46 protein-coding genes (2 of these 46 running past the window's edge) are annotated in these 57,671 nt (G+C 54.8%); 18 read left to right on the forward strand and 28 right to left on the reverse strand.

Going from position 1 to position 57,671, the window contains the following annotated elements:
- Both D8U73_RS07595 and greB read left to right on the forward strand, forming a co-directional pair.
- On the forward strand, window positions 1–1,813 hold the 3' portion of the coding sequence (locus D8U73_RS07595; RefSeq protein ID WP_056856410.1) for an ABC transporter permease. Its footprint begins 692 nt before the window's first position; 1,813 of the gene's 2,505 nt are visible here — the last part of the coding sequence; the start codon falls outside the window, past its left edge; the stop codon is at window positions 1,811–1,813.
- Between the two features lie 34 nt (window positions 1,814–1,847).
- On the forward strand, window positions 1,848–2,345 hold the full coding sequence (greB, locus tag D8U73_RS07600) for a transcription elongation factor GreB (protein WP_056856411.1): 498 nt from the start codon (window positions 1,848–1,850) through the stop codon (window positions 2,343–2,345).
- A gap of 17 nt (window positions 2,346–2,362) precedes the next feature.
- Here greB and D8U73_RS07605 read toward each other — a convergent pair whose 3' ends face one another.
- The 3 genes from D8U73_RS07605 to D8U73_RS07615 form a co-directional block, all read right to left on the reverse strand.
- Window positions 2,363–2,671 carry a hypothetical protein gene (locus tag D8U73_RS07605; RefSeq protein ID WP_056856412.1) on the reverse strand — a complete coding sequence of 103 codons (309 nt, stop codon included), beginning with the start codon at window positions 2,669–2,671 and terminating at the stop codon, window positions 2,363–2,365.
- Window positions 2,672–2,929: 258 nt separating this feature from the next.
- Window positions 2,930–3,364, reverse strand: coding sequence for a DoxX family protein (locus D8U73_RS07610; protein WP_056856413.1), 435 nt, complete (start codon window positions 3,362–3,364; stop codon window positions 2,930–2,932).
- A 103-nt stretch (window positions 3,365–3,467) separates the two neighbouring features.
- Complete coding sequence (locus tag D8U73_RS07615) at window positions 3,468–4,889, reverse strand: transglycosylase SLT domain-containing protein (RefSeq protein ID WP_056856414.1); 1,422 nt, start codon at window positions 4,887–4,889, stop codon at window positions 3,468–3,470.
- Window positions 4,890–5,123: 234 nt separating this feature from the next.
- Between D8U73_RS07615 and D8U73_RS07620 the strand changes: the two genes are divergently transcribed.
- The 3 genes from D8U73_RS07620 to D8U73_RS07630 all read left to right on the forward strand — a co-directional run bounded on the left by D8U73_RS07620 (window position 5,124) and on the right by D8U73_RS07630 (window position 8,008).
- Entirely contained in the window at window positions 5,124–5,930 is an 807-nt protein-coding gene (locus D8U73_RS07620) for a TatD family hydrolase (RefSeq protein WP_130904097.1), read from the forward strand.
- 84 nt (window positions 5,931–6,014) lie between these two features.
- The gene (locus D8U73_RS07625) at window positions 6,015–7,496 is read left to right on the forward strand and encodes a methyl-accepting chemotaxis protein (RefSeq protein ID WP_130904098.1); all 1,482 of its coding nucleotides are present in this window, start codon (window positions 6,015–6,017) and stop codon (window positions 7,494–7,496) included.
- 146 nt (window positions 7,497–7,642) lie between these two features.
- Entirely contained in the window at window positions 7,643–8,008 is a 366-nt protein-coding gene (locus D8U73_RS07630) for an Mpo1-like protein (RefSeq protein WP_056856416.1), read from the forward strand.
- Here the strand turns inward: D8U73_RS07630 and D8U73_RS07635 are convergent, their stop codons facing one another.
- The 3 genes from D8U73_RS07635 to D8U73_RS07645 form a co-directional block, all read right to left on the reverse strand.
- The gene (locus D8U73_RS07635) at window positions 8,009–8,806 is read right to left on the reverse strand and encodes a thioesterase family protein (RefSeq protein ID WP_130904099.1); all 798 of its coding nucleotides are present in this window, start codon (window positions 8,804–8,806) and stop codon (window positions 8,009–8,011) included.
- A gap of 210 nt (window positions 8,807–9,016) precedes the next feature.
- Entirely contained in the window at window positions 9,017–9,784 is a 768-nt protein-coding gene (locus D8U73_RS07640) for a CHAD domain-containing protein (protein WP_056856418.1), read from the reverse strand.
- A 45-nt stretch (window positions 9,785–9,829) separates the two neighbouring features.
- A complete protein-coding gene (locus D8U73_RS07645; protein WP_056856419.1) occupies window positions 9,830–10,108 on the reverse strand; it encodes a hypothetical protein in 279 nt (92 codons plus the stop codon).
- Window positions 10,109–10,329: 221 nt separating this feature from the next.
- Here D8U73_RS07645 and D8U73_RS07650 point away from each other — a divergent pair, with 221 nt between their 5' ends.
- Window positions 10,330–11,370, forward strand: a complete 1,041-nt coding sequence (locus D8U73_RS07650) for a patatin-like phospholipase family protein (RefSeq protein WP_130904100.1) — start codon at window positions 10,330–10,332, stop codon at window positions 11,368–11,370.
- 431 nt (window positions 11,371–11,801) lie between these two features.
- Here the strand turns inward: D8U73_RS07650 and D8U73_RS07660 are convergent, their stop codons facing one another.
- The 6 genes from D8U73_RS07660 to kdpF form a co-directional block, all read right to left on the reverse strand.
- The gene (locus tag D8U73_RS07660) at window positions 11,802–12,500 is read right to left on the reverse strand and encodes a response regulator (protein ID WP_056856421.1); all 699 of its coding nucleotides are present in this window, start codon (window positions 12,498–12,500) and stop codon (window positions 11,802–11,804) included.
- Between the two features lie 68 nt (window positions 12,501–12,568).
- Entirely contained in the window at window positions 12,569–15,214 is a 2,646-nt protein-coding gene (locus tag D8U73_RS07665; RefSeq protein ID WP_130904102.1) for a sensor histidine kinase KdpD, read from the reverse strand.
- Window positions 15,215–15,343: 129 nt separating this feature from the next.
- A complete protein-coding gene (gene kdpC / locus D8U73_RS07670; protein WP_130904103.1) occupies window positions 15,344–15,889 on the reverse strand; it encodes a potassium-transporting ATPase subunit KdpC in 546 nt (181 codons plus the stop codon).
- A 199-nt stretch (window positions 15,890–16,088) separates the two neighbouring features.
- On the reverse strand, window positions 16,089–18,149 hold the full coding sequence (gene kdpB / locus D8U73_RS07675; protein ID WP_177435050.1) for a potassium-transporting ATPase subunit KdpB: 2,061 nt from the start codon (window positions 18,147–18,149) through the stop codon (window positions 16,089–16,091).
- A gap of 16 nt (window positions 18,150–18,165) precedes the next feature.
- On the reverse strand, window positions 18,166–19,860 hold the full coding sequence (kdpA, locus tag D8U73_RS07680; protein ID WP_130904105.1) for a potassium-transporting ATPase subunit KdpA: 1,695 nt from the start codon (window positions 19,858–19,860) through the stop codon (window positions 18,166–18,168).
- 8 nt (window positions 19,861–19,868) lie between these two features.
- Window positions 19,869–19,958 (reverse strand): K(+)-transporting ATPase subunit F, encoded by a 90-nt coding sequence (kdpF, locus tag D8U73_RS07685; RefSeq protein WP_007899818.1) that lies wholly within the window; start codon window positions 19,956–19,958, stop codon window positions 19,869–19,871.
- 172 nt (window positions 19,959–20,130) lie between these two features.
- On the opposite strand from kdpF, the gene rfbB reads away from it, so the two are divergent.
- From rfbB to D8U73_RS07705, 4 genes are all read left to right on the forward strand, one after another.
- Entirely contained in the window at window positions 20,131–21,213 is a 1,083-nt protein-coding gene (gene rfbB / locus D8U73_RS07690; RefSeq protein ID WP_130904106.1) for a dTDP-glucose 4,6-dehydratase, read from the forward strand.
- Window positions 21,210–22,085, forward strand: a complete 876-nt coding sequence (gene rfbA / locus D8U73_RS07695) for a glucose-1-phosphate thymidylyltransferase RfbA (protein WP_130904107.1) — start codon at window positions 21,210–21,212, stop codon at window positions 22,083–22,085. Before rfbB ends, rfbA begins: the two co-directional genes overlap by 4 nt.
- Window positions 22,086–22,143: 58 nt before the next feature.
- On the forward strand, window positions 22,144–23,013 hold the full coding sequence (gene rfbD / locus D8U73_RS07700; protein WP_130904108.1) for a dTDP-4-dehydrorhamnose reductase: 870 nt from the start codon (window positions 22,144–22,146) through the stop codon (window positions 23,011–23,013).
- A gap of 219 nt (window positions 23,014–23,232) precedes the next feature.
- On the forward strand, window positions 23,233–23,400 hold the full coding sequence (locus D8U73_RS07705) for a DUF2897 family protein (RefSeq protein ID WP_007931351.1): 168 nt from the start codon (window positions 23,233–23,235) through the stop codon (window positions 23,398–23,400).
- A gap of 126 nt (window positions 23,401–23,526) precedes the next feature.
- Here the strand turns inward: D8U73_RS07705 and D8U73_RS07710 are convergent, their stop codons facing one another.
- Window positions 23,527–24,378: a DUF1989 domain-containing protein gene (locus D8U73_RS07710; RefSeq protein ID WP_130904109.1), complete on the reverse strand. Its 852-nt coding sequence runs from the start codon at window positions 24,376–24,378 to the stop codon at window positions 23,527–23,529.
- A 175-nt stretch (window positions 24,379–24,553) separates the two neighbouring features.
- Here D8U73_RS07710 and D8U73_RS07715 point away from each other — a divergent pair, with 175 nt between their 5' ends.
- Window positions 24,554–25,111 (forward strand): TetR/AcrR family transcriptional regulator, encoded by a 558-nt coding sequence (locus D8U73_RS07715; protein WP_130904110.1) that lies wholly within the window; start codon window positions 24,554–24,556, stop codon window positions 25,109–25,111.
- Here the strand turns inward: D8U73_RS07715 and fabF are convergent.
- The 14 genes from fabF to D8U73_RS07785 form a co-directional block, all read right to left on the reverse strand.
- Entirely contained in the window at window positions 25,108–26,382 is a 1,275-nt protein-coding gene (gene fabF / locus D8U73_RS07720) for a beta-ketoacyl-ACP synthase II (protein ID WP_130904111.1), read from the reverse strand. The genes D8U73_RS07715 and fabF overlap by 4 nt on opposite strands.
- A 32-nt stretch (window positions 26,383–26,414) precedes the next feature.
- On the reverse strand, window positions 26,415–27,209 hold the full coding sequence (locus D8U73_RS07725) for an SDR family oxidoreductase (protein WP_130904112.1): 795 nt from the start codon (window positions 27,207–27,209) through the stop codon (window positions 26,415–26,417).
- 209 nt (window positions 27,210–27,418) lie between these two features.
- The gene (locus D8U73_RS07730; RefSeq protein WP_130904113.1) at window positions 27,419–27,754 is read right to left on the reverse strand and encodes a helix-hairpin-helix domain-containing protein; all 336 of its coding nucleotides are present in this window, start codon (window positions 27,752–27,754) and stop codon (window positions 27,419–27,421) included.
- Between the two features lie 121 nt (window positions 27,755–27,875).
- A complete protein-coding gene (locus tag D8U73_RS07735) occupies window positions 27,876–29,060 on the reverse strand; it encodes a glycosyltransferase family 4 protein (protein WP_130904114.1) in 1,185 nt (394 codons plus the stop codon).
- Window positions 29,060–30,292, reverse strand: a complete 1,233-nt coding sequence (locus D8U73_RS07740; protein WP_130904115.1) for a glycosyltransferase family 4 protein — start codon at window positions 30,290–30,292, stop codon at window positions 29,060–29,062. The genes D8U73_RS07735 and D8U73_RS07740 overlap by 1 nt, the downstream gene beginning before the upstream one ends.
- 13 nt (window positions 30,293–30,305) lie before the next feature.
- On the reverse strand, window positions 30,306–32,036 hold the full coding sequence (locus tag D8U73_RS07745; protein WP_130904116.1) for a hypothetical protein: 1,731 nt from the start codon (window positions 32,034–32,036) through the stop codon (window positions 30,306–30,308).
- A gap of 76 nt (window positions 32,037–32,112) precedes the next feature.
- Entirely contained in the window at window positions 32,113–32,496 is a 384-nt protein-coding gene (locus D8U73_RS07750; protein ID WP_130904117.1) for a hypothetical protein, read from the reverse strand.
- 82 nt (window positions 32,497–32,578) lie between these two features.
- On the reverse strand, window positions 32,579–34,693 hold the full coding sequence (locus tag D8U73_RS07755; protein ID WP_130904118.1) for a DUF6270 domain-containing protein: 2,115 nt from the start codon (window positions 34,691–34,693) through the stop codon (window positions 32,579–32,581).
- Window positions 34,690–39,849, reverse strand: a complete 5,160-nt coding sequence (locus D8U73_RS07760; RefSeq protein ID WP_130904119.1) for a methyltransferase domain-containing protein — start codon at window positions 39,847–39,849, stop codon at window positions 34,690–34,692. Before D8U73_RS07760 ends, D8U73_RS07755 begins: the two co-directional genes overlap by 4 nt.
- 14 nt (window positions 39,850–39,863) lie before the next feature.
- A complete protein-coding gene (gene wecC / locus D8U73_RS07765) occupies window positions 39,864–41,126 on the reverse strand; it encodes a UDP-N-acetyl-D-mannosamine dehydrogenase (RefSeq protein ID WP_130904120.1) in 1,263 nt (420 codons plus the stop codon).
- Entirely contained in the window at window positions 41,123–42,277 is a 1,155-nt protein-coding gene (wecB, locus tag D8U73_RS07770) for a UDP-N-acetylglucosamine 2-epimerase (non-hydrolyzing) (protein WP_130904121.1), read from the reverse strand. Before wecB ends, wecC begins: the two co-directional genes overlap by 4 nt.
- Before the next feature lie 723 nt (window positions 42,278–43,000).
- Complete coding sequence (locus tag D8U73_RS07775; RefSeq protein WP_130904161.1) at window positions 43,001–44,995, reverse strand: nucleoside-diphosphate sugar epimerase/dehydratase; 1,995 nt, start codon at window positions 44,993–44,995, stop codon at window positions 43,001–43,003.
- Window positions 44,996–45,102: 107 nt separating this feature from the next.
- Window positions 45,103–46,131, reverse strand: coding sequence for a glycosyltransferase family 4 protein (locus D8U73_RS07780; RefSeq protein ID WP_130904122.1), 1,029 nt, complete (start codon window positions 46,129–46,131; stop codon window positions 45,103–45,105).
- On the reverse strand, window positions 46,131–47,096 hold the full coding sequence (locus tag D8U73_RS07785; RefSeq protein WP_177435518.1) for an SDR family oxidoreductase: 966 nt from the start codon (window positions 47,094–47,096) through the stop codon (window positions 46,131–46,133). The genes D8U73_RS07780 and D8U73_RS07785 overlap by 1 nt, the downstream gene beginning before the upstream one ends.
- 327 nt (window positions 47,097–47,423) lie before the next feature.
- On the opposite strand from D8U73_RS07785, the gene D8U73_RS07790 reads away from it, so the two are divergent.
- From D8U73_RS07790 to D8U73_RS07820, 7 genes are all read left to right on the forward strand, one after another.
- Window positions 47,424–48,521 (forward strand): DegT/DnrJ/EryC1/StrS family aminotransferase, encoded by a 1,098-nt coding sequence (locus D8U73_RS07790; RefSeq protein ID WP_130904124.1) that lies wholly within the window; start codon window positions 47,424–47,426, stop codon window positions 48,519–48,521.
- Entirely contained in the window at window positions 48,518–49,465 is a 948-nt protein-coding gene (locus tag D8U73_RS07795) for a glycosyltransferase family 2 protein (RefSeq protein ID WP_130904125.1), read from the forward strand. The genes D8U73_RS07790 and D8U73_RS07795 overlap by 4 nt, the downstream gene beginning before the upstream one ends.
- Window positions 49,458–50,411, forward strand: coding sequence for a WxcM-like domain-containing protein (locus D8U73_RS29655; protein WP_130904126.1), 954 nt, complete (start codon window positions 49,458–49,460; stop codon window positions 50,409–50,411). Before D8U73_RS07795 ends, D8U73_RS29655 begins: the two co-directional genes overlap by 8 nt.
- A complete protein-coding gene (locus D8U73_RS07805) occupies window positions 50,412–50,840 on the forward strand; it encodes a GtrA family protein (protein ID WP_241668500.1) in 429 nt (142 codons plus the stop codon).
- A 1-nt stretch (window position 50,841) separates the two neighbouring features.
- Window positions 50,842–53,007: a hypothetical protein gene (locus tag D8U73_RS07810; protein ID WP_130904127.1), complete on the forward strand. Its 2,166-nt coding sequence runs from the start codon at window positions 50,842–50,844 to the stop codon at window positions 53,005–53,007.
- A 116-nt stretch (window positions 53,008–53,123) separates the two neighbouring features.
- The gene (locus D8U73_RS07815) at window positions 53,124–54,773 is read left to right on the forward strand and encodes a hypothetical protein (RefSeq protein WP_130904128.1); all 1,650 of its coding nucleotides are present in this window, start codon (window positions 53,124–53,126) and stop codon (window positions 54,771–54,773) included.
- 58 nt (window positions 54,774–54,831) lie between these two features.
- On the forward strand, window positions 54,832–56,217 hold the full coding sequence (locus tag D8U73_RS07820) for a hypothetical protein (RefSeq protein WP_130904129.1): 1,386 nt from the start codon (window positions 54,832–54,834) through the stop codon (window positions 56,215–56,217).
- A gap of 212 nt (window positions 56,218–56,429) precedes the next feature.
- On the opposite strand, the gene D8U73_RS07825 is transcribed toward D8U73_RS07820, so the two are convergent.
- Window positions 56,430–57,671, reverse strand: partial view of an acyltransferase family protein gene (locus tag D8U73_RS07825; protein WP_130904130.1) — the 3' portion only. It continues 795 nt past the right edge of the window; the window shows 1,242 of its 2,037 coding nt (coding positions 796–2,037); the start codon falls outside the window, past its right edge; the stop codon is at window positions 56,430–56,432.

The raw sequence follows: 57,671 nt of genomic DNA on the forward strand, positions 1-57,671 counted from the left end.
CAAACCCGGCCTGGCCGCCAATCAGCGCATCCAGGATGCGCGCGATGGCAACCGGCAGATTGGCGGCGCACTGGGCAAGGCCGAGCGTTATTTGAACATGGCCAGTCTGGTCGCGGTGCTGCTGGCCGGTGTCGCCGTGGCGCTGTCGGCAACGCGCTTTGCCACTCGCCGCTTCGATGCCAGTGCGCTGTTGCGCTGCCTTGGTTTGTCCCGCCGGGAAACCCTGGTGCTGTTCAGTCTGCAACTGGCCGTCCTCGGCCTGCTCGCCAGCATCACCGGTGCGGTCATCGGCTGGCTTGCGCAACTGGGCTTGTTCGCCCTGCTGCACGACTTGTTGCCGACCGATGTGCCCCCCGGCGGCCTGTTTCCGGCCTTCGCCGGAATCGGCACAGGTTTGGTTGCACTGGCCGGGTTTGCCTTGCCGCCACTGGCTGCACTGGGTCGGGTACCACCGCTGCGGGTGTTGCGGCGGGACATGCTGCCGATCCCGTCGAGTTCCTGGATGGTCTACGGCGCTGCATTGGGCGCCCTCGGCCTGATCATGTGGCGCCTGAGCCTGGACCTTCTGCTGACCTTCGCCCTGCTCGGTGGTGGCGTCGTTGCGGCGCTGGTGCTGGGCGGCTTGTTGTTGCTGCTGCTGAAAAGTCTGCGGCGAATGCTGGCCCGTGCGTCTTTGCCGTGGCGGCTGGGGCTGGGTCAATTGTTGCGCCATCCCCTGGCGGCGGCGGGACAATCACTGGCATTCGGCCTGATCCTGCTGTCGATGGCGTTGATTGCGCTGCTGCGCGGTGAATTGCTCGATACCTGGCAGAACCAGTTGCCGAAAAATGCACCGAACTACTTTGCGCTGAACATTCTGCCGGGGGATAAACAGGCCTTCGCCGATCGCCTGATGGAGTTGTCGGCGCAATCGGCGCCGCTGTATCCGGTGGTACCGGGACGCCTGATCAGCATCAACGGCGAGCCAGTGCAGCAGATCGTCACCAAGGAGTCCGCAGGTGACCGGGCGATCCAGCGGGACTTGAGCCTGACCTGGGCGGCGGACTTGCCAGCGGGCAACAAACTCACGGCTGGCAACTGGTGGCCCGAGCAGGCGCCGGATGACATTCCCGGCGTCTCGGTGGAAGGCAAGGTCGCCGAGAGCCTGAAGCTCAAGCTCGGCGACCATCTGATCTTCACCGTTGGCGGGGTCAATCGCGAGGCTAAAGTCACCAGTCTGCGGGAGATCAACTGGGATAACTTCCAGCCGAACTTCTTCATGATCTTCCAGCCCGGGACCTTGAAGGACCTGCCGGCAACTTACCTGACCAGCTTCTACCTCGCATCGGGTCATGACCAGCAGATCGTCGATTTGTCCCGGGCTTTTCCGGCGGTAACCATTTTGCAAGTCGAGGCGCTGTTGGCGCAGCTGCGCAGCATCCTCGCCCAGGTCACCCTGGCGGTGGAGTACGTGCTGTTATTCGTGCTGGCAGCGGGAATGGCGGTGTTGTTTTCCGGGCTGCAAGCGACACTGGACGAGCGCATTCGTCAGGGCGCTTTATTGCGGGCGCTGGGTGCAGAGCGGCAATTGCTGGTCAAGGCGCGGCGAATCGAGTTCGGTTTGCTGGGCGCAGTCAGCGGCTTGCTGGCAGCGCTGGGCTCGGAAGTCGTGAGCCTGGTGCTTTACCGATATGCGTTCGACCTGCCCTGGCATCCGCATCCGTGGCTGCTGGTGTTGCCATTGATCGGTGCTGTGCTGATCGGCGGCGCCGGTGTATTCGGCACTCGCCGCGCCTTGAATGCCAGCCCGCTGACAGTTTTGCGCGAGGGTTGATAAACTCAAGCGCTCTTAATCACAAGAAGTCGCCATGAGCCGCTACCGCCCTCCCCGCACCGCCGGCACCGCGCTGATCACCCCCGAAGGTGAAGCGCGGATGCGTGCCGAGTTTCATGAGCTTTGGCATGTCCGTAGGCCGCAAGTCACGCAATCTGTCAGCGAAGCGGCGGCACAGGGCGATCGCTCGGAAAACGCCGAATACACCTACGGCAAAAAGATGCTGCGGGAAATCGACAGTCGCGTGCGGTTTCTCACTAAACGCCTGGAAGCGCTCAAGGTCGTCAGTGAAAAGCCCAGCGACCCGAACAAAGTCTATTTCGGTGCGTGGGTCACCATCGAGGACGAGGACGGCAAAGAGTCCCGTTATCGCATCGTCGGGCCGGATGAGCTGGACTTGAAACAGGGCCTGATCAGCATCGATTCACCGCTGGCCCGCGCCTTGATCGGCAAGGCTCTGGACGCCGAAGTGCGAGTCCAGACGCCTACCGGCGAACAATGTGTGTACATCGTTTCGATCGACTATCCGTAAGCCGTAGCGCTCGGCATTCAGCGACGGGTAATCAGCCCTTGCCGGGCGACACGGGTCAGTTGCCTGATGACTTCGGGGGCGTCTTCGAGGTTTGGCGATTGAATCACCGCCAGATCAAAACTGTCGCTGGCAAAACGGGCCAGGGATTCGCCGTCGTCGACGAACTGGATCAGGAACGCAGCGGGACCGCCGTTACGACGTGGCCAACCATCGAGATAACGCAGGAGCGTCGGCTGATGCTTGCCGCCAAGCAGGATTTTTGGATTGCGCTGGGTGAGGTGTGCCGTGATCGGCGCGGGACGTACTACAGGGTTTAGTGCATTCATCGTGTCGTGTCTCTGCCTCAAAAGTCTGCATGGCAGGTGAGAGGCAACACCGAACCAGCGCTTTAGCGGTATTTCGAAGCCTGTTTCAAGCTTCTATCGGCAACTGAATGAGTCACCTGGCGCCCCGCAAGTAGCTGTTTAAATCGGCGCATGGGCAGCATCCTAGATAAGCTGACCGGACAGTGTCAAGAATGACGCGTAACAAAAAAAGGCCCGCACAATGCTCATTGTGCGGGCCTTTGCCTTGAGCCAGAGCGGTCAGCCGGCGATGGCGCGGTCTGCCGAGAGCTTGCCGGCGCCTTCGATCAGTACCGCGATGCTGCCACCGAGCAGTGCGAGAGCGAACTCATAACCGTTGTTGGCCATGAACAAGCCGTTGCTGATATGCACCGAGAAGATCGCCACCAGGGAAAGGAAGGTCAGGCCCAGCGCGGCCGGCCGAACCAGCAAGCCGATGATCAACGCCAGCCCGGCGAAGAACTCGGTACCACCTGCCAGCGTCGCCATCAGGTAGCCTGGCGTCAGGCCGATGCTTTCCATGTACTGCGCGGTGCCGGCCAGACCGTAGCCACCAAATGCCCCGAACAGTTTCTGCGAGCCGTGGGCAGCGAAGATGATGCCGACGATAATTCGCAGAACGGTCAGGCCGTAGCCAGCGCGGGTAAACAGTACCTTGTTGATCAGTGTGCTCATGCTGTGTCATCCATTGTGAGAGTGAGTTGGTTGGCCGCTATATTAATCAGTAAATCTCATGTTAAAAGCGCAAAATATCCACCTTAACAATCAGTTTATTCGATCACTTACGAAGGGCAACCTTCTGCCCCTGGGGCTCCAACGACTCCCGCTCCCGATCGAACGCCAGGTAATACTTGTTCACGCTATTAACATAGCTGACAGGCCCCATTCCCACCTGCTCCATGGCAACGCGCTCGACCTGGAAAAACCACTGGTTCGGATTCAGGCCCCGACGCCGTGCCTCGGCACGCATTCCTTGCACCCGCTCCGGTCCGATGTTGTAGGCCGCCAGCACGAAGGCCATTCGCTCGCGTTCGTTGAGCTTGGGGCTGGCGAAAAACTTGCGACGAATCATCGCCAGATACTTGGCCCCGGCCTGCACATTGGCATCGAGATCCTGAATATTGTTGACCCCCACCCGCTGGGCCGCGGAAGGCGTGATCTGCATCAGCCCGGTCGGCGCACCGCCACTGCGCGCCGTCGGCTTCAGGCCTGACTCCTTGAACGCCAGCGCCGCCAGGTTCAACCAGTCCATGTTTTGCGCATCGGCATGCTTTTGCAGCACTGGTCGCAGCTTTTCCAGACGTTGTCGGTCAGCCTTGGCCAGTGGGTAGTGAACCTGGTACAGGCGCCGATAAATGCGCAGGAAGGCCGCATCCTGATCCGACGGCTTTTTGTAACCGGTGAGAAAGCGATCAATGCTGGCGCGCAGCATCGAAGCATCGCGACGCACGAACCAGAACTCTTCGCCCGGCTCGCTGATGAGCACCTGTCGATCCAGGCGCAGTTTCGGCAGGATCTTGCCCCAACGTTCGGCGATTGGCTGTTCAACGATGGTCAGATGAAAGATCCCGCCCTGGACCATTTCCAGTACGTCTTCGACCGCCAGGCTGGGATCGACCCATTCGATGTTGACCGCTGGCAATTTATGCAGCGCGAGCTTTTGGTTGATCTGGCTGATGGCATCCCCGGCGGCGCTGCCCGTTGGCAACGCCAGGGTTTTACCTGACAGCTGTTCAAGTCGGGTGTAGCGGCGCTCACCCTTGATGCCCACCAGCACCAAGGGAATGTTCCTGGCCACCGGTTCACTGCTGCTGACGGCGAACCCCGGTTGCAAATCGAGCAATTCTCCAGGCGCAACCAGATCGCCCTCCCCGCGCTGCAACGCGCCGAGCAGTTGATCCTTGGCTTTGGGAATGATCTTGAGGCTGATTTCCTGGCCGTCACGGGCGTGACCATTGAGGTATTGCTCAAAGGCGCGCAAGCGATGGTATTCGACGCCGATGGCCTGGCCCTGGACTTCACCGGAGCTGTTGCGACTCTGGTTGACCAACACCCGCAGCACTCGACTGCTGCGAATTTCCGTCAAGTCTCGGACCTTGGTCGCCGGCACGGCTTGCAGGGGGCCGGGCAGACGCGCGACCGCCGACATCGGCAGCAGCAGCGAACAACACAGCAATAGCAAAACCGAGGGACGAATCATCCACTCTCCGGAAAGAATTCGGGCTGATCACATGAGTGTTTTCATGAAATCAAACGAAAAAACTGAGCGCCTGAGCGCTGGCAAAGTGCGGAAGACTGGCACAGTGATGGCAACCTTGACCACCCCGCCCGGTCCCGCGGCTCAAAAGACAGCTATAACTCGTTGTAGTTCTTGGTTTTTCTTATAAATCTACAGCTCTGATATGCTTTCCGGCCTTTGGTCCGAGGTAGCACCATGCAACTCATCGATATCGGCGTCAACCTGACCAACCCCAGTTTTGCCGACAAACACCAGGCGGTACTCGACCGCGCCTATGCCGCTGGCGTATGCCAATTGGTGTTGACCGGCACCAGTGTCGAAGGCAGCGAGCAAGCGCTCGAACTCTGCGGGCAACTGGATGCAAGTGCGCAACGGCTGTTCGCCACCGCCGGTATTCACCCGCACTCGGCCAGCGACTGGAATGCCGACAGCGCCCGACGCCTGCGCAGCCTGCTTAAAGAGCCGAACGTGGTTGCCGTGGGTGAATGCGGACTGGATTTCAACCGCGATTTCTCGCCACGGCCACAACAGGAAAAAGTCCTGGAAGAACATCTGGCGATGGCCGTTGAACTGCAATTGCCGGTGTTCCTGCACGAGCGGGATGCCAGCCAGCGTCTGCTGGAAATCCTGCGCGACTACCGCGACCAACTGCCCGCCGCCGTGGTGCATTGCTTCACCGGCGAAAAGTCTGCGCTGTTCAGCTACCTCGATCTGGATTTGCACATCGGCATGACTGGCTGGATCTGCGATGAGCGCCGGGGCACGCACCTGCACCCATTGGTCAAGGAGATCAAGCGCGGACGCCTGATGCTGGAAAGCGACGCGCCGTACCTGCTGCCACGCAGCCTGCGACCGAAGCCGAAAAATGGCCGCAACGAACCGGCGTACCTGACCGAAGTGTTGCGCGAGGTGGCATTGCATCGGGGCGAATCCGAGGAAGATCTGGCGGCGCATACGACCGCCTGCGCACGGGCGTTTTTCCGATTGCCCAAATTAGTTTGATCTGCGTCAAGGTCTGTCTTACTGCAATAGCGGCACAATACTGGCACCTTGCCAATGCTGTTTCCGCTATCAGAGAAGACCTACATGGGTACCTGGCTTAGCAATATCTCGCTGAAATACAAATTCTGGGCGGTGAACGCCGTCGCCTTCGTTACCACCCTGCTGCTGGTGCTGTACGCCGTGCAGCTCGAACAACAGGCACGACAGCACGCCGCGCAGGAATCGGCTCAGGCACAGGCGCGATTGCTGGCTGCCTGGCCGGTCGGGCAAGCGCTGCCCAAAGCCGAAAACCTGCTGACGTTCACTCGCGGGCAAGCCCCCTCGCTCAATGACCAACCGCTGCCGAAGCTGACGGATGCCAAGGGCTGGGTCGAGATCAATCGCATGCCGTTGTTCGGTGACAATCTGCTGATCGGCGCCGAGATGTTCACGCGCGCGGACGGCCAGCACGTAGCCGTGCTTGCCCATGGGCCGAGCCTGAGCCAGGTGTTCGGCGAGCGATTCGCCCACTACGCGGTGGCGGTGTTCGTGTTGATGCTGGTCATGCTCGGAGCCTCGCAGCTGTTGATCCGCTTCCTGCTCTGCCAACTCAACACCTTGAAGGACGTGATGCTTCACGTGGAAAAAACCGGTGATTTGTCGGCCCGGGTTCCACTGGCCTGCAACGACGAAGTCGGGCAGATGGCAAACGCCTTCAATGCCATGCAGGCCGGTTATCAGCGGGTGGTCATCACCGTCGCCAGCACAGCGCAGCAGCTGGATGAGGGCGCCGCACGACTGGCTTCAAGCATGAACGAAGTGCAGCACGGCATGCTCGGCCAGCAAAGTGAAACCGATCAAGCCGCCACCGCCATCAACGAAATGACCGCAACGGTCTACCACATCGCCCAACACGCCGGCGCCACACGCGACTTGTCGCAATCGGCCGACACCCTGGCCGGCAGTGGGCAAGCAGTGGTCATGCGCGTTCAAAAGTCGATAGCCGGGCTGTCCACCGGCGTGCAGCAAACCGCCGAGATGATTCAGCGGCTGGCCGAGGACAGCCAGAAAATCAACGGCGTGGTCAACGTGATTCACAGCATTGCCGAGCAGACCAATCTGCTGGCGTTGAACGCGGCAATCGAAGCAGCCCGGGCTGGCGAAATGGGCCGTGGCTTTGCGGTGGTCGCCGATGAAGTGCGCAACCTGGCCAAGCGTGTGCAGGCTTCGACAGATGAAATCACCGTGATGGTGTCAGCGTTGCAGGCCGGGACACGGGACGCCGTGGACTTCATGCAGGAGAGCTCGTTCAAGGCCGACGATTGCGTGCAGCAGGCGCAGGAGGCCGGCGCCGCCCTGGTGCAGATTACCGGTGCGGTGGCGCAGATGCGTGAAAGCAATACGCAGATTGCTGTGGCAGCCGAGCAGCAGAGTCAGGTGGCGGAAGAGATGAACCGGGCGGTGGTGAGCATCCGCGATGTCACCGAAAACACCGTGCGGCAGACCGTCGGGTCGGCAACCACCAGTCATGAACTGGCGGCGCTGGCAGGAGAATTGAGCAAGGCCATCGGGCAATTGAAACTTTAAAAGCTCGCAGCCTGCGGCCGCTGCGGTGCAAGCGATCCTTTTTGCCCATGACGCCTATCACGGCCATAGCCAACCTCGATTCGCCGCCCGCTCGGGCCGGGCCTATTCTTCAATCATGTGTTCAACATGGATCGAGGATTAGCATCATGGGCAAACGTCACCCCAACCTTCCCGCCTGGCAATGGCGTGCCTACCCGAACAATCACCAGCACCCGGCCAACCTGGTGCTGCACCTGATTGCCGTGCCGCTGTTCATCGTGGCGTTTCTGTTGATCGTCTGCGGCGTGTTCAGCCTGAATCTGGCGAACCTTGCCATTGGCATCATCGGGGTGATCGCTGCACTCGGCCTGCAACGCCATGGCCACAGCCTCGAAGCACAAGCCTCCGAGCCGTTCAGCGACCGAAAAGACGCTGTGTCGCGCCTGATGGTCGAGCAGTTCCTGACTTTCCCGCGATTTTTCCTCAGCGGCGGCTGGTGGCGCGCCTGGCGTGAACGCCACCGCCGTCACTGATCAGGCGAACACCGTCACCGTTTGCCGGCTCATGGCAATCAATCGACCTTGCGCGTCCCACATCTTCGCGGCGGCATGCCCGTAACCGTTGGCGGCATATTCGGTTTCGACCAGGTACTTGCACCAGTCCAGGGTGCTCAGCTCCAGCAGAGGCTGGACGAATTCGATGGTCCAGGTCAGCGTGCTGCCCATGGCCGGTTTGTTCAGGAAAGGCATCACCGCCGGCGGCCAGGCGTCCACCAGTGCCAGAATGTGCGATTCAGTGATCGCCTCTTCCTTCACGTCACCACGCAAGCGCACCCAGCCCCCCATCTGACGCGATGTGCTGCCGCTGAACGGCAGCCCGCCGACACTCCAGCGCATCGCCAGATGGCGCATGAATTCCGGGATGACGCCTTCGATGAAGGGCAGCTCCTGGCACTCGTCCCAATGCTTCATCTCGGGTGCTGGCTCGGCCTTTACCGACACTTCAGACGGACGCGAGGCGCCAAAACTGCCCTGAATCAACGTCACCACCTGCCCCTTCTGCATTGCGCGGCCCATCACCTGGCTGACGGCTTTGCCTTCGCGCAGCACGTCGACTTCAAAACTGACGGGGACTTCAGGTTCGACCGGGCCAACGAAGGTGATCGCCAACGATCGCACGGGCCGGTCCGCCGGGACTTTTGCGCGCATGGCTTCGTACTGCAAAGCGGCCACCAAACCACCGAAACTGGCACGTCCCTGAGCCCACCCGGCCGGGATGGTGAGCTCAAACGGTTGGCGGCGGACGGCGTCGAGCAAATCGCAAAAGCGCATGGAAACCTCAGGATCGGGAAAAGGATGCAGGGATCTTAACCAGCCGGCGAAGGCTGTACAGCGCACATTCCGGCCAAATTGACTGACAGATGGGCCGCACAAGCCCCCCGTATAATCCCAAGCCTTGTAGGAGCGAGGCTTGCCGGCGATGGCGTCCGGTGGATCGCTATCGCGAGCAAGCTTTGCTCCTACAGGGGGAAGTGACTGATTTCAGGATTTGAAGCAGTCCGCGCTGAGCTTGTCCAGCACTCGGTCGGCGCGCTGTTCGGCCTGGGCCATGGCGGTGTGCCAACCGGCGACGCAGGGGCGCAAATCCGTTTCCTGCTCGGCCATGGCCAGCCATTGCACGCAGTCGTGCCAATCGCCCAATGCGCCCTGAGCCGACTTCAACCGGGGCATGGCCGCTTTCGGCAAGCGATCCAGTTCGGGGTAAGCGTCGATGCCGTAACGCACACGCTTGATCAACAAGCGCAGGCGATGGCGGTCATGGGCGGGATCGTGCAGGGCCTGGTCGAGTTTTTTCCATTGCTTGCCCAGGCGTTTCTCGATGCGCTTGCCCAAGCCCTTGAGCAAGCCCTGACGTTGAGAGGCCCGCAGAAAGCGCGGGAAGGCATCAAGGATGACCAGCAATTGCGCCAGTTCGGCACTGCTCGCAATGGCCGGATAAGCGTCGGCCATCTGCGCCAACCGCCGCTGCGCAGCGTCGGGTTGACCGTGCTGGAGCAAATACGCCGCCAGCACTTCGCGATCACGCCAGGGGGTGGTCAGGTCGCCCACGGCCGACGCCGCTGTTTCCAGTTGCTCAACGCCGGGCAGTCCGCGCAACGGCCGCAAAAGGCTGCGCAAACGGCGCACGGTAGTGCGCAAGTCGTGCAAGGCCTCAGGGTCAGTCCGGGCAGTCAAACGCGCCTGGCAGGCCAGTAGACGCACTTCCAGGCCCAGAACATGGGCCACCAATCGATCAACCATTGCCGACATCGCTTGCTCCCTGACTCGAATGCCCTCGTGGACTTACATCATGCCTCAACGGCCGGCACGTGACTCACGAATATAGAAGCGCGCCTTCTCGGCTTTTTTCGCACAGCCTTCGAACCCTTCGAATTGTTGCTGGGTTTTGGCCGCGGTCAACAATGACAAGGCCTTGGAGTAGCTGACGGTCCCGGCGAAACCTTCAGCCTTGGCCAGGTCCAGTTCATGCCAGGCGGCATCGAGGTTGCTGCCGCAGCTGTCGCGATAAGCAGTTTTACCGGCGCAACCGGCCAGTGCCAGGGCAATCAGTGGCACACAAATCCAGGCTTTCATCACATACACCTCAGAGATAGGAAAACAGTCATGCAGGTAGGACGGTCTGGCACGTGAAAAGTGCCGTTCATCGCCAGCGCAAACTATAGCGCGAGCAAGAATAATCATCTGCCGCCCTGGAGTGTCGAAAAAACGACGCGTTCGCCGCACCGTGCGACCTTGCCGATTGAAGCGCGCCCCCCGATGGGTGCATTGTTGAACCATTCAAACGAGGGCGATTCATGAAAAAGCGTGTCGCACTGGTGTTGGGCTCGGGTGGAGCCCGGGGTTATGCGCATATCGGCGTGATCCAGGAAATCGAACGGCGCGGTTACGATATCGCCTGTATCGCTGGTTGCTCGATGGGAGCGGTGGTCGGCGGGATCTATGCCGCCGGCAAGCTCGATGATTATCGCGACTGGATCGAAAGCCTGGATTACCTCGATGTTTTGCGTCTGGTGGATGTCAGTTTTCGCCTGGGGGCGATCCGCGGGGAAAAGGTCTTTGGGCAGATCCGCAAGATCGTCGGCGAGATCAATATCGAAGACTTGCGCATTCCCTACACGGCAGTGGCCACCGACCTGACGAACCAGCAGGAAATCTGGTTCCAGGAAGGCTGCCTGCACCAGGCCATGCGCGCCTCGGCGGCGATTCCCAGCCTGTTTACCCCGGTGATGCAAGGCAATCGCATGTTGGTGGATGGCGGCATTCTCAACCCGCTGCCGATTGTGCCGGTGGTATCGAGCCATTGCGATTTGATCATCGCGGTCAATCTCAACTCCACCAACCAGCGTCATTACCAGTTGCCGGTGATCGAGCGCCCTGCCGCTTTCAAGAGCCGGTTCAACAGCCTGCTCAATTCACTGGGTTCGAAAATGCCGTTCCGGCGCAAGCAAGCCGAACAATTGCTGTTGCTGGAGAAGGAAGCGTTGATGGCCGAGGCCGCAGAGATCAATCCCTGGATCGAATCCGCCGAACCCGAAGCCCAGCAACCCGCCGCAGCGCCTGAACGTGACGGCGCGCCGAAGTCCGCCACCGGATCATTCATCATCGACAACGTCGGCCCGGCGTCTTTGCTGGACTTGATCAACCAGAGTTTCGAGGTCATGCAGACGTCCTTGGCGCAGTACAAGATTGCCGGCTATCCACCGGACATTCTGATCAACGTACCGAAGCGGGTGTGCCGGTTTTTCGAGTTCTACAAAGCACCGGAATTGATCGCGCTGGGGCGGGAGATTGCTCGCGATACGCTGGACCGCTATGAGAGCGAGCGGGATGCCTGAGGTTCTCGAGTGCCGGTGAAGGCCCCATCGCTGGCAAGCCAGCTCCCACAGTTATCAAGGTGATCACAGATTTTGTGAACGACACCAATCCTGTCGTCGATCGTTCCCACGCTCCGCGTGGGAATGCATCCCGTGACGCTCCGCGTCGCTTCCAAAAGCGGAACGCGGAGCGTCCCTGGCGGCGTTCCCACGCAGAGCGTGGGAACGATCAGGCAACGACACCAATCCTGTGGGAGCTGGCTTGCCAGCGATCGATCGTTCCCACGCTCCGCGTGGGAATGCATCCCGTGACGCTCCGCGTCGCTTCCAAAAGCGGAACGCGGAGCGTCCCTGGCGGCGTTCCCACGCAGAGCGTGGGAACGATCAGGCAACGAAACCAATCCTGTGGGAGCTGGCTTGCCAGCGATGAGGCCTGCTCAGGCAACACAAAACTACAGACTACCGTCACTCAACAACCGATACCCCACCCCCGCCTCGGTCACGATGAATCGCGGTTGAGTCGGGTCGTCCGCCAGTTTCTGCCGCAAATGCCCGACCACGATCCGCAAGTAATGGCTGTCTTCGGTATGGGTCGGCCCCCAGATATCCTTGAGCAATTGCTGTTGGGTGATGACCCGCCCGGGATGCCGAGCCAGTTGCGCGAGCACCGCGTATTCCTTGCGGGTCAGTGCCACTTCGGCGCCTTCGAGCAGAACCCGGCGATAGGCCAGATCCACCGTCAGCGGGCCGAAGGTCAGTGCCGCTTGCTGGGCTTCCCCTACCGGTGCCTGGCGCAACAGCGCACGAATTCGCGCCAGGAACTCCTGAATGCCGAAGGGTTTGGTCACGTAGTCATTGGCGCCGCCATCCAGCGCCTGGACTTTCTGCCCTTCGCCGGCGCGCACCGAAAGCACCAATACCGGCACCGTCGACCACTCGCGAAACTCGCGCAAAACCTGCTGGCCGTCCATGTCTGGCAAACCGAGGTCGAGCACCAGCAGGTCCGGCTTGTTCAGTGCTGCCTGCGCCAACCCTTCGGTCCCGTTGCTGGCTTCCAACACTTTGTAGCCCTGGGAGACGAGACTGATACGCAGGAATTTGCGGATTTGCGGTTCGTCGTCGATGACCAGGATGGTCGCGGTCTGGCTCATGAATTCACATCAATACAAATAAGTGGCAAGAGAGTAGCGCAAGCACGATCAGGCTTCACAGTCGGCTGTTAATTTTCATAGGCCGGCTGAGCCTGCAAGGGCAAGTGCAAGGTGATGCAGGTGCCGTGCCCTTCAATGCCATCGGCAACGCTGATTCGTCCGCCATGGGCGCCCACCATGCCCTGGCAAATCGCCAGGCCCAGACCGGTGCCCTGCCCGCCTCGATCGCCGCGTGCAGCGGTGTAGAACATGTCGAAAATCTTTTCCCGATCTTCCTCCGGAATTCCCGGACCTTCGTCACTGACCGAGAAAAACAGCTCGTTGTCGTCCACTCCGGCGCGCAATTGCAAACGTCCGTGGGGCGGTGAAAAGCGCGCGGCGTTCTCCATCACGTTGATCAGCGCCTGCTCGATCAGCGCGGCATGCACGTAAAGCAGCGGCAACTGCGCCGGCACATCAGTGCTGACTTGCAGCGGTGCGAGGACCGCACGCAAGCGGCTGAGCGAACTGCCGACGATGTCGGCCGGCGATACCCAGTCCCGCGCCAGTTTCAACGCACCGTGACCGAGTCGGGTCATGTCCAGCAGATTCTGAATGTAGCGATCGAGCCGTTCGGCTTCATCGCGGGTGCCTTCAAGCAATTCCCGGCGATCTTCCAGCGGGATCGCTTCGCCGAGCGCCAGCAGACTGTCGATACTGCCGCGCATGGAGGTCAGCGGCGTACGCAAATCGTGGGACACCGACGCCAGCAAGGCACTGCGCAGTTGCTCGGTTTCGCCGTGCAACCGCGCCGCTTCCAGATCATCCGCCAATTGCGCACGCGCCAGCGCCTGTGCCAGCGGCTGGCTCAGCGCAGTCAACAACCGGCGACGCTGGCCGCTGAGAGTCTGGCCTTCTTTTGCGCAGACACCCAGCAACGCCAGCGGCCCATCCTCCACCGACAACGGCCACCACCACCAACGCCCGAACGGCAACGTTCCGGTGCCGGCGCCAGCAGGCTGATCGTGTTGCCAGGCCCAGTCGGCGGCAGCGCGCTCGGCTTCGGTGAAATCCAGCGGGCCACCGGTTTCGACTTTCCACCCACTCGGGCCGTCGCGATTGAGCAGGCACAACTGCAAATCGCTCCAGCCATTGAGGTGCTGGGCGGCAGCGCTGACCACCGCCTGGCGATCTGTGGCGGCGGTCAGTTTGCGCGACAGGTCGAGCAGTTCCGTGGTTTCTTCCTGCGTGTCACGCAGCGCCTGCAGTTGTCGCCGCTGGCGCGCTGCGAGGTTGCCGGTGAGGGCCGCCATCAACAGGAAAAACAGCAAGGTCAGCACGTCTTCTTCGCGCTGGATGCTGAAGGAAAAGTTCGGTGGGATGAACAGAAAGTCGTAGGTCAGGAACGACAGCGCCGCACACACCAGCGCCGGACCGAGACTGCTGCGCACCGCCACCAGAAGCACTGCCGCAAGGAACACCAGCGAGATGTTCGGCAACGGCAAAACGCTCGCGACCGCCCAGGCCAAGGCAGTGGCCGACACCGTCGCCACAATGGCCAGGGCATAGTCGAACCACACCAGCGCCTGCATTGAACGCTGACGTGGCTGATGCTGCTCGTGATCGCTGTCGATGACGTTGATTTCCAGCCCGCGGGCATGGCGCAACAACCGCGCCGCCAAGCCGCCACCGAACAGACGGCGGCGCAAACGTGGCCGCGACTGGCCGACCAATACCAGACTGGCGCGCCGTTCGGCGGCATGCTGGATCAGGGTTTTCGCCACCTCACCGGCGCGCAACAGCACCACTTCACCGCCCAGGCGTTCAGCCAGTTGCTGAGCACTTTGCAGGCGCAGGCGTGATTGCTCGTCGCGCACGCTGCCGTTGTCCACATGCACCAGGCTCCACGGCAGATGCCGACGCTGGGCGACGCGGCTGGCGTGACGGACCAGCCGTTCCGCCTGGGCATCGCCATCGACACCCACCAACAGCCGACCACGCACCGTCGGCGCCGCTTGCCCCATCTGCCGATAACCCTGGGTCAGGTCGTTATCGACCTGGGCGGCGGCCGTTTGCATCGCCAATTCGCGCAGGGCTGTCAGGTTGGTCTGGGTAAAAAACGCATCGATGGCCGCCCTCGCCTGCTCCGGTACGTAGACCTTGCCATCGCGCAGGCGCTCCAGCAGTTCCCGTGGCGGCAGGTCGATCAGCAATAGCTCGAAGGCTTCTTGCAGGACCCAATCCGGGAGGGTTTCGCGCACCTGCACGCCGGTGATGCCGCGCACCTGATCGTTGAGGCTTTCCAGGTGCTGGACGTTGACGGTGGTAAACACGTCGATACCGGCGGCAAGCAATTCCTGAATGTCTTGCCAGCGTTTTTCGTGACGGCTACCGGGGGCATTGGTGTGGGCCAACTCATCCACCAACACCAGTTTGGGTTTGGCGGCCAGCAACCCATCGAGGTCCATTTCCTCGAGCATCACGCCACGGTATTCCGAACGCACCAAAGGCTGCTGCGGCAAGCCGCCCAGCAGCGCTTCGGTTTCGGCCCGACCGTGGGTTTCGACCACACCGGCAATCACTTTCACACCCTGGCGCAGTTGGGTGTGGGCCGCTTGCAGCATGGCGTAGGTTTTGCCAACACCGGGCGCGGCGCCGAGGAATACCTTGAGCCGGCCACGGCCATCGCGGGGCAGGTCTGCTAACAGCGCGTCGGCGCGGCCGGAGTTGCTCATGTATGGATCTCTCTAATGATCGTTCCCACGCTCTGCGTGGGGATGCAGCCCGGGACGCTCTGCGTCCCCAAAAGCGGACGCAGAGCGTCCATTGATGCATTCCCACGCAGACGTGGGAATGATCATCTTCTACAGGCTTTCCAGCGCCCGATTCAACTCAAGCACATTCACCACCCGCGGGCCTATCAGCGGTTGCTCGATGTGCGCGTCCAGCAGGTTTTGCAGGGTCGCGACCGGCAGGTTGCGCGCCGCCGCGACACGCGCCAGTTGATAGGCAATCGCGGCCGGTGGCAAGTGTGGATCGAGCCCGCTGCCGGACGTGGTGAGCATGGCCAACGGCACCGGCCCCTGGCCGGGCACCAACAGCTTGTTGGCATCGTCGATCACGCGAGTGGCCAGGGCCGGGTTGCTCGGCGCCAGGTTGCTCGCACCGCTCGACACCGTGGCAAAGGCAGCGGCCGATGGCCGTGGGTGGAACCAGGCGTCGCCGATAAAATCCTGGGCGATCAGCGACGAGCCGCGGACCTTGCCGTCGGCATCGCGCAACAGGCTGCCATTGGCCTGATCCGGGAAAGCCACCTGGGCGACACCGGTAACTACCAAGGGATAGGCGACGCCGGTGATCAGGGTCATCAAGACCAACAGGCTCAGGGCCGGGCGTATCATTGTGGACATGTCAAAATCCTCGAATTCTCTGAAAACAACACTTCACCTGTGGCGAGGGAGCTTGCTCCCGCTCGGCTGCAAAGCAGTCGTAAATCGGGTAAGTGTGATGTGCATGATCAAATGCGGTGACTGGGTCGGGGCTGCTTCGCAGCCAGCGGGAGCAAGCTCCCTCGCCACAAAAAGCCCCTCTCCAGCCACCCGCTACCCGCTAAACCAGATGCAACGCCGTCAACAGCATGTCGATGAGTTTGATGCCCACGAACGGCACCAGAATCCCGCCCAGCCCGTAGATCAGCAGATTGCGCCGCAGCAACGCCGCCGCACTGGCTGCCTGCACGCGCACACCGCGCAACGCCAATGGAATCAGCACCACGATGATCAACGCGTTGAACACGATGGCCGAGAGAATCGCGCTCTGCGGACTGCTCAAGTGCATGACGTTCAGCACGCCCAATTGCGGGTAGATCGCCGCAAACAGCGCCGGCAAAATCGCGAAGTACTTGGCCACGTCGTTGGCGATGGAGAACGTGGTCAGCGCGCCGCGGGTCACCAGCAATTCCTTGCCGATCTGCACCACGTCCAGCAGCTTGGTCGGGTCGCTGTCGAGATCGACCATGTTGGCCGCTTCGCGCGCCGCTTGCGTGCCGTCGTTCATCGCCATGCCGACATCCGCCTGGGCCAGGGCCGGTGCGTCGTTGGCACCGTCGCCGCACATGGCGACCAGGCGACCGTCGTTTTGCTCATGACGAATACGCGCCAGTTTTTTCTCCGGGGTGGCTTCGGCCAGCACGTCATCCACACCCGCTTCAGCAGCGATGGCGGCAGCGGTCAGCGGGTTGTCGCCGGTGACCATGACCGTGCGGATCCCCAGTTTGCGCAACTCGGCGAAACGCTCACGAATGCCGGGTTTGACCACGTCCTTGAGGTGGATCGCACCGAGCAATTTGCCGTCGACGCAGACCAGCAACGGCGTGCCACCGCTCTGGGCGATCTTGTCGATTTCCCGCGACAGGGCCGGTGCCAGGTCCGCGCGTTTCATACCGATGAAGGTCAGCAGCGAATCCACCGCGCCTTTGCGGTAAACGCGGCCGTGATAGTCGACACCGGACAACCGCGTCTCGGCGCTGAACGGCACCGCGGTCAGCAACTCGGCAGCAGGCTCCGCTTGTGGCTGGGAGCCGCGCAGGAACTCGACGATGGATTTGCCCTCGGCCGTGTCATCGGCCAGGGATGCGAACAACGCTCCTTCGGCCAGCTCCTGGCTGCTCACGCCTGGGGCCGCGACCACTGCCGTGCAACGACGGTTACCGAAGGTGATGGTGCCGGTCTTGTCCAGCAACAGCACGTGCACGTCCCCCGCCGCTTCCACGGCGCGCCCGGATTTGGCGATCACGTTCAGGCGCACCAGGCGGTCCATACCGGCAATGCCGATGGCCGACAGCAGACCGCCGATGGTGGTCGGAATCAGCGTGACCAACAGCGCCACCAGAAACACCAGCGGCAGGCTGCCGTTGGCAAAGTGGGCGAACGGTTGCAGGGTGACCACCACCAACAGGAAGATCAGGGTCAGGCCGATCAGCAGGATGTCCAGCGCCACTTCGTTCGGGGTTTTCTGGCGCTTGGCGCCTTCAACCAGGGCGATCATCCGATCCAGCGTCGACTCACCGGGGTTGGCGGTGATCTTCACCAGCAGCCAGTCAGACACCAGCCGCGTGTTGCCGGTGACGGCCGAGCGGTCGCCACCGGACTCGCGAATCACCGGCGCCGACTCACCGGTGATCGCCGCTTCGTTCACTGCCGCGATGCCTTCGATCACCTCGCCGTCGCCGGGAATCATCTCCCCCGCTTCGACGCGCACCACATCGCCTTGGCGCAGGCTGGCGGCGGGCACCACCTGGAAGCTGCCATTGCTGGTTTTACGCCGGGCGCTCAAGCCTTCGCTGCCGGCCTTGAGGCTGTCGGCGCGAGCCTTGCCGCGACCTTCGGCCAGGGCCTCGGCAAAGTTGGCGAACAACACGGTGAACCACAGCCACACGGCAATTTGCGCAGCGACGAAGGTCGGCACCGCCGCGTCTGGAATGAAGCACAACACGGTGGTGAGGATCGCGGTCAGTTCGACCACCAACATCACTGGCGCACGTTGCAATTGCCGTGGGTCGAGCTTGACGAAGGCTTGCACCAGCGCCGGGCGCCAGAGGGCCGAGATCGCGGTTTTCGGTGCTTCGGCCGACTGGGTCGGTGATGCAGGTTTTGAAGCTGGAACATGCATATTCATGATGGATTCCTTAGAAGCCCATACTCAGGTGTTCAGCAATAGGCCCCAGTGCCAGGGTCGGCAGGAAGGTCAAACCACCCACCAGCAAAATGGTCACGGTCAACAGAGTCACGAACAGCGGGCCATGGGTCGGGAAACTGTTCTGGCCGATGGGTGCGGTTTTCTTCAGCGCCAGGCTGCCGGCCAATGCCAGCACCGGAAGGATGTAGCCGAAGCGACCGATCAACATGCCCAGGCCCAGCATCAGGTTGTGGAACGGGGTGTTGGCACCGAAGCCACCGAACGCCGAACCGTTGTTGGCACTGGCCGAGGTGTAGGCGTAGAGCAACTGACTGAAACCGTGGGCGCCGGGGTTGCTCACCGAGGCCACCGGACCTGGCAGGCTGGCGGCAATCGCGCCGAGCACCAGCACGCCGATCGGCATGACCATCAAGGTCACCACCAACAGCTGCACTTCCCTGGCTTGCAGTTTCTTGCCGAGGTATTCCGGAGTGCGACCAATCATCAGGCCGGCCAGGAACACCGCGATCAGCACGTTGAGCAACATGCCGTACAGCCCGGCGCCAACGCCGCCGAAGATCACTTCGCCGACCATCATGTTGACCAGCGCCACCATCCCGCTCAGCGGGTTGAGGCTGTCGTGCATGCCGTTGACCGAACCGTTCGATGCCGCGGTGGTGGTCACCGACCACAGCACCGTGGCGGTGGTGCCGAAGCGCGCTTCCTTGCCTTCCAGCGGCGCGGTCTGTTCGACGGCGACGTTGTTCAAGGTCGGGTTCGGTTGGTATTCGGCCCACATTGAAGTCGCGCCGCCAATCAGGAACAGCGCCAGCATGCAGGCGATGATCGCGCGGCTCTGGCGCAGGTCCTTCACGTAATGGCCAAACGTGAACACCAGGGCGACCGGGATCAGAATGATCGAAGCCATCTCGAACAGGTTGCTCCACGCCGTCGGGTTCTCGAACGGATGCGCCGAGTTGACGCCGAAGAAGCCACCCCCGTTGGTGCCCAACTGCTTGATCGCAATCTGGCTGGCGGCCGGGCCGAGCGGGATCACTTGATCAACGCCCTGCATCGTCACCGCGTTCACGTATTGCGCGAAAGTTTGCGGCACGCCTTGCCACACCAGGTACAACGCCAACAGCAGGCACAGCGGCAGCAAGCCGTAGAGCGTGGCGCGGGTCATGTCGACCCAGAAATTACCCAGCGATGCAGTGGACTTGCGACCGATGCCGCGGCACAGCGCAACCAGCACCGCCAGACCGGTGGCGGCACTCACGAAGTTCTGCACGGTGAGGCCGACCATCTGGCTCAGGTAGCTCAGCGATGCTTCACCGCTGTAGGCCTGCCAGTTGGTGTTGGTCATGAAGCTGACGGCGGTGTTGAACGCCAGTGTCCACTCCTGGCCCGGCAGGTTCTGCGGGTTGAGTGGCAAGTGATCCTGAAACAGCAAAATCGCGAACAGCAGCAAGAAGCCCGCAAGGTTGAACGCCAGCAAGGCCAGGGCGTATTTCTTCCAGCTCTGCTCGGAATGCGGATCGACACCCGCCACGCGATAGCACCCGCGCTCAACCGGCCCGAGCACCGGCGTCAGCCACGTGCGCTGGCCTTCCATCACCTTGTAATAGAAGCGCCCCAGAAACGGCGCCGGAACCAATACCACCGCGAAAAACGCAAGGATCAGCCAATAGTCATAACTGTGCATAGCCGCTCCTAGTTCCGGTCCGCGCGCAACAGCGCAACCAACAGATAAATGAACAGCCCCACTGCCAACAGCAGTGACACTCCGTCCAGAACGCTCATGGAAGTTCTCCGTGTTACGGCGCATTGCCGCGTGTGGAGTCATTGTCGAGAGGGAGGGTGTAAAGGCGCGAGATCGAGGGTTAAGGCGGGGGATAAAGAATGTGTAAAGAGTGGGTTTATGCTGGGGTTACAATCGTATCTTGTCGACTTACCGAAAAAAGGCCTGGCCAACATGCGTATTCTCATCACTGGCGGCGCTGGCTTCATTGGTTCTGCCCTGGTTCGTCAGCTGATTCGACACACCGAACATGAAGTACTCAATCTGGACAAGCTGACCTACGCCGGCAATCTTGAATCGCTGACCAGCATTGCCAATGACACCCGCTACGAATTCGTCCACGCCGATATCAACGATCAAACGACCGTAAGCGCTGTGCTCGCACGTTTCCAGCCGCACGCGATCATGCACTTGGCAGCGGAGTCCCATGTTGATCGCTCTATCGACGGACCGTCCGCGTTCATACAAACGAACATCGTCGGCACTTACAGCCTGCTGGAAGCCGCCCGCGCTTATTGGCAAAGCCTCGCCGAGCCGCAAAGAAGTGCCTTCCGTTTCCATCACATTTCCACCGATGAGGTCTATGGCGACCTGCATGGCGTCGATGAACTGTTTACGGAAACGACATCCTACGCACCCAGCTCGCCCTACTCAGCCAGCAAAGCGGCGTCCGACCATCTGGTCCGCGCCTGGCATCGCACCTATGGCCTGCCGGTGTTGCTGTCCAACTGCTCGAACAATTACGGCCCCTTTCATTTCCCCGAAAAACTGATTCCACTGGTGATCCTCAATGCCTTGGCAGGCAAACCGCTGCCGGTGTACGGCAATGGCCAGCAAATTCGTGACTGGCTGTTCGTCGAAGATCATGCCCGGGCGCTGCTCAGAGTGGTGACTGCAGGCAAGGTCGGAGAGACTTACAACATCGGCGGGCACAACGAGCAAAAAAACATCGACGTGGTACGCGGTATCTGCGTGCTGCTTGAAGAACTGGCTCCCCTGAAGCCTGAAGGTGTCGAGCACTACGCGGACCTGATTACCTTTGTGCAGGATCGTCCTGGCCACGATCTGCGCTACGCAATCGATGCCGGCAAAATCGAACGCGAATTGGGCTGGGTTCCCGAAGAGACATTCGAAACCGGCCTGCGCAAAACCGTCCAATGGTATCTGGCTAATCTGCAGTGGTGCCGTCGTGTTCAGGATGGCAGCTATCAAGGCGAAAGGCTGGGCGCCATCAATCCACAGGAATTGCTCGCATGATGAAAGGCATCGTTTTGGCGGGCGGCTCGGGCACGCGCCTGCATCCGATTACGCTAGGCATATCCAAGCAGCTGTTGCCGGTTTATGACAAACCGATGATCTATTATCCGATTTCAGTGCTGATGCTGGCCGGCATCAGGGACATTCTTGTGATCTCTACTCCCCGGGACTTGCCCCAATACCGCAATCTGCTAAGTGATGGCAGTCAATTGGGGGTTAACTTCAGCTTTGCCGAGCAAGCGTCACCGGATGGCCTGGCCCAGGCTTTTCTGATTGGCGAACAGTTCATCGGCGCAGATCCGGTGTGTCTGATCCTCGGCGACAACATCTTCCATGGCTCGTATTTTCACGAGCAGTTGCAAAAAGCGGCAAAACGCTCTTCTGGCGCCACCTTGTTCGGGTACCAGGTCAAAGACCCGGAGCGTTACGGCGTAATCGATTTCAACGACGAAGGCGATGCCCTGTCGATCGAAGAAAAGCCCAAACAACCGAAATCCAGCTACGCGGTCACCGGTCTGTATTTCTACGACAATGACGTGATCGAGATTGCCAAAGCGGTGAAACCTTCGGCTCGCGGCGAACTGGAAATCACAGACGTCAACAATGCCTATCTCAAGCGAGGCGATCTGCGCGCCGAGCGCTTGGGACGAGGCTTTGCGTGGCTCGATACCGGCACCCACGATAGCTTGCTTGAGGCTTCACAATATGTGCAGACCATTGAACATCGCCAGGGCCTGAAAATCGCCTGCCTTGAAGAGATCGCCTTCGACAATCACTGGATCAACCGTGAACAATTGCTGGAGCGTGCCGATTGCTTCGGCAAAACCGGCTATGGCCAATACCTCGCCAAGTTGGCAGAGAAAGAACAATGAACGGGGTTGATCGTGGAGTAAACGTCAGTACAAGCCCAGCAAAGGCTGACCTGTTGCCATGAAGTTTCTAATAAGCGGCCAACAGGGTCAGATCTCGCTTGAGTTACAGCGTCGACTGGGGGTTTTCGGCGAGTTGATCGTGCCAGGCCGCGATCAACTCGATCTGACCAAACCCGATCAAATTCGCCAAACGGTGCAGGATGTTCGGCCCGATCTGATCATCAATGCGGCGGCGTATACCTCGGTGGATCTGGCTGAAAACGAGCCGGAAACAGCCTATGCCATCAACGCGGTCGCCCCCGGTATCTTTGCCGAACAAGCGCTGGCGCTCGGTATCCCGCTGATTCACTACTCCACCGATTACGTATTCGACGGTACGAAAGTCGGCCCTTATGACGAAGACGACACGCCCAACCCGCTCGGGGTCTACGGCAAAAGCAAACTGGCGGGCGAACGGGCCATCACCGAGGTGCAATGCAAACACTTGATTCTGCGCAGCAGTTGGGTCTACTCGACCCATGGCCGCAACTTTTTGCTGACGATGCAACGCTTGCTGCAAGAGAAGGCAGAATTGGCAGTTGTCGCGGATCAGATTGGTGCGCCTACTTGGGCGGGAACAGTCGCCAATAGCACCCTGGCATTGATCGAACGCTGGCAATCGGGCGAACCCACTCCCTGGGGTACCTATCACCTGACTGCTCAGGGTAAAACATCCTGGTTTGGCTTCGCCGAGGCCATCGGAGAGGCGTTACGACAGCAGGGAAAGCCCTGCGCGAACCTACTGCCTATCCCCTCCAGCGACTATCCGACCCCTGCCACCCGCCCAATCAACTCATGCCTGGATTGCAATCGCCTGCAACGGGACTGGGGTGTCAGCCAACCCGACTGGCAAACCGCGCTGCGCGAGTGTCTCGCCGAACAAAACTGAGCAGGAACCACGAACCCGCCGACCAGCATCGCAATCCGCTTACTTCATGCTGACGACGGATAATCTCAGGAGCCGCCGCACGCTGCTCCGACAAGGATGTGCGATGCCTACGCCACATCAGGCATAGAATGGAACCACTGCGAAAATGTATCGCTCAAAGTGTTATGCACGCCCGGTTGGCGAAACCTCGCCAACCAGCCTGCTTTCAAGGAGATTCCTATGCCCTGGTATGCCTGGTTGATTCTGGTGGTTGCCATCGGCTCTATCGTTGGCGGTTTGATGATGTTGCGTGACACCGCCAACAAGGTCGAGCTGACCGATGAACAACGTAAACGCGTGGCTGAACGCAACGCGGAAGCGGACGCCAAGGATGCGCAGGACCGCTAACAAACAACTGTGGCGAGGGAGCTTGCTCCCGCTGGGTCGCGCAGCGGCCCTTGAGGTCCCTCGCACATTTTTTTGCGCCCGCTACGCGGTCGAGCGGGAGCAAGCTCCCTCGCCACGAAAGCGTATCTATTTTTCCCAATCGGCCTTGGCGATGTGCAAGCCGTGCAGACCTTTGTAGGCGGCACGCTCGGGCTGACTCCAGCCCTCCAGCAATGAATCCTCCAAACGATAAATCTCCACACCCAGCGGGCGACATACGCTCAATGGATCCTGCGCATCAGGCCCCCACATTGCCAACGACAGATCCCCGCCCGGGCAAGTCGAGAGTGCGCACAGCAGATCGATTTCGGCAAAGAACTCCAGATAATCCCCCTTCTGCGCCGGACAGGCTTTCATGAAATACATGTCGTCGTGGTTCAGGCCCGTGCACTGGAAAATATTCAGCACATCATGCACATCGAATTCGGTCAGGCCGTGGGGCAATACCGCCCGGGTCAGGTTGGAGTGACAGTGATGATGGAAATCTTCACCGGTGAGCATTTTGTTCACATAGGGATCACAGCGCGTGCCGAGCAAATCATGCAGGCGACCGCCGTGTTCATCGATTCCATAGCCGGCCAGGCTGTCATCGGTGATGGTCACTAGCGGTCGCAGAAACGGCAGGTTCGACCACAACCGGTCGTGGGTGCTGACATGGGCGCCTTGCAGCTGTCGGGTACGTGACGCCCACAAACGCTCACGGGGATCGTGAGCGTTCCAGACGTTGAAATCGCCGACTTGCGGACCAACAGGCGTCGTGACCCTGAACACGTGTCCGGCCGGAACGTTCCAGGCGCGGCCGGTGCGAATCGGCACTTCGAAGGACTCGATCAGCGTGCGTGCATCCTTCGCATCGCGCACCCGTTCATAGAACGCCTTGTCCACCTGCAAAGCCGAGCCTTTGCTGACTTGATAGGCCGCCGGATAGTCTTTGTACATGCCAATCTCCCTCGATCAGTGACGTTACGGTGCAGTCAGCGTAATCACTATTCGTGCCAGTTCTTCAACGCGTTCGAACCAAGATCAACGCATCTGCATGCTTTTTAGAAGTAGAAGTACAGTCACCATGTAATTTTCATTGGTTAATATGGCGACCTTGATGTGGAGATATCAGATGCGTTACTCGCAGGACCATAAAGCCCAGACCCACCAACGCATCATCAAAGAAGCTTCGGAGCGCTTTCGCCGCGACGGTATCGGCGCCACTGGCCTGCAACCGCTAATGAAGGCGCTGGGCCTGACTCACGGAGGCTTTTATTCGCACTTCAAGTCCAAGGACGAACTGGTGGAAAAGGCGCTGCAAGAAGCGGGCAAGCAAGTGGATGGGTTATGTGCCCAGATATTTGCCGAGGATCGCCCGCTGGAGGTGTTCATCAATACCTATTTGTCCGAATGGCATCAGACGTCACCCCATGAAGGCTGCCCGCTGCTGACCATGTCGTCGGAACTCGGCCTGCGCGGGCAACCGAGCCCCACTTCCGACGTGGTGCTCAATGCGCGACTTGAGCAGATACAGAACACGCTTGCCGGTGAAAACACGGTAGAGCGCAGCATCGTCATCATGTCGACGCTGGTTGGTGCCCTGCTGCTTTCGCGCAGTGTCGAGAATCCCGAGCTGGCCCAGCAGATTCTCGACGTCACGCGGACCCACTTGAACCAGTCCGAGACCTAACCGTTCCAGCGTTTGAACAACACGCTGGCATTCACGCCACCAAAGCCAAAGCCATTGGACAATGCGTACTCGATGGTCATCGGCCGGGCTTGACCGTGAACAATGTCCACGCCCTGGGTAGCAGGGTCCGGGTTATCGAAATTCAGCGTCGCCGGTACAACCTGATCCCTGATCGCCAGCAATGTGAAGATCGCTTCAATCCCCCCCGCCGCACCGAGCAAATGCCCGGTTGCCGATTTGGTTGATGTCACCGCGATCTTGTTATCCGCGCCAAACAACGACTTGATCGCCGCCAACTCTCCGAGGTCGCCAACCGGCGTTGAGGTCGCGTGGGCATTGAGGTGCTGAACCTGCTCCGGCGAAATACCGGCCTGAGCCAATGCCAACGACATCGCACGACGCGCACCGCTGCCATCTTCCGGGCCTGCAGTCAGGTGATAGGCATCCGCACTGGTTCCGTAGCCGACCAATTCAGCTAACGGTTTAGCGCCACGGGCCAAGGCGTGTTCCAGCGACTCGATCACCAGCAAACCCGAGCCCTCGCCCATGACAAAGCCATCGCGCCCACTGTCGAACGGCCGCGAGGCACGCTCCGGGGTGTCGTTGTAGCCACTGGACAGAGCGCGAGCTGCTGCAAACCCGGCAAGACTGACCCGGTCGATCGCGGCCTCGGCGCCGCCACACACGGCGATATCCGCCTCACCGGTACGAATCAATCGCGCCGCATCACCAATCGCCTGAACCCCGGCCGCACACGCCGTCACCGGTGCACCCAGCGGACCTTTGAAGCCGTGTTGAATCGACACATGCCCCGCCGCCAAATTAACCAGAAACGACGGAATGGTGAACGGCGACAAACGCCGCGGGCCACGACTGTCAGTGGTACGCACCGCATCGGCAATCGCGCCGAAACCACCCACGCCTGAACCGATAATGGTCGCGGTACGCTCCTGGGCGACGGCCGTCTGCGCTTGCCACCCGGCCTGTTCCAACGCCTGCCGCGCCGCTTCCATGGCAAACAGGATAAAGCGGTCCATCTTCTTCTGTTCTTTGGGCGGCGTCGCCAGATCCGGGTCGAACCCCGCTTCAGCATCGTCCGCCACAGTGGGCACCGAGCCGCCGACCTTCGCCGGCAGATCCGCAACCACCTCTTCCGGCAAGTTACGCAACCCGGAACGCCCGGCCAACAGGCGAGCCCATACCGCTTCAACCCCGCTACCCAACGGAGAAACCAGCCCCATCCCGGTAACAACCACTCGACGATTACTCATACCGCAAATACCTCATGCCGATTGATGGCGCTTCACTTGTAACGTGCAGCAGCCTGGCTTTTGGAAAGGTTCGGAGCCATGACCAGTCGTGCCGCGACAAAGGCATTCCACTCAGCGGCATCCGGCAACGAAGGAATAGTGACCAGCTCGCCCTGGTCCAGGCCCGACAACGACGCGTCGACCATTTCACCCGCTTCCATGACCATCTCTGCCGGAATCTGGGTCGCATCGATACCGGAGCGTTCCCAGATTTCGGTACGCGTCACACCCGGCAGCACGGCCTGGACCTTGACCCCGGTGCCATCAAGCTCGGCGTTCAAGGATTGAGTAAGGCTCAGCACATAAGCCTTGCTGGCACTGTAGGTCGCATTGAAACGCTCTGGGAACAGCGCCACCACCGATGCAATGTTGATAATGGTCCCGCGACCGGCCTTGGCAAAACTCGCCGCCGCCGCCGATGCCAAGCGAGTGACTGCTGTAACGTTCAGTTGAATCATTCGCTCCAACTGATCGGTGTCGGCATTGGCCAACAACCCATCCGCTGCCACGCCGGCATTGTTCAGCAACAAGCTGATGCTGGAGTCGCTGCGCAGACGCTGCTCAAGCTTGAGCACGTCATCCTTTTGCGTCAGATCCGCTTTCAGCACTTCCACCTGCACGCCAAATTCAGCACGCAACGCGTTCGCCGCTTCATCCAGCCGTTGCTGATCACGAGCGACCAACAACAAATCAAAACCACGCGCCGCCAGACGCTGCGCGTAGACCGCGCCGATGCCGGAAGAAGCGCCAGTGACGAGGGCCGTGCCTTGGGATTGAGTAGAGGTCATGACTATGCTCCAGGGAAATGCTTGAAGGGAAAGCCAAGCGCCTGAGGCTCAGGACGCTTCGACAGAAATCGCATTAATTATAGGCATAATTTAAATGGCATATGATAGCCATAATTTAAATGACGCCGACAAAAGGCAAAACCTCGCAGCATGCGCCAGAAAGAAAAAGGGGCCGATCAATGACCGGCCCCTGGCGCTGACTTACAAGCTTAGTTCACCTCAAGCTTCTCGCGATTTTTATCCAGAATGGCTTTGCCGATCCCCTTCACCTCGAGCAACTCATCAATGGACGCGAAAGGCCCATTTGTTTCCCGATACGCAACAATCGCCTTGGCCTTGGCTTCTCCCACACCCGCCAGCTCACGCTGCAAAGTCGGGGCATCGGCGGCATTGAGGTCGATCTTGGCCGACTGCGTCGAAGAGGAAACCTCTTGCATCAATGGTGTGTTACTCGCTTGCGACTCCACGGCCGGCGCAGCAATAGTGGCGACAGAGGCGCTGGTGAGAAGGGCAAAAACCAGAGAAGAGAAATAGCCGGTACGCATAAATGAAGCTCCATGACATCGATTGGGAAAGCAGCTTTTCCGAAGCTGCCTTCCAAACTTAGGCGATGTATGGAGCCTGTCAAAAATGTGTTCGTTACGGAATGTGAAACAATGACGAGAATTAGCTATCGACTGTGCTCAAGACATCCATCGCCATACGCTTCTGGATTGATACCCGCGAATATTCATTCATGAATGCTTCGCGTATCACTGGTTCAAGACTCAGTTCAAATAATGCCTCTATCGCCCCTTCGACATCGCAGGGTTCAAAGACTGAAGCATTGGATATCTTGGTGTGAGTGAACCTGGCAGAGTATCCCGCCAATCCCGCAAGAATTGGCTTGCCCGTCGCGGCATACTCAAAAAGCTTTGAGGGAATGACCCGGCGAAATGACTTGAATGAGTTCAGGTGCAAAAACAGAACGTCGGCCTCCTGATAAAACTTGAGCAGGTCTTTGCGCTGAACAGGCGCGATAACCTCGACATTGGTAACGTCGCTGTTTTTCAGCGCTAATTGAAGGCGCTCCAATAAGCCACCAGCACCAATTACGCTGAAATGTGCCACACCCTCAAGCCGTTTGGCCAAAGCCGGAAGGATGAGATGAAGCCCCTGCCCTGCGCCGATATTGCCGGCGTATACGACCTTCAGTATTTTTCCGCTGTATGAATCGCCGTGTTTTCGTGGCAGTTTTTTGAAGAACAGTTCATCGACGCCGTTGGTATGGATCGAAAAACTATGCCTGGGGTAATGAGCCGAGAAGTAGCTCAGAAAACCAGGCGATATGAGATTGACCCGGGCAGCCTGGCCGATCGTCAAACGTTCGATTCTAGAGAATATCCAGGTTGCTATTTTTCCAAGCCGGCTAGGGAATAGTTCCGGCAAGGTGTCCACAAAAATATCGCGTATATCCAAGTAAAGCGGGGTCTTGGTAAGGAATCCGACGCAAGCCGCCAACGTTGCTGTCATCAGCCGCGAAGACGAAGCCACCACCAAATCGTAATCCTTTCCTTTTATTGCCTTGCTTACGCCCCGCGCATAAGACGCGAAAGCCCGGGCCTGGTCCAGAAGCCCGCTTTTATGAACAGGCAAAGCAATGCGCCGAATCGTCAGACGCGGACACTCTTGAAACTCTGCTGCAGCTGCGCCGAAAGAGTGATAACGATTAGGCTGCGTAGTGACGACGTCTACCCGTACGTTGGCGCAGGGCTCAGCCAGCAATGCCTTTACCAATGCTTCAACCCGAAACGAGCCAGCGGCGAGATCCGGAGGATAATAGAAGCTCAGAATAAGCACGCGAATGGTCATTATCGAGTAACTACCCTGGCCGATTCAGCGGGCAGAACCCGATTATAAAGATCAATCAGCAATGCCTGCTGGTCTTCCCAGTTCAAACTCATCGAAGCACTCCTGGCGTTATTCGCCAACCTCAAGCGAAGATTTGAATCGCGCACCAGCACCTTCAACGCATCCGCCAACATTTGATCGTCGCCTTCTCGAACCAGCAAACCAACGTCATGAGCACGAACAATTCGACGGATCTCCGGAAAATCGGTCGCGACTACGGGTAATCCGGCGATCAGATACTCGAACAGTTTGTTGGAGTCCGTCGTGAAATGATTCAGGCAGGTATTTTCGATTGGCTGGACACCAATATCCGCCGAGGCCGTGTAGTCGGGCAGATCTGCCAATGAAACGGTTGGGATGAAATGCACCCGATCAGTCAGCGCCAGTTCCTGACTCAGCGATATCAAGGGCTGCGTCAGACGCCCACCGCCGATGAATACAAAGTAAGCTTCAGGCACTCGTGCAACGAGCCTCACCAGCCGTTCCAATCCGCGACCTTGTTGCAAACCTCCTTGATAAAGAATGATTGGCCACGTTTCGGTCAGACCCAGTTGTTCGCGAATACGTTGTGAAGACTGGGTGAATGTCAATCGTGGTCGATTCTGCAGTACCACCGGGCGAGATATCCCATATGCACGGGAAAAAAACTTCGCTCGCGCGTCGGTCGTCGTGATCGTCCCCTGAACCCGTGGCATCAGCAACTTCTCTACCACACCGACCAACCGCCGAAAGCTGTCGTATCCCTCACGGCTGGTGCTGATTTCGTGAGCGTCGTAGATCACCCTGGCACCGCTGATCTTGGCCGCAAACCAGGCAGTGGGTAACGTATTTACATCATGTGCGTGGACCACATCAGCACGGTGCATGGCAATGCGGGCAGCCAGTACGCCGTGAGTCCACATGCGTGCGGCGATGCGTAGCACTTGCCTCGCGGGGCTTAAACGGCCGATAGATGCGTTACCGCCCACCTGCCCGGAACTTGTCTTGGCTTTGCGCAGTTTCCAGAACGGGCTACGGGCAACACGCGAAACCTTTATTCCACCCTCCAGAATTTCGTGCTCCAGCGTTACACCGGGAGTATGCAAGGCGAATACCGTGACATCATACCCAGCCCCCTGAAGTGTTTGCGCTTCTTTGAGCACACGGGCGTCGTTACGAAATTCGTTCCAGACGATCATTGCAATGCGCGACATGGGCGAATTCCTTTTACAGGGCGTCAGTAGTTTCAAGCGATTCATAATATTCAAGAAGATCAGGCAAAAGCGCGAAGGCGTCTTCATAGTTACCGCGTGAACACAGACGCTCAAACGCGTAAGCCAAGGCTGAAACCATAATTGCAGCACTCTGAACGTCTTTTAAACTTTCGCGAGAGGCTCGAGCGCTTTCAATGGCCAGTAAAAATTTAGGTCTGTCAATAATAAGCCAGTTCGCACCAACCGGCTCAATTTTCCAATTTGGCCAATGACTTACGAATGCCTCTGCGGTTTCAGACAAAATTAACGTGTTGGGGCTGACATCCGCACAAACCAACTGCCTTGGGAGCCCTTCAAGAAGCGAAATTATTCCAGCATAACGATGCTGAAACTCTTGCAGGACTGCGGTATTCCCCCTTGAAACGACTAACGATAAATTGGAAATCAATTCATTTGTCAGGCGTTGCTCAAGGTAAAGATGCGAACGCCCGAACTGTTGAACTAATGTCTCAACGGGTTCAAGGGACATTAATTTTTGCGCTATAGAAACCAGGCCGGGCCCCTGTTCCCGTAGTGTGACCTTGCGTACTTTGTCAAATTCGAACACATGGCAACTATATCCACGCACATTCCTTGAGCCTAAAAATTGAGGAACTGGAATCAGCGGCTCGGATTGCAAGAGTAAACTTTCACGCATCGCGAGAAACTCTGCAGGCGCGTCGTATAATTTAAACAGAAAGGTTTTCTGGTTTCCATTTTCACTCGTAAAACACGATTCAAATGAATATATGTTGGGTTGACCGACTTGACTCCACGTACTGGATAGATACTTTTTGTACGGGGACGATAGATCCTCCATCACTGCAGTCATCCATTCCTCCCTGAAATCTTCATTTAGAAGGGACTTTATTTCGGCCGTATAAGCTGAATCCGTGACCACGAGCGGCTTGTCGTGAAAAAACATTGCGTTGATCTGCCGATATTGCAACCGCAGCGAAGTGACATCCTGAATCATGGTGGCCAATCTTGATAGGCCTTGACGTATAAGCAATAGAGCAATGAGCGCTGGGAAAATTTTCGGCGGTGTAAAGAAAAGGTAGTCTGCCACCATGCAAAAAAAAGTCACCAGAAAACCAACAGACGACAAGGTATTCAATACTTCAACATGGCTCTGTTGAATAAGCCGTCTTATCTTTGGAAAACGATCATATAGCGCTACCGTGGTCGCGCCAACGACGACGCAATAAACCAACAAGACTGATATAAGTAAAGGGTAGATAAAAACCAGGATTGATACAGCAATGAATACGAACGTGCCTGCGGCCAGCCCACGCGTATATTTGGAATAAACTTGTGTCGCTATTTTTCGCTGGTTGTCGAACAACTTCAATTTAGCGCTGTTTTTTAAAAGCTGATCCGCCCCTTTTCGGGAAAAATAGGCGATGATGAAATTCGACACAATATAAAGGCAGTAACATATAACCGCGAGCAAGCTGAACGCTATAATAAGATGCGTCTTCTTCAAGCTCTGCAGGTACATGGGAAAGTAATGTGGCACTTTTTCAGCGCCCAAAAGTATCAGAACCTTCAATGGCAAAAAAAAGGTGAGTAACAGTAATACTTGCGAGAAAAAATGCGCCGCCTGAAGAGTCAAACTTGTAAATGGAACAACCTTTAAGAATTTCCCACCCAGCGAAAAGCACCACCCCATAGTCACTCTTATGAGATCCAGTAGACCAGTCATCACTTATAACCTATCAGGGTTGAAACACGCCGCATAATATTTCCACATTTCGCCAGGTAAGAAATTATTGGAAACTCTAAATTTCCCAATAAATGGAAACATGGGCCCCGGAGGTTACTGATCCTTTGGGCTGAGTATAAATACTGCCTACTACCGGGCGATCCTGCTTATAGTAGTGAACCTTATACATTCCGTCCGAGCTATCAATTACTTTTCGACGATACCCAAGACGTTTGAACTCCTTCGAAATCGCTTCCTCAGCTTCTTTCGGACTATCATCGACCAAGACATTATTAACTTTTAGCGTTCCTTCACTGCTGGACTTGCTGTATTCCTTAACCAACGCACCTTTGACGCTCAGTTTTGCGCCATCATCCAGCAACACTTGAACTGATTTGCCGTCTTGATCACATGCAGCGAGCATAAAGGCCGCCGCCAAAACCACAATTTTATGCTTCATACTATTATCTCAGAAAGTTAATACAGACACAGTTTTATCGAATTAATATCACAGTTGTCACATCTTACCAGCTATGCTCCCCTTACGACTTAAGGCCTATATCACCAAGCTGGCCAGCCAGCGCAACGAGTTGCCTTATATAACTTGCACTCTGGCTTTGCTCTGAGCCAAAACAATAACTATCAAATTTTTCAGCCGATGAAAGCTCGATGATCCGTTCCAGTGAAATCTTTCGCCAATAATCGGAAGACTGCCAGTGCTTCATCGTAAAACCAACCAAGTACAACGCAACACTTTGCGTCAACAGGCTCAGTAAACATGCGAAAGTATCTTCATGTTTTGAGAAGTATGTAATATCACTGCTCAGAAACCGAGCATGCTCGAAGATGCAGTGATGCAGCCTTATCATGAAGCGTCTATCAAACTTGTGACTGACTCCACAATTCCACAGCATTAAAAGGGATAGAAGCCGCTCACCTGCGACCTGGCTCTGCCAGATAATATGATCTTTTTCAGACCGTTGTTTGAAGCTGTGATTAAGCCAGTCATTTACAAACTCTCGTGCCGACATAACGGCCGAAAAATCATTGGTATCTATTGCATGCAACATCAATATGGTTGCATGGTGAAACGAGTGCCAGGAAACAAGATGCTTCTGAGAACCAACGTTTTCTGGCAAACGCGTCATGGGTGACCAGGGTAAAGAAACTCCTTCATCCAGAAGGCATGTACCCTTATCAAAGAAGCTTTTTGTTTGTAGCGTAGCGTGTGGAAACCTTGCAGATAAGTACTCGTACAATCTTTCACCAAGCGCAGGCAGCGTTGATAATAAAGGCGAGTATTCGCGTTCGCAGCCTTGCTTTTGCAAATACTCTAAAGCTGAAAATGGCTTCTCACTCCAAACCGAAATACTTTCTACTTTAAGAGCTGCGCCGTTTGGAGAAGGTGCACCTCTCAGGTAGATTCTAATTTCAGATATGCAGCCACTTTGCAAATTGTCAGACTTATTGTGAATTTCAAACAACATATCAGAATGTGCAAATGTAAAACACACCCAGCGTTCGGTTTTGGGGTTAAAGCTTGTGACACCAATAAACTTTGGGCCTTCGCCATATCCTAGCGATACGGAGCCAAGTGAATCCCATCCTGACAGTTTCATTCTAACGCTGAGACCATTTGCAGATAAAGGTTCAGGCAATGCAAAGCGAATTTGATAATTAGATTCCGGACCTGAAAAGGTAAATTTCATCCCATCTTCTATTCGAGTTGATGACGCATTACCTTTGAATCGTTTTTGGTCAAACGGAATCGTGCCTACGAAAGAGGCGCTATTGCTGAACAAAACTGCAGTATCCAGTTCCCGATCCGGATGTATAGCACCGGCGGCCTTCAAGCCTGACCTAAGCATCGAACCTTTATTCGGAAGATAACTCGACAACTTATCCAACAAAAACAAATAAAAATCATCAACATAGTGAAAGGGACTCAATCCCCACCGATGTTCTTCATTGCCATATACCAATTCTACTGGAGGTTGTAGAAATTGATTTGGTGCCAAATCACGCCCCATCCGCTCATAAAGGCGCAATAGGAACATATTCGATTCGCGAATATACGCGGGATTGAAAGCCGAACCGAAATCCCTACCGCTTTTTGTTTTGGCGCTCCATAGAGTACGATTCACAACAACCTTCGAGAGATTACCAGCCGCACTCATTAGGCTAACAAATCGTTCCCATCCCGTTTCCCAAAGAGCAAAATACTCTTCAGACCCCGAAAGTATCAATCTGCCAGGTTCATTCTCCTCATCGAATCCTGCACTTCGCAACTCGTTTGAAACCGTGAAAATGCCCCCGCTACCAGCGGAGAAGACATTAAATCTTTCATCAATCAGGTCAATGAGGAAGATATCAAATCTTAACTCATCGATCTTATCCAACAGCGTTTTTTCGAGATCCGCCTTGATGATCGCCGCTTGGAATTTCGAGCTCAGGTTAGCGCTATATACATCAACAGTAGGCGGTAAAGTAAAGGCGCTGGCAAACGAGCTGCGAGCATAGTAGGCCGCTAAATCAAATGCGTGATTCACGTCGTAGTTGAGGATATCCCTACTTACGCAACTCCCAAAAATGACGATTCTCACAACGCCCTTTGTTGCAACCTCGTCTTCCTCGCCGGTGAAAGTTCCTTCAATCACTGGTCACACTCATTGATAACGCTCAACTCGCGACCAACGGTTTTAAGAATAGACGTCTGGTTCTCAACGCGGGCGCGAGCAGCTTTAGACATCGTTGTAAATAGTCGAGGTTGTTCGACAATCTGCGCAATACCGGCAGCCATCGCCAGATGGTCCTCTCCCGGAGCCAGAACGCCGCAATTTTCATCCATGAATTCCGGGATAGCTGCGATAGCGTTGGTCACAGGGATCAGGCCCGACGACATGGCTTCGTCTCGAGAAACGCCCTGAGTATCCATGCGGCTGGGGCATAGGAACAAGCCGTAATCCTTATGGAGCTTTGCAATATCGGATTGCTTTAGATAGCCGCGTTCGATTCTTACGTTTCGATATTGTTTGAGCGGAGCAAGGGTTTCTTCAAACAGCGGTCCATCGCCTACCATCAGGAACTCCAGTTCGTTAAACCAGGGCTTGAGGGCTAGAGATTGAATGGCTTTGACGCTGAGGTCATTTGCGTAAGTGTGCGAGGCATACGGCCTTATCGACAAAATTTTCTTGCGCTGCTCAGACGATTTTTCCTGATAGGAAAAGAGCTCAGTGTTGATTGGATTATGAATAATTTCGTATTGGTTTGCGGGCAGGCGGAATCCCAGATCTTCCATCACCTCTTCAGCGAAGTAATGAGAAACGAATACCAACTTGAGGTTGAGCGGCATCGGTTGCAGCAGATTACGCCAGAAGCCCAGGCGTTTTTCGCTTTCGAGCTTGGCGAGTTGCAATTGGTCTTCGGTGCTGTAGTTGTATTCACGACGCCACCACGGCTGGATTTCAGCGCCGTGAACCCATACGACCACCTTCGTGGTATGGAGGTGCTGACTCAGGACATGCCACATTTCAGCGTCGAGGAAATGCACCAGAACGGATTTGTATTGGCCCTTTTCCAGCATCTTTGCCAAGGTCGACTGTGAACCTGTCACCACGTTGACGTTTTCAAACTCGTGGTAGCTGACCGATTCATTCTTGCGCAGACGGAACACGTCGACGTCGAGCCCGTGCTGCTGGTAAGCGCGGACGCGGGTGTGAACGAAACCATTTCGATACAGATCGTCGTATGAGGGATAGTGATTAGTGACTAGCAAGTGATCAGCTTTCGCCAACATATCTGAAGGCTGAAGATCACGGTGTCCCAGTACGAGCGCCTTGATTTCAGCCTGACCACTGGAGTAAACGCGCACACCCAGGCGGATAAAGTCCGCTTCAGGTGGAATATCGGAAGTATGGTTGCGATTCGCGTGCTGCATGACGTGGCTGATGCGCTGCTTTTGCGCATCGAGAAACAGCACCACCAATTGCACGTTCAGACCGGGTGTAACGTCGAGGTAGAGCTTGAGCTGCTGGTCCTGCACGAATTGAGCGATACTCAGGTCCTGCTGCGCATAAACGTATTCGTGCTTGCCATCCGCAAGATCCGAAGCGAAATGCCAAGCGTCAAAATCTACGTTCGCCTGCAATAACTTGCTGCGAACCGGCCCAAACATTTCGGCGAGACCGCGGCCAGTGATTTCGGGTGCGATATGCTCCTCGATTATCGGCTCGATAGCTTCGGCACGCGCCTGCAGTTCCTGGATGCTAAGACCAGTATCCAGTTTGAGGTCGTCAACGACGTCGCCAAGATTGGCATCACAGAGGCCCGCCGCATTTCTGCAATAATTGAAAGGGTCGATGCCAAGAGTCTGTTCGTGACAATATCGACGTTCGGACAAGGACAGAGCCCATTCACTCAGCAACTCATCAGCCTGCAAATAGGTGCTGATAATGGAGCTTCGGGCCGCCGCTTCAGCCGCTAAACGATACTGTTGATCATTATTCTTAAGCTGTATTGCGCCGGCTACGTTCTCATAAAACGTGCATTTGCCGATCACTTTGGCTTGGCTATAACGGGTCGCAAGCACAAGGTCCAACAGGTAGTTGGGACCGTAGTAGTCCTGGGAAACCATACCTGCCAGTAACGGCGCATCGCCTACGATCTCTTCCAGGCGCATTTTCCCAGCGTCTTCCAACGTCAACAGCGACAGACGCGAATCATTCACTTCGCCGATGTCAGCCAGCGAGTCGCGCACGACAATAGTCATCCGAAGATTGGCGTGGCTTTGGCGCTGTAAATGTCCGACCAATGCTGTGAGCTCAGCCTTATTGGCAGCAATGGCGACCACGCAGACTTCGGGCAATGCATCAGACGGAGCCTTGTTCAACACTTTGGTCATCACATAAGCCAGGCGCTGAGCATAGGTGTGCTCTTGCATGACTTTCCGCAAGGCCGCCAATCGTAGTTTGCTGCTGTTAATCTCATCGCCAGCCAAGGTCTCGAGACGGCGCACCATCTCGACCCCGTCGTCCGTGGTCACAACGAGGTCACCGAACAACAAGCGCACACCGCGAGAGAAGTTGCTCACGGTAATGGTGTTACAGCCGAGCAATTCAAATACGCGACGGGCAAACATTGTTTGCGATTGTTTTATTGAATTGAGGTTGATCGCGTAGCGATAGCCTTTGTAGGCGGTATCGATCTGATCAAAGCTCAGAGTGCCGACGATGTAGGGTTGGTATTCGGCAGGGAACTGGTAGTTGGCATCGTCCTTGCCAAAATTTCGGTCAAATATTTCCAGCGGCCGGAATTTCGGTAGCGCCTGAACGAAGTTACCCAGGTCACGGGTGCGCTCGGGGTAGCGAGCGTAGTAAGCACCTGCGAAGCAAAACGCATCTTTGCGCTCGTATAACTCGATCGGGTTATGCACCGCCGGCTGGCAAGCGAACGGCAGCAAGTAAACACGCTCGTGGCCCAAGGCGCCTTTGTAGCGGTGAATACAATCGATGTCGGTGGTGAATACGAAATCGAACTGTTTTGCAGTGGTCAAGAATGTTTCGAAGTGGACCGGGTCTTCCTTGTTCCAGAAAACGCTAGGAACGTTACGCTCCGCACACCATGCCAGGATGCTCTGCAGCTCTTGGGCGTTATGACCGATCTTGCTGCCCCACAAATCATCCTTGCCACGCCAGGCCGACTCGATAAACAACAGGTCGGGCTGGAACTCGACAAGTTCGGATTGCCAGTTCTCAGGCGTGAGCTGCAGGAGGTTGCATTCATACCGGTACGAGCCATAAGTGAACTCGTCCATGACACAGGCAACTTTCAAGTTGCTTCTGGACGGGTCGGCCTGATTAATCAATGTGCTACGGATTCGTTCAGATTTCTCAACGACCGCAGGTGGCGAATGGGGCTGCGCGGATACCTGAAGCAGCGCGACAGGCTCTGCCAATGCGTTGTCGACGCCAATGCGTTTCTGGGCAGTTTGTTTGCGTTGCTTGGCAGCCTTGCGATACAGATTGAACAGCGCAGTCGGCAGGCGCACTAGGCCACTCAAGGAACTGGCGTTGGATTTGATCTGATAGCCCAACTGGTAGGTCATGCTGGACCGTGTCTTGATCAAGCGTTGTTCAGCCAGGTGGCGCTGAGTGTTCGCGCGTTCAAGATTTTCGTTGAGCTCGTCGATTTTTCTTTGCTGTGCAGCGGTCTTTTCCAGCAATTCGTTGAAGTTTTGTTTCAGATGCGGGATCTGCTTGCCCGTGACCTCTCGATACTTCTGATTGGCCGTTTCCAGCCAGCCTTTGGAGGCACTCAATTCACGCTCAAGTTGCTCGCGAATGTCCTGCCACTGCGCCTGGGTCGTGCACAGCAACTGCTCGGCAGCCTGGTGGCTCGCTTTCTCGTGAAACAGTTGTTCTGACAGTAACTCGCGTTCCTGCGCAGCCTGCTGCTGCAGATCGTTGACCTGAACTTCCAACGTTTGACGGGCCGCCCGCTCATTATCAAGTTGCCCAAGAGTTTCCTGGCACTGCTCCTGGACGGTGCTCAACAACCGTTCGGTAGCCTGATGACTTGTTTTCTCCCGCAGCAGTTGTTCTGCCAGCAACCCGCATTCTTGTTCAAACTGAGACTGCGCTGCATTGAATTGGATTTCCAGCGCCTGCCTGGCAGCGCGTGCTTCATCAAGCTGAGCGCTGACCATCAAAGATTGATCAGCCCTCGCCTGTTGGTCTTGTTCAAGTTGAGCCAACAGCGCGCACTTTTCCTGTTCCAGGCTGGCGAGCATGATTTCATGTTGATGCTTTAGCGCTTCGGCCTGCCGCTCACTCTCGCGCATTCCAGCGTTCAGAACATTGAGCTCGTTGATTTGCAACTTCAACGTGTGGATCTGCTCTGTTGCTGCCCGGTATTTCGTGTTGGCCTCGTCAAGGCGCTGCTTGGCGTCACCCAGTTCGACCACAGTTTTCTCATGCACGACCAAGGCTTTTTTCAGCTCGGCGACTTTCTGCACTTCGGGTTTAAGCAAAGCAATTTGTTCGGTGGCGGCGCGGTACTTATTGTTGGCCTCCTCCAGGCGCTGTCTGGCACCCGACAGGCTGGTGTTCAAGTTTCGCTCTACCGATTCAAACGCTTTCTCCAGCCCCTGGATCTGTTCGATGTTCAGATTCAAGTCCGATACAACACCCCCCTCTTCGCCTTTCTGCGCCACCATCCCAAGCCATTTGCCCAGCACTTTGACTTCGAGGACGCGCAAATGCTTGCTCAACATCCGGTATGGAGCGAGCAAATAGAATGTGTGTTTGTGATCGATGAAATCATTGACGCCAAATGGAACGGTAATAACCAGCCGGCCACCGGGTTTGAGAAGCGACGCCGCTTTCTCAACGAACATTTCAGGGCGCACCAGATGCTCCAGCACTTCACTGATCACAATGGTGTCTGGTTCGGTGGCGGTGATATCCAGTGACAGAAAGTCAGCATTCACGTAAGTGATCTTCTGCTGGACGTGAGTCGGCTCGGCTTGCAGATAGTCCTGCGCCTCCGCAATAGCCTGCGGGCTGGTATCGACACCTGTCACCGAGCAACCTTCGCGAGCCAGCAAAAGCGGGACTATGCCCTGCGAACACCCGACATCAAGAACTTGCTTGCCTGATACCTGGGCACATATCCAATGGATACGCGCCTGGGTTTCTCGCATGAAATGCTCACCCAGCTTTCCGTAGTAAGCCTCCATGACCCGGTCATGAATGTCGGCCAGAGGCGCCGGAGCATCCGTTTGCGGAGCCAGTTCGACCAGCTGAGTGTTACTCATCATCAATTCTCTTTTCAGGCTGCGAATACGCCGGCGGCATCAATTACAACGGCGCTATCACGCAATATGGCGATCTTTTTGAATTCACGATGCTTAACCAGCAAGACGTGAATATGAGAGCTGTCAGTGGCGTATTCGGTATCAACGAGTTGGTGTTGGGCGAGATCGGAAGGCAGCTTCTCGATATTCGGCTCGACCAACAACAACTCGACACCCAACTCCTCACCCAACTGGCGAGCGATATGCAATGAGGGGCTTTCACGCAAATCGTCGATATCGGGTTTGAAGGCCAAACCGTAACAGGCGACCCGAACTTGACGAGCGGAGAGATCGGGGTGCTTCAACAAAAAATCAGCCAACGCCAGCTTCACTTGCTGGATGACCCACTGCGGCTTGCTATCGTTGACTTCACGTGCGGACCGAATCAGGCGTGCCAGGTCAGGCGTACGGCTGACAATGAACCATGGATCTACCGCGATGCAGTGACCACCAACGCCCGGACCTGGTTGCAGGATGTTCACTCGGGGATGGTGATTGGCGAGGCGAATGAGCTCCCAAGTGTTGATATCAAGCTTTTCGCAGATCATCGACAGTTCATTTGCAAACGCAATGTTGACGTCGCGAAAACTGTTTTCGGTCAGCTTGCACATCTCGGCAGTGCGGGTATCGGTGATGATGCATTCACCCTCGACAAAACAGCTGTATAGCCGCACCGCGGCGGCCGAGCACTTGGGTGTCATGCCACCGATGATTCGATCGTTCTCGACCAACTCTCGCAAGACGTGCCCAGGTAGGACTCGTTCAGGGCAGTGCGCGATTCGGATATCGGAGTCTTCGCCATGGGTGCTTGGAAATGTGAGATCAGGGCGAGCCTCAGCTAACCAGGCCTCCATCTGTTCAGTCGCGCCAACCGGAGATGTGGATTCTAGAATGACCAAGTCATTTTTTTTCAACACTGATGCAATGGATTTGCTCGCCGCCTCAATATAAGTGAGATCCGGTTCGTGCTGTTCTTTGAATGGAGTAGGTACTGCAATCAGAAATGCATCAGCAGGAGCAGGCGTCATCGAGGCACGCAGATAGCCTTCGGTCACAGCTGCATGAACAACCATGTCCAACTCAGGCTCAACGATGTGAATCTCTCCCCGATTGATGGCATCCACCGCTGTTGGGTTGACGTCGACACCAATTACTTTTTTGCGTCGGGAAGCGAAAACGGCGGCGGTAGGTAATCCGATGTAACCGAGGCCAATAACTGAAACCGTTTCAAAACTCATGCTGCCGCCTCAATAGATGCATTCTTCCAGCTCACCAATGCCTCACTAATGTTGGCGCAGGCTGTTCCATCCCCGTAAGGGTTATGGGCATAACTCATTGCTTTATATATGTCCTCGTCAGTCAGCAGCTCACTCAGATGATTAACGATGGATTCGACTTCAGTACCGACCAGTTTGACTGTGCCAGCCTCGACAGCTTCCGGACGCTCAGTAGTGTCCCGCATCACCAGCACAGGTTTACCGAGCGCAGGTGCCTCTTCCTGGATGCCCCCGGAATCGGTGAGGATGATGTGAGAGCGGGTCATCAGATAAACAAATGGAAGATAATCCTGCGGTTCAATCAAGTGCACATTGCTCACACCAGACAGCATGCGCTGGACAGGCTCACGTACGTTGGGATTTAGGTGAACGGGATAGACGAACTCGACCTGTGGGAATCTCTCGGCTGTCTCTAGTAGTGCATAGCATATGCGCTCGAAACCTCCACCGAAGTTCTCCCGGCGGTGCCCGGTCACAAGAACCATTCGATTGCCCTCGGGCAGGAATGAAAACTTTTCCTTGAACTGGGAGAGCAGAATGGATTCAGGCGCGTTCAGTTTCTTCACCACTTCCAGCAGCGCATCCACGACGGTATTCCCGGTTACATGAATAGCCTTGCAAGCAATGCCTTCACTGATCAGGTTCTGCCGCGACGTAGGCGTAGGCGCGAAGTGCAACGTAGCAAGACTGCCCGTAAGTCGGCGGTTGCCTTCTTCGGGCCATGGTGAGTACAGATTATTGGTGCGCAAACCCGCTTCGACGTGTGCGATCGGAATTTGTTGGTAATACGCCGCAAGAGTCGCGGCGAATGTTGTTGCGGTATCTCCATGAACCAGAATTACATCCGGTTTGAAGTCCTCGAAAACAGGCTTTAGCCCCTGGATAATGGCCGACGTCACATCTGTCAAGTCCTGACCAGGCTTCATGATGTTTAAGTCGTATTCGGGTACCAGCTCGAACAAATTGAGGACCTGGTCTAGCATCTCCCGATGCTGGGCAGTCACACAGACTCTCGAATCGAACCGATTATCTTCAGAGAGCCGCAGCAATAGCGGCGCCATCTTGATAGCTTCGGGGCGGGTTCCAAAAATCGACAAAGTCTTGATCGTCACAAAATCCACTACCTCTACAAATACGACGTTGACCTAGTTTGGGTCGCTCACGTGGCGCAATCATCAAATCCAAGGAATGGCGATGCACGGAGCCAACAGAGGTGGCCAGAAATGAACAAGGGTCATATAAGAGTAGAGGCGGGGGGGTTCACGCATGGCATTCCATCGCCGACTATCCACATTCCGTGCAAAGCTAGTGCAGAGAAGATGAAAAAACATTCATCTTCTATCGCAGGGCGCGCAGAATACTATAAGGATGGCTGATTGACACCCTGAATTGGCGGTTTTGTAACAGCGTTTTCTTGAAAAGGTTCAAAAAAAACTGAATTTTTTTGAGGACTTTAGGCCTGCTAGTAAAGCTGGTTGACTGTGGGACATAACAGAAAGTCATGTAGGAGGCGTCCCACGGGCGCTAGTGTCTCTCCAAACGCTTTCAGCTTTGCAACGCTGACGCCTATCAAGGAGTGAAAAAACTGTTCGATCGCATGCCCGGAGTTCTATTTCTAAATGTAAAAACCTTCAAAAAATAATCTGAAACGTGTGTGGCTGGGCGACTGAACGGATGACGCTGGCGTGTCGGCAAGAGTGTCGCAGCCTACATCCACACTTCAACGGAGCTTGCGACGGGGTCACTCGAGCGACATCGTTTGAGGAAGCAGCTTTCCGAAGCAGCCTCCTAAACTTGGTAGCGCTAAAGTGTCGCCTTCACTGGAGATGTAGCAGTCATGTCTCGAGACGGCGCTGCTGATAGATCCAGTCAACGATATCGCCATCGGGGGTGTAGCCACTGACGGTCGCACGCAACAACTGGCGCACCAGAACGTAATCATCCCGCTCGACCGCATTCAACAGTTCCGCCAAACGCACTTTCAAAAGATCCCATGGAAGATGATCCTCACTGGCGCTCATAATCATCGGGTGTTGAGTTGCTGACACGTTATCGCCAATCAATAGCTCCTCATACAGCTTCTCGCCGGGACGCAAGCCAGTGAATTCGATCGAAATGTCGCCTTGCAGGTTCTTTTCGGAGCGCACGCTCAAACCGGACAGGTGAATCATCTTCTCCGCCAGTTCAACGATCTTCACCGGCTCGCCCATGTCGAGCACAAACACATCACCGCCCTGCCCCATGGATCCGGCCTGAATCACCAACTGCGCCGCTTCGGGAATGGTCATGAAATAACGGGTTATTTTCGGGTGAGTCACCGTCAACGGCCCGCCGGACCTGATTTGGCTGTGGAACAACGGAATCACAGAACCGGAAGATCCCAGCACATTACCGAACCGAACCATCGTGAAGCGCGTCTTGTTGACCCGCGACACATTGGCCTTGTCACCAAACAACACCGGCGCAATTTCGCGACTCAAGGCCTGGAGCGTCAACTCAGCCAGGCGCTTGGTGCTGCCCATCACATTCGTCGGGCGAACCGCCTTGTCGGTCGAGATCAATACAAAGTTGGAAACGCCTGCCTGCAAAGCAGCTTGGGCAGTGTTGAGCGTACCCATCACATTGTTGAGCACCCCTTCTGCGATGTTGTGCTCGACCATCGGAACATGCTTGTAAGCCGCGGCATGATAGACCGTGTCCACGCCCCAGGTCTTCATGACATCCAGCAGTTTATGGGGATGACGGATAGAGCCGAGAATCGGCAATAGCTGAACGGGCGCCGACTCCCGACAACCGCGCTGCTCCAGTTCCGACAAGATGCTGTAGAGGTTGAATTCACTGTGATCAAACAGCAAAAGAGTTGTGGGACGCAGGTTAAAAATCTGTCTACACAGTTCTGCACCGATCGACCCACCAGCACCAGTCACCATGACTGCCTTGCCTTTGATACATCGCTCCAGCAAATCCGGCTGCGCCGGCACCGAATCGCGCCCGAGCAAGTCGGCAATATCAACTTCCTGGATGTCGTCGACCTTCACCCGGCCACTGGCCAGATCGGTAAAATTGGGAACGCTTCGAATGTGGAGCGGAAAACGCTCAAGGAACGTCAAGATTTCCCTACGCCGTGCACGGGTCGAAGAAGGCAGTGCCAGAAGAATTTCCTTGGCGCCCGACTCATCAATCATCTGCTGAATGTGCTTGGGCTTATAAACCTGAAGGCCGGCAATCACGCGATCCGCGATGCTTGGATCATCATCGATAAACGCTACAGGACGCATGACTCGGCCCATGCGCAGCGCGGCAACGAGCTGGTTACCGGCCACACCGGCGCCGTAAATGGCAACTTTGGTGAGGCCATCGTCGCGGTTGGTGAAGGGTATGTGCTGGGCACCGGCGAACCAGTCCCCCATAAAATAATGCCGCATGCACAGGCGAAGTCCGCCAATGATGACGAGGCTGAGCCACCAGTAGTTGAAGACAATAGAACGCGGTACAACGGCTTCGTGGTTGCTGTACCAATAGACGACAACAGCCAGAATAAGTGACGAAAGGCTGACGGCTTTAATGATGGCTATCAATGCATCATTGCCGAAATAACGCATTACAGCTCTATACATTCCGAAACGAATGAACAACGGGATGGCTACGAGAGGGGCGCTGACGAAAAGCCAAAAATGTACCCTGAATGGGTTATACATATCATCGATACCCAAACGGACGATGAATGCCAACCACAAAGCAGCCCAGACCAGAACAATATCAGTGGCAACCTGAATCAACCTTTTTCGGCGCCGGGGAAGACCTACTAGATAGGCTCTGATCTTATCCATAAACCCTTCAAACACCTCTGTCCTCCTATCAGCACCCTTTTTCATTGTGGTGAGATCTCATGGGTCCTGCGCGATCACTCTAAACCTAACGACCTATCACTTCTTGCTTAGTTCTTCACAGTAGACTCTTCCGGATCTCCGGCACGGAATTTATTAGCCAGAACGATCAGCGGTGCGTAGGCCAAAACGACTCCGAAAACCCCGTCCATATCAAAGTGTGTAACGCAAACGGCTAACGGCAACAGCCAGAAAATATTGATCGCGCCCACCGCTAGGGTGACTGGCAAATGTTTACCAAAGCGACGTGAGGCGAATTGATAGGCATGGCTCCTATGTGCTTCATAAACCCTCTCAGCTCTTGACAAACGTCGAATTAACGTGAAAGTCGCATCAACAATGAACACCCCAAGCAAAATCAACCACCCCCACAGCATCGGTGTATAAACCCACGCCGCCTGTAAAGAAAGCCCGCCTAGTGTAATGCCCAGAAAACCGCTTCCGGCGTCGCCCATGAAAATCTTTGCAGGCGGGAAATTCCAGCAAAGAAATCCTGCAACGGAAACTGCAAGCAACAACGGCCCCCAAATCAGCGTGTCGAGACCCGCCAACCAGTAAAGGAGGCACGCGCCCAGACAAGCGGAAATAGCTTCGACGCTGGCAATGCCATCGATGCCGTCCATGAAGTTATAGAGATTGAGTAACCACACCAGATAAAAAGCAGCCAGCACATGACCTGCCCACCCCAGATCGACCTGGATGCCGAACAGATCAATGGCCGGCAATCCACCCATCCAGACGAGCAGCCAGGTCGCCGCGGCAAAATGGCCGAGCAAACGCCAACGCGCGGCGATGTGACCATGGTCGTCCATAAAACCGATAATCGCTATAAAAATCCCTGACCCAGCGATCGCGAAAAAGATCGATGGAGAAGTCAGTCCTGCACCGTACAGAAAAACCAACGACATGATGAAAGCCACGACAATGGCGACGCCGCCACCCCGCGGTGTCGCGACCACATGGGAACTACGAGCATTCGGAACGTCCATCAGGCTTCGAGATATCGCGTACTTACGTAATGCCGCCGTCAGTAAAAAAGAAAGACCGGCAGCCACCGGAATAAACCACGCATAACTCATTATTTGTGAGACTCCAGAAAATGCTGTGCCGCCGATTTCAATCCATCATCCAGACTTACGGGTGGATGCCAGCCCAGTAGTTTTTGAGTTTTCTTGATATCGACCTGTAATGAGCCAAAAAGCCTCTGCGCGGTTGCACGTCGTCCCAACAAGCCGGCCAGGAACACCAGCACTGCTGCTGGAATGGGTACGAGCCAGGTTTTGACACCCAGATAAGTGATCAGGCGCTGCATGAGCTGGGTCGTTGAAACGTCTTCGTCATCGCTTACCAGAAATACCTGATTCATGGCCTGGGGATGATCGATGCACGTCGTGACCAGATCAACGACATTGTCCAGTGAGACAAGACTTCGATAATTGTTCACGGCCCCGAACGGTAGTGGGACGCCCTTTACCAGCCAGCGCATCATTTGCAGAAAATTCGCGCCCACACCGGCACCATAAATAAGGACCGGACGAATGATGACAACTTCAATCGCTCCCGTATTGGCAAGTTGCAGAAGTTGCTGTTCGGCTTCGTACTTGGAAATACCGTAAGGATCCAAAGGGTGCGGAATATCATCTGCCGAGAAAGCACTTCCGGGCAAAGTCGTTTCTCCATTGACCTTGATCGAACTGATAAAGACCAATCTCTTAACGCCCGCCTTTATCGCCTGGCGTGCAAGATTAAGCGTGCCTTCAACATTAGTCGCACGAAACATCTCCAGCGACTGCGCTGGGTCCTCGTGCATAACGTGTACTCGTGCTGCTGAATGCACAACCACACTCACACCCGCTAGTGACGACGTCCAATCGGTGGATTGATCAATGTTTGGTATATGAGTTTTTTCTACGGATTTGGGTAACTTGCTATTCAAATTTCTAAGAGGCGCTACAACCGATGTTTCCGGCAAAGCGCACAAACGCCTGACTACGGCACCTCCCAGAAACCCTGTCGCGCCGGTCACAAGTATTTTTTTTGACATTTCAAACCAATTCAAAAAATAGATAGCATTGGAATAATCTATCACGAAAAGTCGTCATTTTGAGCGCTCAATTTGTGCGAAGCGCCTCACCCTGCCCCTTATGGAGCACAAGCCAGCCAGCTGAAAAAAAACACAAAGCCCTGCGTCTCAGCACAATTCGCCATTACACAGGTTGGAGCAAACACGCGGTAGAGATAGAATCCCCCCCAATTTTGACTAAACGCTCGATGAATAGAGCCGCAGACGCTTCGCAGAGATGAGTGGCGTCGGTAAGTCATTCAAAATACATACTAATTTAGCAGGCTACGCCTCGAAGGGAGCATATCGATGCAGCAAATCAATAATCTCAGCGCGAAAATTGCAAAATATCGCGATCAGATCGATGCATCCATTCAGCGCGTGGTCTCCAGCGGATGGGTAGTCCTGGGGCCAGAGGTCAAACGTTTTGAATCATCCTTCGCCGAATATCTGGGCGCCAACCACTGCGTAACCGTAGCCAATGGCACCGATGCAATCGAATTGGCCCTCAAGGCATTGGGTGTCGAAAAAGGTGACATCGTCGCTACGGTCGCCAACGCGGGCATGTATACCACCACGTCGGTCCTGGCCATAGGCGCGGTCCCGGCCTTCATGGATGTCGACTTCGATACCCAAGTCGTCACACTCGGTGAAGTTAAACGTGCAGTTGAAGCGGGCGCCAAAGTCGTCGTCGTCACTCACCTTTATGGCTTGGCCATCCCGCAAATCCAGGAAATTGCGACGTTCTGTGCGGACAATGGCATTCCACTCCTGGAAGACTGCGCACAAGCTCACGGCGCCAGCATGCATGGCAAACGTGTAGGCACATTCGGCGACGCTTCGAGCTTCAGTTTCTACCCGACAAAAAACCTCGGTGCCCTAGGCGATGGTGGTGCAGTCGTCACCAACTCTGCCGAGATCGCGCAGCAAGTAGCTCAATTGCGTCAATACGGCTGGTCCTCCAAATATTGCGTGGAGTTGGGCGGCGCCAGAAACAGCCGCCTGGATGAAATGCAAGCCGCTATTCTCTCCGAGTTTCTGCCGCACCTTGATCAAGGCAACGGGCGACGCAACGAGATTGCCAAACGTTATCGCACTGAAATCAGGCAGCCCGAGATTGTTCACCCGCAAGGCGACAGCGATGCCTGGGTCGCTCACCTGTATGTGATCAAGAGCGTGAAACGTGACGCCTTGCAGCAACATCTACGCGGCGTGCAAATCGCTTCCGAAGTTCACTACCCGATTCCTGACTACCAGCAACCCGTGTTCAAGAATGTCCATGCCGACTTCCACTTGGCCAACACCGAGCGTCTGGCCAAAGAAATTCTGACACTGCCATGCTATCCAGAAATGGAAGAGCATGAAGTCAGCGCAGTGATCAAAGCCGTCAACGGATGGGCTGCATGACGTACTCGATCATCATCCCGGTTTACAAAAACGCAGAATCCATTCCGCGCTTGATTCAGGTACTCAGCGAAATCAATGAGAGCCTGAACAACCAATTAGAAGCGGTTTTTGTCGTTGATGGCAGCCCGGATGCATCGTTTGCATTGATTCAAAAAGAACTGCCGAACCTGCCTTTTGCAGCACAGCTACTGGCGCATTCGCGCAACTTCGGTTCCTTCCCGGCGATTCGAACAGGTTTGATGGCGGCCACCGGTGAGTACTTCGGCGTGATGGCTGCTGACCTGCAGGAGCCACCGGAACTGCTGATCAGCTTCTTTCAATCCCTTTCAAATGATGAGTGCGACGTAGCCATCGGCACGCGCAATGCCCGAAATGATCCCTTGTTGAGCCGCATGGCGTCTTCGATGTTCTGGGGGCTTTACCGAAAGCTAGTCGTTCATGACATGCCTAAAGGTGGCGTCGACATCTTTGGCTGCAATAACACGTTCAAAGAGCAGCTGCTGAAGCTTGAAGAATCGCGCTCGTCATTGATCGCACTGATCTTCTGGCTAGGTTTCCGAAGAAAGTTTGTCGATTACGATCGCCAGGTTCGTCAGGAAGGCAAGTCCGCCTGGACATTCAAGAAGAAGCTGGAATACATGATGGATAGCGTCTTCGCCTTCACGGACTACCCTATTCGTCTACTGATTAAAATGGGCACGATCGGTTCATTAATGTCAGTCGCAATAGGCCTGATGGTCATCATTGCAAGAATACACGGCACCATCGCGGTACCGGGGTACGCGGCCACCATGGTCGTGGTCTTGCTGCTGGGCACTTTGAATCTTCTGGGCCTGGGCCTTGTGGGCACCTACGCCTGGCGTGCTTATGAAAACACCAAACAACGACCATTGGCAGTCGTGAGCATACAGTTGAACAACCGAGAGCAAATCAGCCATGTCTAACCCGACGATTCATCCTAGCGCAGATGTCAAAAGCTCCAACATTGGCCAAAACACCCGTGTTTGGCAGTATGTTGTCATTTTCCCTGAGGCTGTGATCGGTGCGGATGTGAACGTCTGCTCTCATTGCCTGATTGAAAACGATGTTGTCATCGGCGACAGAACGACGATCAAGTCGGGCGTTTATGTTTGGGATGGCCTGAGGATTGGCAATGATGTGTTCATTGGTCCAAACGTCACCTTCACCAATGACAAGTTTCCTCGTTCCAAGGTGTATCCGGAAACGTTTCTGCCAACCGTAATACACGACAAGGCTTCGATCGGCGGCGGTGCCGTGATCCTTCCTGGCGTCACCATTGGCATGGGAGCGATGGTCGGAGCAGGTGCGGTCGTCACTAAATCCGTGCCCCCGTATGCAATCGTGACCGGGTCGCCTGCGCGGATTACCGGCTATGTCGAGAACTCCGCGATAAGTGACAACAGCGAAAAACCGAAGCTCGTTGAAGACGCAGCGTCGCAAGAAGGGATTACAAGAGTTGGGGTGGGTGACGTCACCACACACAACTTCAAATTCGTTGCGGACATGCGCGGTGATTTGTCGGTGGGCGAATTCGAGAAGGAAATCCCTTTTATTCCAAAGCGCTATTTCCTGGTATTCAACGTCCCCAGCCAAAAAACTCGCGGCGAACATGCTCATCACAACTGCCATCAGTTCCTCCTCTGCGTGAAAGGGAGCTGTGCCGTCGTGGTTGATGACGGTCAAAACCGCGCTGAAGTGATGCTTGATGCTCCGAATAAAGGTATTTATTTGCCGCCGTTGACGTGGGGCATTCAGTACAAGTACTCCGAGGATGCGGTGCTGCTGGTATTTACGTCTGACTACTATGACGCGGCGGATTATATTCGGGATTACTCAGAATTTGTGAAAATCACTTCGAGCATCAAATAAGTGCTAGCGCTAAAGAATGAAAAACTAAACAAGTGGATTTTATTCCTGATCGGCGGCGGTTTAAACACCGCCCTGACGTATGGAATATACCTGTTATTAAATTTAATAATAAACTATCAAGTTTCATACGTAGTCGCCTACCTCTCAGGAATACTATTCTCATACCTATTCAATTCACAGATAGTATTCAAACTTAAGAAGACCTGGAAAGGATTATTGATATACCCGAGTGTGTATCTGATTCAATACCTGATCAGCGCCGCATTACTCCACATACTCGTAGAGTCTTTCGGGCTACCAAAGGAAGTAGCGCCATTATTAATCATCGTAGCACTTCTGCCTGTCACTTATATTCTGAGTAAAACCGTATTGAGAGCCTCACACGAACCGCAGACGAATACAGACTCTCAGGCTCCAAATGAAAAATAACATGATTGAAGTCTTGCTCAACGCTGATGCAGACAAATATAGAGCAATTAAACTTTTAGCAGGCCACACCCTGCCCGCGTTAATTATTGTCGTTGCGATGTGGATTCCATTTGGCTTTGCCATGACGGGGGTCATTGAGGAGTGGTTGGTTTTGGGGACATTCACCACTCATGGTCTTTTCTTTCTAACAGACCTGAACAGCCCAATGTCTGCGCACGCCTTGCGCCCATTGACTATTTTTCCTCAAGCCATAGCCTATTTCCTTGATCCACACAGCTTTAAATATTGGCATATCATGCTTATTTTATCGCTTCTGGTAAAGGCTTGGTGCTTAAGCCTTATAACGACCAAAATCACCAATTCGATAAAATGGGGAGTAGCGGCTAGCGTCTTGTTTCTTGTCTACCCAGCTGACACTATGCAACTTTCGTTTAGATCTCTGCACATCAACTGGTCACTAGCATTAGCGTTACTTGCAACCACCCTATTCTTATATTCAATCGATTCGAAAAACAAAGCCCTATCAGTATTCGGTAGCGTTACCTCAGCCGCTATTTTTACGGCGGCTTGCGCGATGTATGAAGCTTCATTACTGCTTTCTATTTTACCTCTGCTCGTCCTATGGACCAAAGGAGGAAACTCTCACGCCATACAAAAGCTGAAACAAGCTTTTCCTCACTTCTTAATATGGTTGTCAGGGTCGACAATCTATATTATGTACGTGATTATAACTGCTCGCCTCATATCCACCTATCAAAGCGACATAATAGGCCAGAGCAGCATTATTCAAACCATCGAAAGCTCTCTACCTAAATTATTTTCCGTTGGATTACTGAGAAGTATTTTGGGCGGCTGGTTTGACGCAACAAGAATAACAACTCTAGAGTTCACTAGCTATTGGTATACGCTAGCAGCTTTAATCTTGCTGGCCATCAGCACTACATTGATATTAAGATCTAGCCAGAACAGTTTGGATAATGACAAAGAACTTAATATTCCGGCAAAAGCGGGACGACTACTGTGCAGCGGCATAGTCTTAGTGATATTGGGATATGCTCCATTCCTTATATCAGTGCCTCACCAGTATATTAGCCAGCGGACGTTTTTATTCTCCACCTTGGGTGCTGTATTTTTCTCTACAGGCCTGATTATAGTGGCTTACAAATTATCAAAGACCTTCACCGCAGTATCGGTTACCGCCCTGGTCTTTATTGGCTTATCTTTTCAGCTGTATCAATTCCACCACTACGTTAAAATATCGAACACTCAAGTTTCTATACTGCGTGAAATATCCGAGAAATTTGATGGCGACCCGCGTGGTAAAACGCTATTGATACTCGATAATAGTAATCAAATCGGACATACATGGATGCTCCCCGATGGAAATCTTCGTGGCGCACTAACATATCTTTATGGACATGCAATAGATTCAGTTGAAGTTTGTCATTTGCCTAGTCACGAATGGCAAAAAGCAGACGGTTTGGCTCGAAAAGGCGTTTGTGAAGAAAATACACAAGAATGGACGCTTCATTATCCAGACCCTGTATCGGGTCCGGGCATGGATATACAAACCAAAAAAGAAGACGTCAAGTTGGACAAGGCGAATTTAATAGTTATAAATATTGATGCCGACTCCAATATCAAACCATCGCCTTTGCAGTTTCCGCTTAACAAAACCGTCTCAAGTTTTGCTAACAGCAAAGCAACACGTACACACTACTTAAGTTTTACAGACGAAAAAAGAAAAGACTTTTATCACTGGAGCTTTGGTAAATGGTGGAGCATGGAAATCCCCACAAAAGGATCTGGCTGGCGCGAAGGAGAATGGAAGGTTAACAGTTTCTACCACGAATCGGCCGCATGGAAAACGAGCAAAGCCTCATATCTATATTTCCCGTTCTATTCAAAGCAAAAAAAATACACTCTCAGTGGGAATTTTGACTACATCGTTAGCAGTAGCATAAAGGACAGCATGAAACTTTTGCTGAACGGGAAAGAAATTCCAATTCACTGGCAGCAAAACGGTGAATTTCAAGCGCCAGTGACTCCAGAACAATTTGTTTCCGGCACCAACGAATTAACTTTCATATCTGACGTCGACGAAAAATATTTTGGTTTTGCTGCGCGTTTAAGCTGGATCGAGATAAAAAAATCTGAACAACAATAATTTGCCAAACATCGATGCCGACTTGCCCGTATTAAGGCTCACGCGCCAAAATCGGGACCCCGGTAATTCGCAAACGTTACCGCAGTTTCGGTTACTAGTAAAAAAGGATGAGCACATTGAGTAACGATGCAATAACCATGGTCGATCTGTCAGCATCAACATTCCGGCACCCGCTCGCCCTAATCTTAGCGGCGTGGCTAATCTACCTGGGAATGTTTGGTTTACTACAAGTATTCAACACTGGAGTCGGCTTCGAGATCTGGCCAATAGGCGAGGACCGCAATTGGATATACTTGTTAAAAAGCGGAAACCCCGTCCAAACATTTCAAGAGTTTTGGGCCCTTGATCATCGAAACCCGATGGCCGCATTCTGGTGGTTACTGGCATCACCTATCATTAAACTCTCGGATTGGGGCTTGCATGCAGTGGCACAGATCGTCTCGCCTCTTGTAGCGTGTGTTACCTTTTTGACTGTTGATCGTCTAGGGCATAAAAAGCATCGTCTTTTCTCTCTAATGACAGGACTCATCGTCCTGTTGTGGAACTTTCCGGCACGCCACGACCATGTGGATAGAGTGATGGTTATAGCTTTAACTTTCACATTGCTGTCGATATTTTTCTATATAAAATTTATTGACAACCAACGAACCGAAAAACTAACTCTCGTAATCGCTCTCGCGTGCTACCTCATCGCCCTATCGACATATACCATTCAAAGTGGCGCGATAATTGCCGTACTCTTCATTGCATTTTTCAGAACTTCAGGAACACTCAAAGACAAACTAAAATATGCAACGCTAGACTGCGTGATATTTTTTTCTGCTTTTGCACTCTACACTGCAATCTGGATTCACTTCGCAGGCTCAAACAGCGGATTTAATATTGGTCTGACGGAATTGATGTCAAATGCAATTATCAGTATCAAAGCATTCATTTACCCTCCGTCAGTCGGGCAGTTTATCGGGCTAGCCAATTCAGAATTTCCATCAGGGCAGCGAGCTTCCTGGTACATCATTGCCGGTATGTTTGCGGCTATTATTGTCTTCAGTTCAACCCTGGCATCCTGTCAGAGAGCCGAGTTCCCCCCGGTAGGATGGGTACTAGTCCTACTCTTTGCAATCGGCACGCCCACTATTTTTGTTGAAGCCGGAAATCCGACATGGGGCCCTGGCAGTCGCTCTATAATGGTGCAGCAGGTGTGGCAGCCATTATTTTTAGTTTGCCTGATATTCATAGTAGCCAGCCTCATCCGTAAGCAAACTTTCCGTACCGCTGTTGTAGCGACATTGATGTGGGCACTGTGCACAAAAATTATATTTGTTGCGTTCGCGTTCAATCATTCCCAAACAACCCTGACATTTTATCAACGAAATTTGGGCGTCGCTTTGCGAAACTTGGACGAAGGTCAAACGAAGCCGATAAACTATATAATTAGAGTCGTGAATCCAGTCAGCCCAAAAGTGGGAAGCGAGCCGACATTACCTTCCTATGCAGCGACTGTTATAGGACGAGAGAAGACCTTTATTCGTGTGCTCATGAAAGGCCCATCGCCACTGCCTTCGTATGATTCCGTATGGAGAGTGGGGTTCGGTAAAGAGGGCGTTACTAATGGGGGAGCCTTCTTTGACAGAGCCGTGATCCCATATGAGAACGTTAAAGTTGTAGATTTTGATGGAGTCAACCTTGTTGTGCCAACAGAATTGGATAAAAAAGACTTTGAACACTTTCAAGTTGACTGGGCGCTTGATGGCCGAATAGTTCAGTAACATATAACTCATCCAGGGCAACTTGCGATAACTCAACACTAAACAAACTGGAAAGTTAATGGAAGCTTTGTCGAAACCAGATAGAAAAGCCTTATTCTACTCGTTGCTAGAGAGCAAACCTCAGCTCTATTCTTTTTTCGCGGTATTTTTGGCACTGTCTGTAACTCATCAATTTTTTGGTATTGTCGTCTACCCCTTCGACTCGACAACATATTGGAACCTAAGTACTCCTGCCTTCATTGCGAACTTTCCCGACATTGTCAGAGGTTATGTCTACGCCTACCTGCTCTTTCCAATACACTTTTTAACAGACGTTCTAGATGACACAAACCGTATTATTTTCCGAATTAGCACTTCTGCTATCTATGCCTATCTATTGACAGGGCCCATAGCAAATTTTTTCCTGCAGTGCTTCGGCGGTCGCCTCACCGTAATACGCCGCGTTTTATTTGCATTGCTTGTCGTTGCCGTCTTTCCCGGATTATTCCTTTATCCGCTATCTGATATGCCTGCTGCGTCAGCTCTGATAATTGCGATAGCATTCGCAGATAGTGCGAAACGAAAGAACTGGTTAGTCTTCATGTTGTTTTCCGGAGCTGCAGCTAGTGCGGCTTACAATATTAGAACTATCTACCTCTTCGCGTTCATTGCGTTGCTGTTTATCATTCCATTTGTCTTCCTGCGCAACAAATCCTGGAGTGCTCGGGGACTTGGAATGGTTGCGTTTATTTTAGGGGCTTTTGTCGTGGCTCTTCCTCAGATGGCCATTAATAAACGCATTCATGATGTAGCCACTCCATTAGTGTTCGCCACCGTCAAAGGAAAATCCTTGATGGCGACACAGCTATATTGGGGAGTAACGACTCAGCGCTACGAAACCTACAACGGAGGAGATACCCCGGCACCTAGTCTCTACTACAGGGATCCCGCTGGAATTGCCTTGCGCTCACTTGATGAATCACTATTCGAGGACGATCCAACTGTCGGTGGTTACATCACACTGGTTGCAAAACACCCAGTTCAGTTTCTTGGCATCTATGGAAGACACTTCATTAACGGTATTGATGTGCGTGACGGGTTGGTTTACGTCACGAAGCCTTCAATCAACAAAAGTGTTGTAGCTTTTCTCTGCTATAGCCTGTTCTTCTTTGGTACCTTGATTTTTTGCACAAGAGAAAAACCTCGTTGGATGGAAGTCGCTTATCTCGCGCCCCTACTTATCCCAGTATTTGCGATTATTCCAGGGGCAGTCGAAACCAGATTCTTCATGCCTCTGTATCTGGTTTTATTTGGCGTCATTGCAACCCAGTTTCAGTGGTCAGACTTTTCGAAACTTCTAAAGAAGCATTGGTTGCCGATTATCGCTGCTTATGCATTACTCGCCGCGTCTTTTCTAGCTACAACCACCGCAGCCATGGCCTGCGTATCGTATAGCTTGCCCTGATTTTCAACTGCACTGGCAGTGCTACAGGGAACACTCCGCCAGCAGGGTATATTTCTTCAGCCATGAGTCGCAGATGCTCAATTACACCTGTCCATGTCGATCGCTGCCGACGTGTTGGTCAGCGCTAACAACGTCGGTTGGCAAATACTCGGCGGCTGGGCGTTCAGCTCTCCAGGCCTCAAGCACTTATAACAATTGAGGCCTTCATGCACCTACTGGTCGTTTACGCCTAACTCAGATGCAATCGCCTTCATCGCGTAATTTGCACCATAAGGAGTGAGATGAACAATATCTAAATAGAACGCTTCACCGCTGGATGCGGACTCTCTTGTTAGACAACCGTTCTCGTTACACATCTTTTCAACGACAGAAATATACAGCGCACCTGATTGTTGAGCCACAGATCGTAGATTTTGCTCCGCAATCCTTGTGTACCGAATAAGGCCCTCCGGTGCTTGAACGCCATGGTCTCTTCCATATTTGGCATAATCCAGTCGCTCAGAAGGAACCCGATGTAAAGGGTCACTACTCCACATATTGAAGGTTATGCGAGACGGCGCATCTTTCCATGCAGGGGCCTGCCCCAAGATGATGACTCTGCGCACTCCCGTGCTTTGTATTTGTTTGATCGTAGAAGGCAGTAGCTCCTTATTATATTCCGCCCACATTCCGCCTAAAATCACTGTATCAGGCGCAAGTTCCCGAACTTTTTCGATCGTCCACTGATTATTGCGGCTGCAGGCAACATTATCTCCCTCATAACCAATCATTGGGGGGCAGGCCGAGGAAGTAAATTGTGCAAGTCGAAATTGACCACTGCGATCTGCAAGGCCGCGCAGGCCCGAATAAATGGCTGCTGCCCCTGAATCTCCCCATAACACCCACAGCGGCGCAGTTCCATTATCCAGGCACTCCGGAGCGTACTGCGACGCATCCTGCCCCATATCCATAAAGCAAACTCGATTACGCAATGCTGCACGATAGCCGTCGAGGTTGTACTCAGTTGCCCGCTGAATAATTTCGGGATAACGAGATGCGAAACCACCAGACTTTAATATGCCCCCTGACAGGATGGCTGCGACGCACATGGAAGCGCACAGTACGGAGACTCTAAATTGAGTACGCGAGCCTGAACGAAATGGTTTTTCGATATAAAGATACGTCAGAGTTGCCAACACAGCACTCGCAGCCAATATCCCCAAGCGGGCGGTCCAAGGCAAACCTTCCGGGTAGGCGCTTCTGGCAAACGTCAGCAACGGCCAATGCCAGAGATAAAGTGGAAAGCTGATTAACCCTATCGCAATCATCGGGCGGCTATTGAGCAACACCCTGTTGACCCATGCTCCCGCTCCTGCTGCGATTATCAGGAAGGTGCCCACGGTAGGAAACAGCGCCCACTTGCCAGGAAACGGAAGCGTATCTTTAATTTGAAAGATTGCAAAAACAATGAACAA

The organism is Pseudomonas sp. Sample_22, assembly GCF_004307635.1.
In the GTDB taxonomy this organism is placed as follows: Bacteria; Pseudomonadota; Gammaproteobacteria; order Pseudomonadales; family Pseudomonadaceae; genus Aquipseudomonas.

Coding starts and splice junctions, on each gene's coding strand:
- D8U73_RS07705 (WP_007931351.1), top strand. CDS start 23,233: ATGCCCTGGTATGCCTGGTTGATTCTGGTGGTTGCCATCGGCTCTATC.
- rfbA (WP_130904107.1), top strand. CDS start 21,210: ATGATGAAAGGCATCGTTTTGGCGGGCGGCTCGGGCACGCGCCTGCAT.
- D8U73_RS07710 (WP_130904109.1), bottom strand. CDS start 24,378: ATGTACAAAGACTATCCGGCGGCCTATCAAGTCAGCAAAGGCTCGGCT.
- D8U73_RS07665 (WP_130904102.1), bottom strand. CDS start 15,214: ATGAGCAACTCCGGCCGCGCCGACGCGCTGTTAGCAGACCTGCCCCGC.
- D8U73_RS07605 (WP_056856412.1), bottom strand. CDS start 2,671: ATGAATGCACTAAACCCTGTAGTACGTCCCGCGCCGATCACGGCACAC.
- D8U73_RS07615 (WP_056856414.1), bottom strand. CDS start 4,889: ATGATTCGTCCCTCGGTTTTGCTATTGCTGTGTTGTTCGCTGCTGCTG.
- D8U73_RS07745 (WP_130904116.1), bottom strand. CDS start 32,036: ATGACTGGTCTACTGGATCTCATAAGAGTGACTATGGGGTGGTGCTTT.
- D8U73_RS07620 (WP_130904097.1), top strand. CDS start 5,124: ATGCAACTCATCGATATCGGCGTCAACCTGACCAACCCCAGTTTTGCC.
- D8U73_RS07760 (WP_130904119.1), bottom strand. CDS start 39,849: ATGAGTAACACTCAGCTGGTCGAACTGGCTCCGCAAACGGATGCTCCG.
- wecC (WP_130904120.1), bottom strand. CDS start 41,126: ATGAGTTTTGAAACGGTTTCAGTTATTGGCCTCGGTTACATCGGATTA.
- D8U73_RS07810 (WP_130904127.1), top strand. CDS start 50,842: ATGATTGAAGTCTTGCTCAACGCTGATGCAGACAAATATAGAGCAATT.
- rfbB (WP_130904106.1), top strand. CDS start 20,131: ATGCGTATTCTCATCACTGGCGGCGCTGGCTTCATTGGTTCTGCCCTG.
- D8U73_RS07785 (WP_177435518.1), bottom strand. CDS start 47,096: ATGTCAAAAAAAATACTTGTGACCGGCGCGACAGGGTTTCTGGGAGGT.
- D8U73_RS07795 (WP_130904125.1), top strand. CDS start 48,518: ATGACGTACTCGATCATCATCCCGGTTTACAAAAACGCAGAATCCATT.
- D8U73_RS07730 (WP_130904113.1), bottom strand. CDS start 27,754: ATGCGTACCGGCTATTTCTCTTCTCTGGTTTTTGCCCTTCTCACCAGC.
- D8U73_RS07750 (WP_130904117.1), bottom strand. CDS start 32,496: ATGAAGCATAAAATTGTGGTTTTGGCGGCGGCCTTTATGCTCGCTGCA.
- D8U73_RS07625 (WP_130904098.1), top strand. CDS start 6,015: ATGGGTACCTGGCTTAGCAATATCTCGCTGAAATACAAATTCTGGGCG.
- kdpF (WP_007899818.1), bottom strand. CDS start 19,958: ATGAGCGTTCTGGACGGAGTGTCACTGCTGTTGGCAGTGGGGCTGTTC.
- D8U73_RS07660 (WP_056856421.1), bottom strand. CDS start 12,500: ATGAGCCAGACCGCGACCATCCTGGTCATCGACGACGAACCGCAAATC.
- D8U73_RS07630 (WP_056856416.1), top strand. CDS start 7,643: ATGGGCAAACGTCACCCCAACCTTCCCGCCTGGCAATGGCGTGCCTAC.
- rfbD (WP_130904108.1), top strand. CDS start 22,144: ATGAAGTTTCTAATAAGCGGCCAACAGGGTCAGATCTCGCTTGAGTTA.
- D8U73_RS07645 (WP_056856419.1), bottom strand. CDS start 10,108: ATGAAAGCCTGGATTTGTGTGCCACTGATTGCCCTGGCACTGGCCGGT.
- D8U73_RS07740 (WP_130904115.1), bottom strand. CDS start 30,292: ATGTCGCGCATTGCAATGATCGTCTGGAACGAATTTCGTAACGACGCC.
- greB (WP_056856411.1), top strand. CDS start 1,848: ATGAGCCGCTACCGCCCTCCCCGCACCGCCGGCACCGCGCTGATCACC.
- D8U73_RS07790 (WP_130904124.1), top strand. CDS start 47,424: ATGCAGCAAATCAATAATCTCAGCGCGAAAATTGCAAAATATCGCGAT.
- D8U73_RS07780 (WP_130904122.1), bottom strand. CDS start 46,131: ATGAGTTATGCGTGGTTTATTCCGGTGGCTGCCGGTCTTTCTTTTTTA.
- D8U73_RS07650 (WP_130904100.1), top strand. CDS start 10,330: ATGAAAAAGCGTGTCGCACTGGTGTTGGGCTCGGGTGGAGCCCGGGGT.
- D8U73_RS07635 (WP_130904099.1), bottom strand. CDS start 8,806: ATGCGCTTTTGCGATTTGCTCGACGCCGTCCGCCGCCAACCGTTTGAG.
- D8U73_RS29655 (WP_130904126.1), top strand. CDS start 49,458: ATGTCTAACCCGACGATTCATCCTAGCGCAGATGTCAAAAGCTCCAAC.
- D8U73_RS07735 (WP_130904114.1), bottom strand. CDS start 29,060: ATGACCATTCGCGTGCTTATTCTGAGCTTCTATTATCCTCCGGATCTC.
- D8U73_RS07820 (WP_130904129.1), top strand. CDS start 54,832: ATGGAAGCTTTGTCGAAACCAGATAGAAAAGCCTTATTCTACTCGTTG.
- D8U73_RS07775 (WP_130904161.1), bottom strand. CDS start 44,995: ATGGATAAGATCAGAGCCTATCTAGTAGGTCTTCCCCGGCGCCGAAAA.
- D8U73_RS07715 (WP_130904110.1), top strand. CDS start 24,554: ATGCGTTACTCGCAGGACCATAAAGCCCAGACCCACCAACGCATCATC.
- D8U73_RS07640 (WP_056856418.1), bottom strand. CDS start 9,784: ATGTCGGCAATGGTTGATCGATTGGTGGCCCATGTTCTGGGCCTGGAA.
- kdpC (WP_130904103.1), bottom strand. CDS start 15,889: ATGTCCACAATGATACGCCCGGCCCTGAGCCTGTTGGTCTTGATGACC.
- kdpB (WP_177435050.1), bottom strand. CDS start 18,149: ATGCATGTTCCAGCTTCAAAACCTGCATCACCGACCCAGTCGGCCGAA.
- D8U73_RS07725 (WP_130904112.1), bottom strand. CDS start 27,209: ATGACCTCTACTCAATCCCAAGGCACGGCCCTCGTCACTGGCGCTTCT.
- fabF (WP_130904111.1), bottom strand. CDS start 26,382: ATGAGTAATCGTCGAGTGGTTGTTACCGGGATGGGGCTGGTTTCTCCG.
- kdpA (WP_130904105.1), bottom strand. CDS start 19,860: ATGCACAGTTATGACTATTGGCTGATCCTTGCGTTTTTCGCGGTGGTA.
- D8U73_RS07610 (WP_056856413.1), bottom strand. CDS start 3,364: ATGAGCACACTGATCAACAAGGTACTGTTTACCCGCGCTGGCTACGGC.